This is a genomic window from Mycolicibacterium brisbanense, from assembly GCF_001570425.1.
GTDB lineage: Bacteria > Actinomycetota > Actinomycetes > Mycobacteriales > Mycobacteriaceae > Mycobacterium > Mycobacterium brisbanense.
The window spans coordinates 1-57,671 of sequence record NZ_BCSX01000041.1; the positions used below are offsets into that span (position 1 = coordinate 1).

The window sequence follows — 57,671 nt, forward strand, 5'->3', positions numbered from 1 at the left end:
AGCACGCCTTCATCTACGTGCGCGGCGAAGTCGTGCCGGTGTTGCGGCGCCTGCAGGCCGCCGTCGCCGATGCGTACGACGCCGGCTATCTGGGCTCCAACATCCTCGATTCGGGTTTCGACCTGGAGCTGACGGTTCACGCTGGCGCGGGTGCGTACATCTGTGGTGAGGAGACCGCGCTGCTGGATTCGCTGGAGGGCCGCCGCGGCCAGCCGCGGCTGCGACCACCATTCCCAGCTCAAGCCGGTCTCTACGGATGTCCGACCGTGGTGAACAATGTCGAGTCGCTGGCGTCTGTTCCGCCGATCCTGCTCAACGGAGTGGACTGGTTCCGCTCCATGGGATCGGAGAAATCACCCGGTTTCACGCTGTATTCGCTGTCGGGACATGTAAACCGGCCTGGACAGTATGAGGCGCCGCTGGGCATCACGCTGCGCGAGCTGCTCAACTACGCCGGTGGGATACGGACCGGCCACACGTTGAAGTTCTGGACCCCCGGCGGCTCCTCGACCCCACTGCTGACCACCGAACACCTCGATGTCCCACTGGATTACGAAGGCATGGCCTCCGTCGGGTCCATGCTCGGCACCAAGGCACTGCAGATCTTCGACGAGACCACCTGCGTGGTCCGCGCGGTACGCCGCTGGATCCAGTTCTATGCCCACGAGTCCTGCGGCAAGTGCACGCCGTGCCGCGAGGGCACCTACTGGCTGGCGCAGATCTACGCCCGCCTCGAAACCGGTGCCGGCGGGCAGGAGCGTAGCGACCGGGGAATCGGTGGAGCCACCGACGCCGACATCGACAAACTGCTCGACATCTCCGACACGATCTTTGGAAAGTCGTTCTGCGCCTTGGGCGACGGCGCTGTGAGCCCCATCCTTTCCTCGCTGACACACTTCCGCGGCGAATACCGAGCGCACCTCGGAGGCGGCTGCCCGTTCGATCCGCACCAATCAATGCTGCAGACAGCAGAATTGGCAGGCCGGCCGTGATATCGCTGACCATCGATGATATCAATATCGTGGTGCCGGAGGGCACCCTGGTGATACGCGCGGCGGAGCTGGCAGGCATTCCGATTCCCCGCTTCTGTGACCATCCGCTACTGGACCCAGTGGGCGCTTGCCGCCAATGCCTGGTCGAGGTCGAGGGACAGCGCAAACCGATGGCGTCGTGCACCACAACCGTCGCCGAAGGAATGGTGGTACGCACCCAACAGACCTCCTCGGAGGCGGGGTCCGCGCAGCGCGGAGTGATGGAGCTTCTCCTGATCAACCACCCGCTCGATTGCCCCGTGTGTGACAAGGGCGGCGAGTGCCCACTGCAGAACCAAGCAATGTCCGTGGGACGCAGCGAGTCGCGCTTCAAAGACACCAAACGCACCTATCCAAAACCGATCAAGATTTCGCCACAGGTGCTGCTCGACCGGGAACGCTGTGTGTTGTGCGCGCGCTGCACACGCTTCTCGGCCCAGATCGCCGGGGACCCGTCCATCGACCTGGTAGAGCGTGGAGCACTGCAACAAATCGGTACCGGCACCAACGAGCCGATGGACTCCTACTTCTCCGGCAATACCGTGCAGATCTGCCCGGTCGGAGCATTGACCAGCACCGCCTACCGGTTCCGTGCCCGGCCGTTCGACCTGGTGTCCAGCCCCAGCGTGTGTGAGCATTGCGCGTCGGGATGCGCCCAGCGCACCGACCACCGCCGCGGAAAAGTGCTGCGCCGCTTGGCCAGTGACGACCCTGAGGTCAACGAGGAATGGAACTGCGACAAGGGCCGGTGGGCCTTCGCCCATACCGGTCAGCAGGATCGCCTGACCAGTCCGCTGATACGCAACGCCAATGGCACTTTGCTCGAAGTGTCATGGTCTCAAGCGCTGGGCACTGCAGCCGTAGGTCTGCGCCAGGCGCATCATCGCACCGGGGTGCTGATCGGCGGACGCGTTACTTTGGAGGACGCCTACGCGTATGCAAAGTTCGCGCGAATGACCCTTGGCACCAACGACATCGACTTTCGCGTACGGCCTCATTCCGCAGAAGAGTCCGAGTTCTTGGCGACCCACATCGCCGGTAAGCCGATGACCGTCACCTATGCGGACCTTGAAGCGGCTCCCGTCGTTCTCCTGGTCGGATTCGAGCCAGAAGAGGAATCTCCGATTGTTTTCTTACGGATGCGTAAAGCCGTCCGCGCGCATGGCCTGCGCGTGTACTCAATTGCACCATTCACCACTCGCGGCCTGACGAAGTTGGCGGGAACCCTCCTGTGCGCAAAGCCGAACGACGAGCCTAAGGTGCTCGACGCGCTTCGTACCGGCGATCTCGCCGTCACGCTGAGACAGCCGGGCGCGGTCATCATGGTTGGTGAGCGGCTGGGAGCGGTTCCGGGGGGACTGTCGGCAGCGGCTCGGCTGGCCGATACGACCGGCGCACATCTGGCCTGGGTGCCCCGGAGAGCGGGTGAACGCGGCGCACTGGAGGCCGGTGCCCTGCCAAACCTACTACCCGGTGGACGCCCAAGCAGCCGTCCCGGCCGAGACACCACCAGCATCCTGGCCGCAGCCGCATCCGGCACGTTGACCGCTCTCCTCATCGGCGGCGTCGAAATCACGGACTTGCCCGACCCGCAGTTCGCTCGGCACGCATTGTCGGCAGCACCGTTCATCGTCAGTTTGGAGCTGCGTCACAGCGAGGCAACAGATTACGCCGACGTCGTGCTGCCAGTCGCCTCCGTGACGGAGAAGTCCGGCACTTTCCTCAACTGGGAAGGTCGGCAACGCTTCTTCCCTGCCGCTTTTCACGGTTCCACAACACTGCCCGATCTACGCGTGCTCGACGCGATAGCCACCGAGATGGGCACCCCTCTGGGACTCGCCGATTCCGACGCCGCCCGAGAGGAACTTCATCAGCTCGGAGTCTGGAGCGGCGAACGGCCCGAAGCAACCGCTGTGCCAGCTCAGCCCTTATCCATGCCCGTCGCCGGCCAAGCGGTACTCGCCGGATGGCGGATGCTGCTGGACGACGGCTGCTTGCAACACAATGAACCGGATCTCGGGATGACGGCGCGACAACCCGTGGCCCGCCTGTCGGCATCCACCGCAGCAGAGATCGGTGCCGATGACGGTGAACGGGTGACCGTGCGGACCCATCGCGGTGCCGTGACATTACCGCTCACCATCACCGACATGCCGGATCGGGTGGCCTGGTTGCCCATGAACTCTGCTGGGGCGTCGGTCCATGGCCAACTCGGAGTCAGTGTCGGCGCCCTCGTCGAGATCGGACCGGCGCAATGACGGACACCTGGTGGTTGATCGGGCTGAAAGCGGTGGCGGTCTTCACCTTCCTTCTTCTGACGGTGCTCGTGGCGATCCTTGTCGAAAGAAGAGTCTTGGCCAGGATGCAGTTGCGGCTCGGGCCCAACCGGGTCGGCCCGTGGGGGTTGTTGCAGTCTCTCGCCGACGGCATCAAGCTGGCCCTCAAAGAGGGTCTGACACCCGCCGGCGTGGACAAGCCCATCTACCTACTCGCGCCGGTGATCTCGGTGATCCCGGCGTTCATGGCGTTCGCGGTGATCCCGATGGGCGCCGCGGTGTCAGTGTTCGGCCACCGCACACCGCTGCAACTGACCGATCTGCCCGTCGCGGTGCTCTACGTGCTGGCCGTCACCTCCATCGGGGTGTACGGAATCGTGCTGGCCGGATGGGCATCGGGCTCGACCTACCCACTGCTGGGCGGCCTGCGGTCCAGCGCGCAGGTGATCTCGTACGAAATCGCGATGGCGCTCTCGTTCGCCGCGGTGTTCCTCTACGCCGGCACCATGTCGACCTCCGGGATCGTGGCGGCTCAGGATCGCACCTGGTACGTGTTCGTGCTGCTCCCCTCGTTCGTGGTGTATGTGACGTCGATGGTCGGTGAAACCAACCGTGCGCCTTTCGATTTGCCCGAGGCGGAAGGTGAGTTGGTCGGTGGTTTCCACACCGAGTACTCGTCGCTGAAATTCGCGATGTTCATGCTTGCCGAATACGTCAACATGACCACCGTCTCGGCGCTGGCCACCACAATGTTCCTCGGTGGGTGGCATGCGCCGTTCCCGTTCAACATGATCGACGGCGCCAACAGCGGATGGTGGCCGCTGCTGTGGTTCACCGCGAAGGTGTGGACGTTCATGTTCATCTACATCTGGCTGCGGGCCACCCTGCCGCGGCTGCGCTACGACCAGTTCATGGCGCTCGGCTGGAAAGTCCTGATCCCGGTGTCGCTGGTCTGGATCATGGTCGTCGCCGCCGCACGTGCCTCGCGACTGGGGCAGCAGGCCCCTCAGTGGCCGATCGCCATCGTCGGGCTGTTGTTGCTCACCGCGATCGTGTTCGGCGTATGGATCCGCCACTCGGCATCCAGGCGGTCGATTGCGCGACATTCTGCCGCCCACAGCGGATCGACGACGTACATCAACCCGCTGGCCGGTGGGTTTCCGGTTCCGTTGCTTCCGGGTCAACGTACGCCCGACCCGCTCATTATCATTCGACAGGAGAGGATCGATGTTTAGGTTCGTCGACGCGCTGGCCGGTTTCGCGGTCACGTTCGGCTCGATGTTCAAAAAGCCGATCACCGAAGAGTATCCGGAGAAACCTGGGCCGGTCGCACCCCGATATCACGGTCGCCATCAACTCAACCGGTATCCCGATGGCCTGGAGAAGTGCATCGGCTGCGAACTGTGCGCGTGGGCCTGCCCCGCCGACGCCATCTTCGTCGAGGGCGCCGACAACGTGCCCGGCGAACGGTTCTCCCCGGGTGAGCGCTATGGCCGCGTCTACCAGATCAACTATCTGCGCTGCATCGGCTGCGGGCTGTGCATCGAGGCGTGCCCGACGCGGGCGCTGACCATGACCAACGACTACGAGATGGCCGACGACAACCGCGCCGACCTCATCCTGGGCAAAGACAAGCTGCTGGCCCCCTTACAGCCGGGGATGGTGGCGCCGCCGCACGACATGGCCCCGGGCAGCACCGATGACGACTACTACCTGGGCAAGATCTCGCCCTGTAGCGAGCATGCTCGATGAGGCCCGAATTGCTCGCGGCAGCCACCGACGCAGTCACCAGAACCTCGACGGCGGAAGCCGTGGTGTTCTGGGTTCTCGGCGCCGTCGCGGTGCTCGGAGCGATCGGTGTGGTGGCGGCCCCGAAGGCCGTCTACTCGGCGGTGTTCCTGGCCTCGACCATGATCGCGCTCGCGGTGCTCTATGTCGCCCAGGATGCGCTGTTCCTCGGAGTGGTGCAGGTCGTCGTCTACACCGGCGCGGTGATGATGCTCTTCCTGTTCGTCGTCATGATCATCGGTGTCGATTCCTCAGAGTCGCTCACAGAAACGCTACGCGGGCAAAGAATTGCGGCCATTCTGGCGAGCGTGGCCTTTGGGATCCTCCTGATCGCGAGTACAGGAAACGTATCCAGTCATAGCTCGCAGGAGGTTGCGAAGATGTACGACGAGGACAATGTGCAGGGTCTGGCGGCACTTATCTTCACCCGCTACCTGTGGGCGTTCGAACTCACCAGTGCCCTGCTGATCACCGCCGCCACAGGCACCATGGTGCTCACCTATCGTCAACGGGCCCAACGCCGCAAGACGCAACGCGAGCTTGCCACGGACAGATTCCGCGAAGGTCGATACCCAACGACATTGCCCAATCCCGGTGTGTACGCCCGCCACAACGCCGTCGACGTGCCAGCCTTGCTGCCAGATGGATCTCCCTCGCGACTTTCCGTGCCTCCGGTGTTGCGGCCGCGTATCGGTGCAGCACGGCGAGCGTCGTCGTCTCCGCAGCCGCATCTGCGCTTGGTTGCCCCGGCTCCTTCTGCCAACTGGGTTGACGAGTGGGAGGAAGGATAGATGGATCTGCGGACGCGAGGAGCATAGATGGATCCCGCGAATTACCTGTATCTGTCGGCTCTGCTGTTCACCATCGGTGCGGCGGGAGTGTTGTTGCGGCGCAATGCCATCGTCATGTTCATGTGCGTGGAGCTGATGCTCAATGCGGCGAACCTGGCGTTCGTGACGTTCTCCCGTATGCACGGTCATCTCGATGGTCAGGTGGTGGCGTTCTTCACGATGGTCGTCGCCGCCTGCGAGGTGGTGATCGGCTTGGCCATCATCATGACCATCTTCCGCACCCGGCACTCGGCCTCGGTCGACGATGCCAGTCTGCTGAAACACTAAGGGCGCCATGACACTTCCGATATGGCTGTTGATCGCCCTGCCGGCCGCGGGGGCAGCGGTCCTGCTGCTGGCCGGGCGCCGCTCGGATGGCTGGGGTCACCTGTTGGGGTGTGCCGCGTCGATCGCCGCGTTCATCGTGGGCGCGGTGCTGTTCACCGGAATGCTTGGCCGCACGGGCGACGCGCGGGGTCTGCACGAAACCCTGTTCTCCTGGGTGCCGGTGGCCGGACTACAGGTCGACTTCGGTCTGCAGCTAGATCAGCTGTCGGTGTGCTTCGTGCTGCTGATCACCGGCGTCGGCTCGCTGATCCACATCTACTCGATCGGCTACATGGCCGAAGATCCCGATCGGCGCCGATTTTTCGCCTACCTCAACCTGTTCTTGGCGGCCATGCTGCTGCTGGTGTTGGCGGACAACTACCTCGGGCTCTACGCCGGGTGGGAAGGCGTCGGCCTGGCGTCCTATCTGCTCATCGGGTTCTGGTCGTACAAACCGTCGGCAGCCACCGCCGCCAAGAAGGCATTCATCGTCAACCGGGTCGGCGACATGGGGCTGGCGATCGCGTTGATGATCATGTTCGCCTCCATCGGCTCCATCTCGTTCGCGGGCGTGTTCTCCGCCGCGCCGTCGGTGAGCCAGCCGGTGCTCACGGCCATGGGGCTGCTGCTGTTGCTGGGAGCGTGCGGCAAGTCCGCACAGGTGCCCCTGCAGTCCTGGTTGGGCGACGCGATGGAGGGGCCGACGCCGGTGTCGGCGCTGATCCACGCAGCCACCATGGTCACCGCGGGCGTGTACCTGATCGTGCGGTCCGGCCCCATCTTCGATCTGACCCCGACCGCACAGACCGGCGTCGTCATCGTCGGTGCGGTCACGCTGCTGTTCGGCGCGATCATCGGGTGCGCCAAGGACGACATCAAGAAGGCCCTCGCCGCCTCGACCATGAGCCAGATCGGCTACATGGTGCTCGCAGCCGGGCTCGGCCCGGCCGGGTACGCCTTCGCGATCATGCACCTGCTCACCCACGGGTTTTTCAAAGCCGGGCTGTTCCTCGGTGCCGGCTCGGTCATGCACGCCATGAACGACGAGGTGAACATGCGCCGCTTCGGCGGGCTGCGTAAGGCTCTGCCGGTCACGTTCGCCACGTTCGGGCTCGGCTATCTCGCGATCATCGGTATACCTCCGCTGGCCGGCTTCTTCTCCAAGGACGGCATCATCGAAGCTGCGCTCGGCGCAGGCGGCGTCCGTGGCGTGATCCTCGGTGGCGCAACCATTCTCGGCGCCGGGATCACCGCGTTCTACATGACCCGGGTGATGTTGATGACGTTCTTCGGCGAACCGCGTTGGGGGCCTCACGCTGGGGCGAGCGAAGCGACGGGGAAGGCTGCAGCTCATCCCCACGAGGCACCGGCCGTCATGACCTGGCCGATGATCCTGCTCGCAGTCGGCTCGGTGGTCTCCGGCGGTGCCCTGGCCATCGGTGGGACGTTGTCGCACTGGCTGGAGCCTGTCGTCGGCAGCCATGAGGCCACCCACGGCGTGCCCGCGTGGGTCGTCACGGTCGTGGTCTTGGCGGTGGTGGCCACCGGCATCGCGATCGCCTACCGCATGTACGCGCAGCAACCCGTTCCGGAGCAGGTCCCCGCAGGATCGGCACTCACGGTGGCGGCCCGCCGCGACCTCTACGGTGACGCGTTCAACGAGGCGGTGTTCATGCGAGGCGGGCAGACGTTGACCGCGGCTCTGGTCGAGGTCGACGACAAAGGAGTCGACGGGGCAATCAGCCGAATCGCCTACGGCGTCAAAGCTGTCTCGGCGCGGATGCGCCTGTGGCAGGACGGTATCGCGCGGAGGTATGCACTGGCGACGCTCAGCGGCGCAATAGTTGTCGCGGTAACTCTGCTGCTGACGAGGTGGTGGTGATGGGACTTCCATGGTTGACAATCCTGTGGCTGTGCCCTCTCGCCGGTGCTGGCATCGTGCTGCTTGTCCCGCGCGCGCGCCACGCGTTGGCAAAGTGGGTGGGCCTCACCGCTGCACTGTTCGTCCTCGGTACCGCCGCCGTGGTCGCGGCCGGTTACAGATCCGACGCCGGCCAATACCAACTTGTCGAAACACATTCGTGGATAAAATCTTTGAGCGCAGACTATTGCATCGGCATCGATGGTATAGCCCTCGTTCTCGTCGCTTTGACCGCCGCGCTGACCCCACTGCTCATCATCGCCGGCTGGAACGACGCGCCGGAACGCCCACACATACACATGGCGCTGGTTCTGTCGGTCGAAGCGTTGGCGATGTTGTCTTTCCTGGCGCTAGATGTCCTGCTCTTCTATATCGCCTTTGAGGCCACCCTCATTCCTCTGTACTTCCTCATCGGTGGGTACGGCGCCGACAGAGCCCAGGCTGCCAAGGCAGCTGTGAAGTTTCTGCTGTACAACCTCTTCGGGGGTCTCATCATGTTGGCCGCCGTTATCGGGTTGTATCTGAAACCTGCAGCTGCCAGCCACGGAGCAATTGGTCTTCAACACCTTGCGGATGCCACGCACGCTGCGGATCCTGCCATTCAGCGGGTGCTATTCCTGGGCTTCATGTTCGCGTTCGCCGTCAAAGCCCCGCTGTGGCCGTTCCACACCTGGCTACCGGGTGTGGCAACCGCAGCGAAGCCCGCAACCGCGGTGTTGATGATGGCGATCGTCGACAAGGTCGGCACGTTCGGGATGCTGCGCTACTGCCTGCCGTTGTTCCCCGACGCGGCAACCTATTTCCGGCCCATCATCATCACCCTGGCGGTGATCGGCATCGTGTACGGCGCGGTGCTGGCGATCGGCCAGACGGACGTGATGCGACTCATCGCCTACACGTCGATCTCACACTTCGGCTTCATCATCCTGGGCATCTTCGTCATGACCAGCCAGGGGCAGTCCGGGTCGACGCTGTACATGATCAACCACGGAATCTCGACGGCTGCCCTGTTCCTCATCGCCGGTTTCCTGGTGTCGCGACGCGGTTCCCGGTTGATCGCGTCCTACGGCGGGGTGCAGAAGGTGGCGCCGGTCCTGGCGGGCACCTTCCTCGTCGCTGGGCTGTCGGCGCTCGCTCTGCCCGGCCTGGCCCCGTTCATCAGCGAATTCCTGGTCCTCATCGGCACATTCACCCGCTACCCGGTGCTGGCGGTGCTCGCCGCGACCGCCCTGGTGCTCTCCGCGGTCTACATCCTGTGGACCTACCAGCGGATGATGACCGGACCCGTCCGCGAACACACACAGCACTTCCGCGATCTGGAACCTCGTGAAGTCGTCGTTGTCGCTCCCCTCATAGCGCTCCTGCTGCTGCTCGGCGTCTATCCGAAGGTGGCGCTCGACGTGATCAACCCCGCGATCACCCATACCCAGACCGTTACGAATCAGACAGATCCTACGTCGAGGGTGCACGCGCAATGACGATTCTCAAGCCCAGCATCGAGTACACCCTGTTGTCTCCCATGCTGATCATGTTCGGGGCCGCAGTGGTCGGATTGCTAATCGAGGCGGTGCTCCCCGGAGAGAGCCGCCGCTACCGTGCCCAGGTCACTGTGAGTACCGCAGCGCTCGGATCAGCCTTCATTGCGGTGTTACTTCTCAGAAACCACCACGGCACCGCCGTCATGGGATCTGTCATGATCGACGGTCCAACCCTCTTCTTCCAAGGCGCAATTCTGCTGGCCGGGATGTTCACGATGGCTCCGATCGCCGAACGCCGGCTCGGTGCGTTTGCCCTGCAAGGATCACTCGTTCCTGACAGCCGAGACGAGCAACATGCCGCTGCGGCAGGAATCCTACAGACCGAGATATTCCCGTTGTTTCTCCTCACGATCGGCGGCATGCTCGCGTTCTGCGCCTCTGCTGATCTTCTGACAATGTTCGTTGCGCTGGAGGTCCTTTCACTCCCCCTGTACGTCCTGTGTGGGCTGGCAAAGCGGCGCAGGACGATGTCGCAAGAAGCTGCGCTGAAATATTTTTTGCTCGGCGCGTTCTCGTCTGCACTCTTCCTCTATGGCGTCGCGTTCTTGTACGGCTCCTCTGGAGCACTCACGCTGTCTGGCGTCGCCGAATCGCTGTGCCGCCAGGGCGTACCACTATCGCTGGCGATGACCGGGATCGGTCTACTGGCGGCCGGGTTGCTTTTCAAGGTGGGCGCGGTCCCATTCCATTGGTGGGTGCCCGACGTGTACCAAGGCGCACCGACTCCGGTTACCGGCTTTATGTCCGCCGCGACAAAGATCGCTGCCTTCGGCGCCATGTTGCGCCTCTTCTACGTCGCTTTGCCGAATCTACGCACCGAGTGGCGCCCCGTTCTTTGGGGGCTCGCCGTGCTCACGATGCTGGCCGCTGCCGTGCTGACGGTGACCCAGACTGACATCAAGCGTCTGCTTGCCTATTCGTCGGTGACGAACGTCGGATTTCTGTTGCTGGGAGTGTCAGGATCTCATGATGGGTTGTCCGCCACGATGTTTTATCTCGCCACGTACGGCGCAACCGCCCTGGGTGCATTCGCTGTCATCTCGACGATCAGACAATCCGACGGTCAGGAAGCAACAGACACCTGCCATTGGTCTGGGCTCGGAAAGTACTCGCCTAAAGCGGCCGGCGCACTGACACTGTTCCTGCTGTCAATGGCGGGTATTCCATTGACAGCAGGGTTCGTCGGCAAGTTTGCGGTCTTTGAGAGCGTGGCTAGTGCAGGCGGCGGCCCCCTGGTCGTGATAGGTGTAATCGCCAGTGCCATCGCGGCGTTTGCTTACGCTCGCGTGATCGTGATGATGTTCTTCAGTGAGCATGATTTCCAGACACCGCGGGCCGTGTTCCCCGAATGGCCGACCACAGCGGTCATCGCGCTGGCCGCGACGGTCACGGTAGGTTTGGGCGTCATGCCTGAGCCGCTGCTCGACCTTGCGGACCGGGTTGGATCGTTCTTGGCCTGACCGCTCCGCGCGAGATATGAAGGACTAGAGCGACTTACCGACCAGTGGAACGGATCTTCGAGAAGGCTGGAGTACCCACACTCGTCGAAGCCCCTCACTCCTACCCAGATGCTGACGTGATTCTCGCGCTCACTCTGTCGCTTCGCGAACGCGCCATAGGATCTGGAAGACTCCCACCATCTCCCCTGATTGGCGCGCCGCACAGAGGGTTTCGAAAAATGCAAGCCCCCGTCTCGTCCCCCCGACTGGGTGCGGCGGGAGACGTCGGAGGACCGCAAGCTAGTTGTCAGCCCATTCAGCAGAGGAGGTTTGCAATGTCAGCCCAGCTCGTTCTCACCGCGGGTGACCGGGTGCGGGTGGCCTCAGGAGTGTTCGGCCGCCTGGGTTGGGTTCGGTCGACCTCACCGGGTTACGCGTTAGTCCACTACGACCATGGTGACCGGGAGGTCATAGACCTCACCCGACGCTCAGTGCAAGCCGTCGGATAAGGGGGCTCGCACTGGGGGTGCTTGGCAGATTCGGCAGGACGCACGGGGACAGCGCATCGGAAGGGTGAGGGGTAACACGCTGTCCCCGTGCGCGGCTCAGGCGGACTGAAGTTCAGCTCGGCGACGCGCTGCAGCACCGTTGGCGGCTACACGCTCGAGGAGCGCGGCCTGCCCGGCCTCGACACGCTCGGGGTCACCATGCCATGCCGTCAATGCAGGTGACACCAAGGCCCGCCCGAATGAGAAGGTCAGTGGCCACGGCGTGTGATGCGATTGCATGGCTTCGAGATTCGCTGTGGCCCGCTCTGGCGACTGTCCGCCCGATAAAAAGGCAACGCCGGCAAGGTCGCCCGGCCATGCCCGTAGCACGTCCACAGTGGTCTCGGCGATCTGTTCCGGCGCCGATCGGTGCGCGCACCCATCACCTTCGATGACCATGTTCGGCTTGAGCACGATTCCCGCCAGATCGACGTGAAGCAACGCAAGTTCAGCCCGCACGGCAGTCTGAACTTCACTTGTCACGTCACGGCACTCGCCGAGAGTGTGAACTCCGTCCATGAGCACTTCGGGCTCGACGATGGGAACAACCCCGGCTTCTTGGCATGCGGCGGCGTACCGTGCGAGAGCGTTCGCATTCGCCCGAATCGCTCCATAACTCGGCGAATCGTCAGTTATCGAATACACGGCCCGCCATTTTGCGAATGCGGCGCCCATCTGTGCGTACTCGGCCAGCCGCTCTGGCAGTCCGTCGAGGCCCTCGGTAATCGTCTCGCCGGGCAGGCCCGGGCACGGCTTGGCACCGATGTCGACCTTGATCCCCGGCAAGATGCCCAGACTTCGCACCGCCTCTGCGAAAGGTCTTCCATCGCTGAAGGTCTGCCGCAGTGTCTCGTCGCAGAAGATGATGCCCGAGACGCTTTCGGACAGGGCGGGTGCGGTAGCAAGCAGTTCACGGTATCTTCGACGGCTCTCGGCCGTCGGCTCGACGTCTGCCTGCTGCAAGCGCTTTGACATGGTGGAGATGCTCTCATCGGCGGCAAGGATTCCCTTACCGAGCGCCATCATCTGCGCCGCAATCTGTCGACAAGTCGTCATGTGGTTCAGCCCTTCGGTACCTGGTTGTGGCCGGAAAGCTATCGGGCCACGCCACTTCCGTCCTCACCAAGGAGGTGGATGCCGAGGGTTAGACAATGAAGTGATTGCTTCAGAATCAACCGGAGAATGTCAATAGACGCCTTGATTATTCGCTGGCAGCATTCCACTCATGACAGATCGATGGAATGCGGGTGTGATCCCCTACGCCGAGATGGGCTACTGGCAACCCGACTACGTGCCCAACGCCTCCGACGTGCTGTGCGCGTTCCGGATTACGCCGCAGCCCGGCGTGCCACCGGAAGAGGCTGGGGCGGCAGTCGCCGGTGAATCAAGCACGGCCACATGGACAGTGGTATGGACCGACCGGTTGACGACCTTCGAGCACTACCAGGCCAAGTGTTACCGCGTAGACGCAGTGCCGAATGCACCCGGGCAGTGGATCGCCTGGATCGCCTACGATCTCGACCTGTTCGAGGAAGGGTCGATCGCCAACCTGACAAGTTCGATCATCGGCAATGTCTTCGGATTCAAGCCACTCAAAGCACTTCGCCTCGAAGACATGCGTATTCCAACGCAGTACGTCAAGACCTTCCAAGGCCCGGCTCACGGTGTGGTGATGGAGCGCGAACACCTGAACAAGTTTGGCAGGCCCCTCCTCGGCGCCACCACCAAACCCAAGCTGGGGCTATCAGCGCGAAACTACGGCCGCGTGGTCTACGAGGCGCTGCGTGGCGGCCTGGACTTCACCAAGGACGACGAGAACATCAACTCGCAGCCCTTCATGCGCTGGCGAGACAGATTCCTGTTCTGCATGGAAGCCGTAAACCGCGCACAAGCCGCCACCGGTGAGATAAAAGGCCACTACCTCAATGTCACCGCGGGGACCATGGAGCAGATGTACGAGCGTGCCGAATTCGCCAAGGAACTCGGCTCGGTGATCGTGATGATCGACCTGACCATCGGGTATACCGCGATCCAATCGATGGCGAACTGGGCCAGGGCGAACGGTGTCCTACTGCATCTGCACCGAGCCGGTCACGGCACCTACACCCGCCAGAAAACACATGGCATCAGCTTCCGGGTGATCTCCAAGTGGATGAGGTTGGCTGGTGTGGACCATATTCACGCGGGCACGGTCGTCGGAAAACTCGAGGGAGATCCCAACTCCATCGCCGGCTTCTACGACACGTTGCGGCTCGACTCCGTTGCGGCCGACCCGGTCAAGGGTCTCTACTTCGATCAGCATTGGGCGTCTATGCCCGGTGTCATGCCAGTTGCGTCGGGAGGCATCCATGCCGGGCAGATGCATCAATTGCTCCACTATCTGGGCGAGGACGTCGTTCTTCAGTTCGGCGGTGGCACCATCGGTCACCCTATGGGGATCGCTGCCGGTGCCGAAGCAAATCGCGTAGCGCTCGAGGCAATGATCAAGGCTCGCAATGAAGGCCGCGACTACTACGAGGAGGGACCGGAGATTCTCAAGAAGGCGGCAGCCAAGAACCGCGCGCTCGACACCGCTCTGGCCACGTGGGGCGACATCTCGTTCAACTACGAGTCCACGGATACTCCCGACGTCGTCGCCACACCTACCCTTACCTGACCAGGATTGGACCGTACATGCGAATCACCCAAGGCACCTTCTCCTACCTTCCGGATTTCACAGACGACGAGATAGCGGCTCAGATCAACTACGCGCTCGACAACAATTGGCCACTGTCAGTCGAATTCACCGATGACCCCCATCCACGCAACGTGTACTGGGAAATGTGGGGATTGCCGATGTTCGACCTGAAGGACGCCGCCGGGGTGATGCTGGAGGTCAACGCGTGCCGTACCGCATATCCGAGGTCCTATGTCCGCCTGAACGCATACGACGCACGTCTCGGCCGTCAAACCACGGCGTTCTCATTCCTCGTGCAACGGCCGGAGACTGAACCCGGTTTCAGGCTCGACCGCGCCGAGGGTTCTGACCGAAGGATCGGTTACACCACATTTTCCTACGCTGCAACCCAGCCGCCGGGGCACCGTTACGGATGACCGATGGTTGACGCGACCAGACCCCAATACCACCCTTCGACACACCTTCTGGAGTCGATCGATGGGTATCACGTGCCGGTGACCGTGTCCGGTCCGGACACCGGTCGCGTGGTCATCATGCTCGACGAAGCACCACGGTGCTTAGGTCCGTACGCGCTCGTGCGGGAAAGATTGCATGTCGCTGCGTTCCGCATCATCGGCGTGCACGCGCAAGCCGGACTGACTCCCAAATGCGTCGTGAACATTCTTGACCAACTCGAGGTGACCGGCGGGCTGCTCGTTGGTGACGGCTACGGCGGCGAACTGGCGTGGAAACTCGCCGCCACGCAACGGCATCGTTTCACTGGCATGGTCGTTGTCGATTCCGGTCACCCAAAGGTGCCTGGTATCGACGGAAAGGTGCGCGATACCCACTGCCCCACAGTGGAACTGGATACCACCATATTGGTCGGCACGGCGGCTTTTGATCGAGTAGCGCGCGCAAGCAGGCGCTATGTGCATGGCGAATTTCGATTGGTAGAAGTCGCTGGAGTGCGCGGGTCCCGCCACTTCACCGCTCAACTCACGACCGAGATTGTCATGCGCGCACTTTCGCGGTAACCGAACAGGTGTAGATGACGGATTGCTATGTTCCTGCTTCGATCTGCAGCTCGCCCATGGCGGACCAATCATCCCCGTTGATCTCGGTGTGGATGATTCGCGGTGTCCTGCTCAGCAGTGGACGCATCGACTCCAGGCCGTCGCGGAAGTGCTGGGAGTCCACGTGTTCGCGACCTGCCTGCTGGTCCCGGAACGCCTCTACCAGACAATATTCTGACGAGTTGTCGACACTGCGCGACCATTCGAACCAAAGGTTGCCCGACTCTGCACGGGTCGCTGCAGTGAATTCTGCAGTACGTGCGAGCCATTCATCTTGGCGGTCCGGCACAACATTGAACCGGACCACGATGAAGATCATCGGTACAGTCCTTCCAGTAAGACTTTGAGCGCGCCGGTCTCACCGGCTCGCCCGAACACGTCGTAGGCTGCCTCGAAGTCGCTCAGCGCGAAACGATGGGTGATCAGCCCCGAGGTATCGAGTTGCCCGCCGGCGATCAAATCGATCAGGGTCGGTGTCGAATACGTGTCGACAAGACCGGTGGTCACCTTGAGGTTCCGACTCCAGAGAGTCTCCAGATGCAGGGTCACCGGTGCCCCGTGGACACCGATGTTGGCTACATGTCCACCCGGCCTCACCAATGCCGTGGCCAGCTCGAAGGTGGACGGAGTACCCACCGCCTCCATTGCCACGTCCGCACCCGGACCGCCGGTCAACTCTGCGATCACGGCGACCGGGTCGTCGGTCCCGTTGTTCACCAGGACGTCGGCACCGAGCTTGTGTGCGGCGTCAAGCCTGCTCTCGGTCCGGTCAATCGCCACGATGTGGCTGGGGCTGAACAGTTTCGACGTCAGGATCGCCGCAAGACCGATCGGCCCGACACCGACTACTGCGACCACGTCAGCAGGTCCAACGCGACCGTTGAGGACGCCTACCTCGTAGGCGGTCGGCAGGATATCGGCAAGCAAGATCATCTGCTCGTCGCTGACTCCGTCGGGAACTTTGTACGTCGAATTGTCCGCGAACGGCACCCTGACGTATTCCGCCTGGGTGCCGTCGATGAGGTGGCCCAAGATCCAGCCACCGCCGCCCAGGCACTGTCCGAATGCGGCCGCACGACAGTATCTGCAGGATCCGCACGCGCTCACACAGGAGACCAGCACTCTGTCCCCGACAGCCACTCGCGTCACCGCCGATCCGGTTTCGACCACGGTGCCGACAGCCTCGTGCCCTAGTACCCGGCCCGCAGCCACGTCCGGCACGTCACCGTTGAGAATGTGTAGATCGGTGCCACATATCGTCACGGCGTCCACCCGAACTACCACATCGGTCGCATACTGGATCGCCGGATCGGGTACGGATTCCCACGATCGCCGGCCCTCGCCTTGGTAGACAAGCGCTTTCATGTCACCTCCCGCGTCAGTAGATGTTCGACGGACGGACCATGCCTTCAGCCAGGTCGCCGAAACCGGGCGCGATGATGGCGCCGGGATTTCCGAGAACCTGTTCGACGACCGCCGTTTCGGTCGTGATCAGCAGGGCCGCGATGGAGGCCGCGCTTTCCAGCGCCGCTCGGGTGACCTTGATCGGATCGATAACGCCCTCGTCGAACATGTCGCCGTATTCGCCTGTCAGCGCATTGAATCCGTGACCGAGAGGAAGGTCTTGCACGATCTGGACGACATCGTCGCCCTCAAACCCGGCATTGTTCGCTATCCAGCGCAGCGGCTCGGCCAATGCGCGGCTCACCACCTGGGTCCCGATCGTCTCATCCCCGGGCAACACGAGGTCGGCCAACGCGCGGTGGGCCTGTGCAAGTGCGGTGCCGCCGCCGGCTACGATGCCGGCTTGCAGCGCTGCCCTGGTGGCCGCCAACGCGTCCTCGACCCGCAGCATACGTTCCTTGAGCTCCACGCTGGTGGCGCCGCCAACGCGGATGACCGCCACTCGGCCGGTCAACCGGGCGATACGCAGATCGAGGTTGTCGCGGTCGGCATCGATCCTGGCGCGCTCCCGCTGGGCCTCCAGTTGGCTGACCCGGGCCTCCACCCGGTGATGCTCACCGCGGGCCCCCACGATGGTGGTCTGATCCTCGGTTACGGTGATGCGATCACACGATCCGAGGTGCTCTATGAGCACTTCGGACAGTTCGATTCCGGTGTCCTTGGCGACGACGTGGCCCCCCAGGGCGACTGCCAGGTCCTCGAGTTCCGCGACCCTGCGGTGGCCGAAACCAGGGGCCCGGACCACCACAGACTGCATGGTCCGGTGCATGTTTCCGCCGACAAGCAGCTGCAATGCGTGTCCGTCCACATCCTCGGCAAGCACCACCAGCGGGCGATCAGCCCGTTTCGCCGCCTCGATGGTCGGCATGATCTCCTGAACCGCGGTGATCTTCTTATTGGTCAAGAGGATCAGCGGGTTGTCGAGCACAGCCTCCATGCGCCCGGGATTGGTCACCATGTAGGCCGAGATATAGCCGTGGTCGAACTCGATCCCGTCGACGACGTCGACCGACAGCCCCAATGCGTCGCTTTCCTCGGTGGTGATCACCCCCGCTTCACCGACATGCTCGACCGCACGGAAGATGGCCTCTCCGATGACGTCGTCGTCGCTGGCAGCCAGCGTGGCGATACGGACGAGGTCTCCGCGCCCCACCGGCACGGACTGTTCGGTGAGCGCCTGTAGCACCACCGGCACCGTGCGTTCGATGCCGCGGCGCAACCGCATTGGGTTGGCACCGGCTTCCACCGCCCGCAGCCCTTCCCGGACCATGGCCTGGGCCAGCACGGTCGCGGTGGTGGTGCCGTCCCCAACGGCACCATTGGTCTTCATCGCCACTTCCTTGACCAGTTGCGCCCCCATGTTCGCAAACGGATCGGCCAGTTGGATCTCACGCGCAATGGTGACACCGTCGTTGGTGATTATTGGTGGACCGGTCAGCTTCTCCAGGACCGCATTTCGTCCTTTCGGGCCCAGTGTGACCTTGACGGCGTCGGCAAGCGCGTTGACGCCGAACTCCAACCGGGCACGGGCATCGGTGTTGTACCGCAATTCCTTGGCCATGGCTTGTTCCTCTCTATGGGGCTTGTCGAAGAGATGATTCAGGGAACGAGAATGGCGCGCCCGCGCACCCGTCCCGCGTCGAGATCGTCGAGTGCCGTTTGGAATTCGTCGAGCGCGTATTTGCTGGTGTGCAACGCGACCTTGCCCTGCGCGGCCAGAGTCATCAGTTCCTGCAGATCGTTGTACGAGCCGACAAGGTTGCCGATGAAGTTGATCTCGGTGGAGATGATGTCGATGGTGGGGACATCGATGTTCTCGCCGTAGCCGACGACGAAATAGTTCCCGGCCCGACGCAGCATGGCGACGCCCTCCTTGGTGGCACCTCCCTCCCCGACGAAGTCGAGAACAGCCTCGGCGCCGTGACCGCCGGTGAGATCCCGGATCTGCTCTACGTGGGTGCCGTCGGCAACGATGCCCCGGTCGGCGCCGATCTCGACAGCCAGTGCGACGGCCGCCGGGTTGCGATCGACCACCACGACGGTCGCGCCCGAAATCGCCTTCAGAACTTGAATTCCGATGTGTCCCAGGCCGCCGGCGCCGATCACCACACACACGTTCCCGGGGCGGGTGGCGCGTGCCACCTTCGCGACGGCGTGGTATGCGGTCAGCCCGGCGTCGGCGAGCGCGGCCACATCGGCGGGCTCGAGTGTGTCGTCGATCTTCACCACACTGCGGGCTGTGGTGCGTAAATACTCGGCGTAGCCACCGTTGGTGTCGATGCCCGGGAACTGGCTGTTCTCACAGTGGACGTCGTCACCGAACCGGCATGCCCGGCACAGTCCGCAGGTGATCAGGGGATGCAGGATCACTTTGTCGCCCGGGACGACATTTGTGACCGCGTCCCCCACATCGTGCACCCACCCGGCATTCTCGTGGCCGATGGTGTACGGCAGTGTCACACCGGATTTCTCGGCCCATTGGCCCTCTAGGATGTGCAGGTCTGTACGGCACACCCCTGCCCCACCGATGCGCACCACCACGTCCAGGGGACCGGCGACCTTGGGGTCCGGCACCTCGGCCAGTTGCAGTTTGGTGTGGTATCCGACTACCTGGACGGCCTTCATTGCGGACTCCTGGTTCTGGTATTGGTGAATTGTGTTGTCGAAGAGGACGGTTCGCCGTAACGGGTGGCAAGCAATCCTCGGCAGAAATGCGCGTTTCCCTCAATTGAGATACGGACCGAACGCGCGTACCTCAGCCGGATCGGTGCGGCTTCGGGCGCCAGCGGATGACCATCCTCGTCCACCAGCACCCGGCTGTTAGGGCAGGTGCTCAAGCCGATGGCGAACCGCCGGCGCATCAACGCCGACTTCTCCCGGCCATCTTGCAGATCCCGCAGCGTCAGCCGTTGGATCCCGTCGGGCGCACACAGACCGTCACGAATGGCGGTGGCCACACACCGTTCCATTGCTGCCGTATGCGCTTTGCGCTGGAACGTCTTCCGAAGATCGTCCAGGCTCTCCAGCGCCTCGGATCCGAACGTGCCGAGATAGCCGGAGTCGGCGGCCAGCCCGGCGTTGATCTTGTCACTATCGTGGTGATCGTCGAGCAGCACCCGCACCACACCGATGTCGTCGATCGATCGCAGAGCGTCCAAGGCGTCGGATGCCATCAGGTAGGCGAAGTTCGGTGAGCAGAACGCTGTAGGCAGGCGCAGGTGAACGGTGATGCCGGCGTCGTCGATGGCGACCGACCGGACGAACCCGAGTTCGGTGATCGGTTGGTCCAGTTCGGGATCCAACACAGTGTCCAACGCCGCCTGCACCTGGGCGTCGAGACCGGCCAGCATCGCGGTCACAGCGGTGCCGCCGCCGCGACCGCGGCCACGCTCTGTTCCTCGGCGCCCCGGAACTGCTCTGGCACATCGATGTCATAGAGCGCGGCGGCGTTCAGCCCGAGGATTTTCTGTTTCTGCGCCACGGTGATCGACGGGTACTCCGATCGCATGTCCTCTGGAATGTCGAAGTCGACGAACTTCTCCACCAGCCACTTGGGCGTCCACAGCGCATAGTCGCTGCCGAACAGGACGCGGTCCTCGCCCAGCCAGTAGAGCAGTTCGCCGATGATCTGGGCGAAGTAGCGGGGACGGGTGTGGATGAACGGGATCGCGACTGCCAAGCCACCGTAGACGTTGGATTCCTGCGTGGCGATCCAGCAGAAATCCTCCAGCCGGGGCAGGCCGACGTGTTCGACGATGAAATTGAGTTCCAGATAGTCGGTGGCTACCTTGTCGACGTCGGCGACGTCGAACGAGTCCCGGTCCAGGGGCCGGATGGTAGGACCCTTGTGCACGTGGATATTACGGATGCCCAACTCGATGCACTCTTCGAGGTAGCGCCGAGACCAGGGCTCGTCCAGCTTGTAACCGCGCGAATCGCCGTGCCATTCGGCGGTGTACAGCTTGACGCCCTGCAGGTTCATCCGCTCCGCGTCTCTGCGCAGCTGTTCCAGGCCGGCTTCACCGTATCGCGGATCGTAGGCATGGTTGTATGTCAGCTTGTCGGGATGACGCTGCGCCAGCCCGAACGCCTCCTCGGTCTGGCCGAAGCCGTTGACGTAGAAATCGCTCAGCAGTGTGGCCTGGAATATGGCGTGGTCGACGTAGCCGTCGACGAACAGATCACGCATGAGCCGGTCACCACCGTAGTAGGTGTAGGTGTCGTAGTCCCACAGCGCTTCCTCAGGTGAGAGATTGCGGTGGTAGTCGTAGAAGCAATCGATGAATTGCTTGCCGTGCACGTTCTTGTGGTTCGATGCGCGACCGTCCCAGATGTGGACGTGGCCGTCGACGATGAAATAAGAGTTGCCGTCCTTGGTGTACATCGAGACTCCTTGCTGGTCGGGTTATTTCGCGGTTAGATCGAAGCCGATGTACTCGGCGGCATCCTCGGGGCTGGCGAAGAGCAGTGTCTTGTCGTCCAGGTGCACCATCCGCCCGTAGTGGGTCGAACTAATCTCTTCGAATATGGAACCGTCGAACTCCTCACCCAGCGCATCGGTGAGTTCGGCGTAGTCGAAGTTCAGCAGACGCTCGCCGTCGACCCGGATCATCGAGGGATACTCGGTGAGTTCGACCCCGTCCTTGGCGCCCATGACGTCGGCAACGACCCGGCCGATCGGTGTGTTCATCAATGTCACACCGCATTTGTTGGAGAATTCCGTCGCGGATCCGAACTGCATGCTCACTTCTGCAACTCCTCGGGAACGTCGAGCTCGATGGATTCGAGCAAGGATGTGAACTTCTCCTCGGCGGCACCGAGGCTGGAAGCGAACGTGACTGCCTTCTCGGCCGGCTGCGACCACAACGGCTGCAACGCCCGGGCGGCATCCAGGCAGCGCGGCACCCAGGTTGCCAGCCATGACGAGAACAGCGCCTTGTTGGACTCGCCGTGCACCTTGTCGCGCACCAGCAACCGGAACAGGTTGCGGGCATATGCGAGATCCCGGTCGTAGTCGTGCTCACCGGTGCCGACGATGGTGGGCGTGATGTAATCGCCGTTACGCGCTGCGATCTGCATCACGAGTTCGCTGCGGAACAGCGAGCCAACGAGTTGTTCGAAGACGATGTTCGTGGCGAACAGCAGTTCGCACCAGTCCGGTACCGAGGTCAGCCGCTCGACCACCTCACGCGTGGGCTGCCATTCCGGTGCCGATTGCCATACTTGCTTGTGCGCGGCTCCGTCGAATCCGTGAGCCTCCTCGGACAGATCCAGGTTGAACAGCGCCAGATCCTGTGCGAAGCGCATCTTGTGGGCCGCGTTGACGGCGACGGCAGTGTTGATCATGTTCGTCGGCGCCGACCGCTGGATGGAGGTGAAGACGTGCAGCGCGAGGCCGTTTTCGGCGTGCATCCACGCACCGACGTTGCGCTCCAGAAACTTCAGCCAGGCGCTGTTCCAGCCGTCGTACGCCCTGGCTCGCTTGGCGTTCTTCAGACACAACTCAACTTGCTTGACCACCGCGGTGTTGTTGCGGTAAATCGTCTGGTCCCACTCTTCGTTGGGGTCCAAAAAGGCATGCCAGTTAACCGACTTGGCCACCGTCCAGTCCTGCGGATAGCCGCCAGGGCCGTTGCCGAATCCGTAGATCCAGCCTTGGGTGAGGTGTCGCTCGGGATCGGGTTGGACGTCCACCGTGACGTCCTCGTACATCGTCGAGCGCAGTTTCGCGGGCTGGTAGTAGGTGAACTTCCGGCTCTTCGAACTGGGAAATTCCAGCGCACCCGCCTCCGAGTCGGTGAACTCGATCTTGGGGAAGCTGCGCTGCTTTGCAGGTGCGGACATCGTGCTCTCTTTCTGTTGGGCTGCAACGGTTCAGTCGAAGATCGGGCTGGTGAACTTGTCGTAGAACACCTGGTCTTTGGGCACCGAGTGGTCTTGCAGCAGCTCGAGGGCGGCGTCGACCATTGGCGGCGGGCCGCACAGGTAGATTTCGTGTTTGGCGATATCGGGTTCGTGGCGGGCGACGACATCGGTGACGTTGCCGTTCTCGACGCTTACCGCGGCGGGCAGTTCCCCGTCCATCGACTCCGACAGGCAGGCAGTAAATGCGAAATCCACCAAGCCCTTTCCTATCTCGGCGATCTCATCGAGATAGAAGAGGTCTGAGGCAGTGCGCGCGCCGTAGTAGAACCGCACCGCTCGCGGGCTCGCCGTCTCGCGCATGTGGCGGAGCAACGCCAGTACAGGTGCCATTCCCGCGCCACCCGCAATACACACCACCGGCAGGATGTGCCCGTCCTTCAGAGTCGACGTGCCGTACGGCCCGGTGAGCGCGAGCTCATCGCCTGCGGCAAGCCCCTCGTCGAGCAGTCCGGAGAACTTTCCGCCCGGGTACTTCTTGATCAAGAACTCGACATGTCGGGGTGTGGATGAGGTCGAGGCCATCGAGAAGGATCGGTGCTCCTCGGTCCCCGGGATGTGAATGTCGGCGTACTGCCCCGCCTTGAACTCGAATGTCGCCGGAGCGACGGCCTCCAGTCGCAACGACACGATGTCGCGCGTGACGGGCTCGATCGCCGTGATTCTGGTACGTACATCCTGAATCGGCACGCCGCCGAGCAGTTCGTCCTCGTCGAAGTTCAGTAGCTCGATCGTGCAGTCGCTGAAGGCGTGTGAACGGCACAACAGCACGTAGCCCTCTTCCACCTCCGCGTCGTTGCAGGCGAACGTCGAGTAGTCGTCCATCTGGACGTCGCCGTCCAGCAGGTAGGACTTGCAGGCCGAGCACCGGCCTTCCCGGCAGCCGTGCATCAAGTGAATGCCCTGCCGGAACGCGGCGTCCAGGATGTTCTCGTCCTCTGCCACGTCCATCTCGATGTCGACGGGCTCGAAGCTGATGCGGTGGATATCGGCCACCATGCCTCCTATGGGAGTTGTGCATTCTCTGGTGGACTCCGGTGGGTGGCGCGCGGCAAGCCGACGCCCCCACCGGAGAACGGGGTAATCAGGCGGTGACTGCACCGGCGCGGTAGGCGGCGATATGCGCCTGCCGCTCTTCGTCGCTCATCTCGTTGAGCAGCACGTTGGGGCTGTTGAACGTATTGCCGCGGACATCGTCGAGGGTCCACATCTTGCCCGGATCAAGATCCAGGTGGGGTTGCCCCACCAGCGTCTTGCCGTCATCTCGGACGTACCCGAGATCGGCCACGATGTCGGCAAGGTCCTTACCGTGGTGCAGGGTCTCCCATTCCCGGAATCCGGTGAGCCGGCCCATGTTCGGCGTCGGACGACCCTCGTATTCGCTCCGGAAAGCGACCGCGTCGGTCCAGTGGCAGGTCTCCGAGCAATAGGTCCGCCATTGACCGTCCACCTTGTCGACGATCATGTCCTCACGGATCAGTGCGGGAACCATGCATGTCCAGCAGCGGTGCGGGTACTGGTAGCCCACTTCTTCAAAGGCGATGGGCTTGTTGCGGCCAGGGTAGGCCAGCCGGTTGTAGTCCTCCCACCAGCGCCCGAACTTGTTGTACCAGCCCGGGTACTTCTCCTCGAACCATTCGAAGTCCTTGTCGGTCATGGCGTCGATGCGCCAGTAGTTGACCGGCCACCCGGTGGCGAAGAAGCGGGCCACCTCGTGCACGTAGTGCTTGTCGACGATCCGCTTCCATGCCTCCTCGACGAGATCGTGCGGGATCGTCAGACCGTACTTCTCCAGTGGCAAGAGGTAGCTGCGGTAGTAGTCGTCATAAATCCAGCGCCGCCACATCTCTGCGTAGCTCTCGCGGTCCTTGCGGCGGTCCTTGGTGCCGTATTCGATGAAGGTCCCGATTGCGGCATCCACGACGCAGTGGTTGTTCCACCATGCGTACCGTAGGTCACGTTCGAGCAGCGGCCGGTTGCGCTCGTCGGCCAGCGCCATCAACAGGATCGAGTAACCGTTGGAGATGTGCCGTGACTCGTCGGATTGCACCGAGTGGAAGACCGTTGGCAAAAGGTAGTCACCGTTGGCTGCCGCCTCGTCGGGCATCGCGACGAAAAGTGTGTTGGTGAAAGCAGTCTCGGCGACGACCGTGAGATAGATGTTGGCCGACGTGATGGCGTCCCCGGTGATGAATCCCTCACCGAACTGGCGACCGATGGTGCCGGCGTAGTTGTTGGCGAACGCCTTCTCGGTGATGTCGAAGCCGGCCGGGTCGATGTAGTTGTTCATGTACAGCTTTTTGAGGTTCATCTGGATAGTCGAATGCCGCACCTCGTCGATCATCTGCACGGCCAGCCCGTTGTGGATCTCCGGATTGGGCACGGCGTCGATGGCCATCGGCATGGCGCGGGCCGCCGAGATCTCCGGGAACGGGATGATCGACAGAAACAGCTTCTGCCATTCCAGCCACCGCTGCTGAACCTGCCGGAACATATTGCCGCGGATCGCGCCGTCCATGGCTCCGTAGACGCGGTTGTCCTTCTCCTCCTCCATGGGGAAGTAGGACCGCATGATCTGCTTGAGCGGATCCTTCTTCGGTGCCTTCTCGAACGTGTAATCCGTGCCGAAGCGCGTCGCTGGTGTGGCGAACGTCGGTTCCCACGAGAGTTCGGTGATCTTTGCATGGGCCTTGGTCAGGCTTTGCCTACTCAAAGTGCGCCTCCTGTGTGCGGGGCCGCCGCTGCCGGCGGTCGTTCAATGCACACAGATGCAACCCCGAGGTGCAGATCACAGACGTCTCACTATGAGACGTGGATCACATCAGGGCGCGCCCGGGCCATTTGTCTCAAAGTGAGACGCAGCCCACAGAGTGGGCGACTACGCTCCTAACGCATCCGCTTCAATGTCGAGGTACCGCATATGGCCAACAGCGTGCGCACCGGCGAGGATCTCCGTCGAGCTCGAGAAGAATTTCTCGCGAACGGCGCGGCCCACAGCAACCTCGTGGCGCCCGACGTGCTCAGTTCTTGGCGCCGCTCCCAAGCCCTGGATGTTCACCCCGACCGCGTGGACTTGAGTTTCGTGCGCGAGCCCGACCCGGATACGCCATTGCTTGCCGCGGCCACGCCCGTCCTGCGGCGTATTGCCAGCGATCTGGCAGACCAGGCCGTGGGCGTGATACTCACTTCGGCCGATGGCGTGGTGCTCGACCGGACCTTATCGGACCCGGCAATCATGCGGGCACTCGACGACGTGCGGCTGGCACGGGGATACAGCTACGCCGAAGAGTTCGCAGGCACCAACGGTATCGGCACCACACTGGAAACCGGCGTCCCCACCTTCATCCGCGGCAGCGAGCACTACGTCGGGACGCTGGAGCGGCTCGCCTGCGCAGGCTCACCGATCCGGGATCCGGTCACCCGCCGGGTGCTCGGCGTCGTCGACCTCACTTGTTGGGCCCGGCAGTCCGACCCACTCTTGTTTGTCCTGGCGAAGAGCGCGGGCAGTCAGATCGAGGACCGGCTGACGGCGTTGCGGAACGAGCGGGAGACCGCGCTCCTCGACTCATACCTCAAACACACGCGCAGGTATCCCGGTGGTGTGCTCGCCATCGGGGGCGAAGTCGTTCTGATGAACCCGCATCTGCGGCAGACACTCGATGCCGGCGACCAGAGCACACTGCTTGATCACGCCGCAGAAATGGTGAATTCGCATGGGCGCTCGACCACGATCGCCTCACTGCCAAGTGGGATCACGGTGAGAATCACGTTGGCAGAGATGATCTCGGAAAGAAATGCCAACGGCACCGCGGTTTTGCATGTGCACCTGAACAATCAATCGAGCTTTGCGCAGTCTGCCTCGGTGGAAACCATCCCGCGGCTCGCGGGGCGGAGCAGTTCGTGGCTCCGCAGCTGCCAGCAGGTCAGCCGATGCTGCCGAGACCGCGATTGGGTGGTCATCGAGGGCGAGTGTGGATCAGGCCGGGCCAGGCTAGGGCAGGCGGTCGCCCAGCACGTCAATCCCTCCCGCACCGTGCGGATACTTCGGTTCGAGGGCTTCCACACGACAGAGGGCTTCATCGCGGAGCTGGATGCGGAGACGGAAGGCGACGATTTCGCGGTGGTGCTGGCCAATGTCGACGCCCTGCCCGACGACGCTTTGGATCCTCTGTCGACGGTCCTCCAGAGCTGTGCCGGGCGGGGCTGGGTGGCGGCCACCATGGGCACAGATTCTCGCTCACCACGGGTGGACGCGCTGCTTCTGCCGTTCTTCACACACACCGTGACCGTACCGGCACTACGCCACCGCATAGAAGACCTCTACGAGCTCGTCCCCGCGCTGCTGCGCGAGTTGACCCGTGGAGCGGATGTGCGACTCGCGCCGGAGGCCATGTGCCAACTGACCAAGCTGCCCTGGTCGGGCAACGTCGCTCAACTACGGAAAGTATTGGCAGAAACCGTCTCCCTGCAACGTACCGGCACGATAGGCGCCGACAAACTGCCGGCGGAGTGCCGCTCACTGTCCCGTCGACGGCTGACCCAGCTCGAAGCCCTCGAACGCGATGCCATCGTGCGCAGCCTTCAGGAAAACTTCGGCAGCAAAAGCGATGCCGCTGAAGCGCTTGGCATGTCACGCGCCACCATCTACCGCAAGATCAAGGAATTCGGCATCGCATGAGCGAACGAACTGGGAGTTGCGACAAGTTCCTCATCGACTGACACGCTGTGCGTCACGTAGCTCGGCCCTTCGCCGGTCCACCAGGCGCAGGATCATCGGCGTGAAGATCAGTTGCATGGCGAGATCCATCTTCCCACCCGGGCAGACAATGGTATTGGGCCGTGACATGAACGAATCATGCAGCATCGCGAGAAGATACGGGAAATCAATGCCGTGCGGATCGCGAAACCTGATGATCAGCATTGATTCATCAGCCGTCGGGATGGCCCTGGCGACGAAGGGATTCGAGGTGTCGACCACCGGAACGCGTTGGAAGTTGACGTCAGTGTTCGAGAACTGTGGGCAGATGTAATTCACGTAGTCCGGCATCCTTCGCAGGATGGTGTCGGCCACAGCCTCAGAGGTGTAGCCGCGAACAAATCTGTCCCTGTGCAGCTTCTGTATCCACTCGAGGTTGATGACCGGCACCACGCCGATGCGAAGGTCGGCATGTCTGGCGACATCCGCTGTCTCGCTTGTGATCGCACCATGCAAACCCTCGTAGAACAGCATGTCGGTGCCCTCTGGGAGGTCCTCCCAGGTGGTGAACGTCCCGGGACTCTGGCCGTACGGTTTGGCTTCTTCCTCGTCGTGCAGATACTTCCGGAATTTGCCGGTCCCGTTCTCGCCGTAGCTTCGGAACAGTCCTTCGAGTTCTTCGAAAAGGTTGGCCTCCGGACCGAAGTGACTGAAGGTGTGGTCACCTCGCGCATGTGCGTCCGCGATCGCCGTTTTCATCTCAAGACGATCGAAGCGGTGGAAGCTGTCGCCCTCGACATAGACTACGTTGACGTCCTCACGGCGAAATATCTGCTGGAAGGTGCGCATCACCGACGTGGTGCCCGCACCCGAGGACCCGGTGACCGAGATGATCGGATGTGCTCGTGACACGGCGGTCAGCCCGCCTGAGCCGCACGGAACAGGCCGCGGTTGCCGTACAACGGCAGCGTCGACGTCGAATCGTAACTCTCGCCGTGGTATTCGGCGATTCGCGTAACCTCGTCACGAGCACCAAAAATCAACGAAATCCGCTGGTGCACCTCACTGGGGAGAACATCGAGCACCCGATTCCGGCCTGTGCTGGCAGCGCCGCCCGCTTGTTCGATGAGGAACGACACTGGGTTCGCCTCATACAGCAGGCGCAGGCGGCCCGGTTTGACCGGCTCGCGAGAATCGCGAGGGTACAGGAAAACCCCTCCCCGGGTGAGGATACGGTGGGTCTCGGCCACCAGTGACGCGACCCACCGCATATTGAAATCCTTCTGCCGCGGACCCGACCGGCCGGCGAGGCACTCCTGCACATACCGCTGCACCGCCGGCTCCCAGAACCTCTGGTTGGAAGCATTGATAGCGAATTCCCTGGTGTTGGGCGGGATTTGGATGGACTCTCGGGTGAGTATGAATTCGCCGAGACTCGGGTCAAGGGTAAACGCGTGCACACCGGTGCCGACTGATAGAACCAGCATCGTCGACGGGCCGTAAATCGCATATCCAGCACACACTTGCTGCGCGCCCGGTTGCAGATAATCCTGCGGTTCTGCGTCGCGCCCCGGTTCCGGCGCTCGCAGTATCGAGAATATGCTTCCCACTGAAACATTCACATCGATGTTCGATGAACCATCCAGCGGATCGAACAGCAGCAGGTACTTTCCCCGCGGATATTCCGCCGGCGGGCAGTAGGGCTCCTCCAGTTCCTCGGACACCATTCCAGCGACATGTCCGCTCCATTCAGTAGCCCGGATGAAGTAGTCGTTGGCTAGTACGTCGAGCTTCTGTTGCACTTCGCCCTGGACATTGATGTGTTCAGCTGCGCCCAACAGCCCACCCAACGCCCCGACCGCGACGCGGTTTGATATCGCCTTACAGGCGAGCGCTACATCGAGGATCAGGCCATTGAGATCGCCGGACGCGTGCGGGTGTCGTCGGCGTTCTTCTATCAGGAACTGGACCAATGTGGTGCGGTCTGCAAACATGCCCAAAGGATCTCCGCACCACTCCAGGAGGCCATCCCCCTGTTGGGTGGGCGGCTGGGTGGGTGCCTGTCAGGCGACGTCAGCCGACGCTTTGCCCTGTGCTTCTCCTTGCGTGCAGTCCAGCCAGCCATTCGCACCACGTGGCAATTCCACTGCCAGTGCGCGCACTTGTCTCGATCACTGTGGCGGCTGGATTGACCATCCGCAGGTTGGTGTAGAACGCCGACAAGTCATAGTCGAGGTGTGGAATCAGATCCGTCTTGTTGACGACCACCAAGTCGACCGACCGGAACATCACCGGGTATTTCAGCGGCTTCTCTTCACCCTCGGTGACCGAGTACACCATGGCGCTCGCATGGGCGCCGACATCGAACTCTGCGGGGCACACCAGATTTCCCACATTTTCAATGATGAGTAGCTCGAGGTCGGCCAGCGGCAGCCGAGGCAGTGCCGATCGCACCATGGGTGCATCGAGATGACACTCGCCTCCGAAGCCATCTGCGGTGTTGATCAGGGCTATCGCGGCACCGAGTCCGCTGAGCCGGTCTGCGTCGATGCTGGTTTCGATATCACCCTCGATCACTCCGATCCGGAGCCGATTCTGCAGTGCGCGCAGCGTTTCCCGAAGCAGCGTTGTCTTTCCGGCACCGGGAGACGACATCAGGTTCACCGCAGTCAAGCCCGCGCTCTCGAAGTCTTGGCGGTTCGCCGCTGCGGTCTTGTCGTTCTCGTCGAAGATGCGCTCGAGAACCATCACGCGGTCAGTCGCTGTGGTGTAGCCAGAGTGATCACCGTGCTCGTGCGAGTGCTCGTGCTCGACGCCGTCGTCGTGTCTGTGAAACCTGCCCATGTGTCATACCTCCGCCAAATCCAGTGAAGTGATGAGGAATTCGTCTCCCTCAACAAGATTCACAGCGCGGCCGGCGCATGATGCGCAGGCCATCACGAATTCGTCGAGCACCTGCTCATAGCCGCAATCTGCGCAACGGATCTTTGCGCGTACCCGCTCGACCTGAAGCTCGGCACCTTCCAATTCCGAACTCTCGGTGACCAAGGACCAGCAATAGACAAGGGTATCCGGGACGATCTGACGCATCGCCCCGATCTGCACGTGGACAGTCCGGACGTCTCGTCCCTGCGCGTGCTTTCTTACGATGGCAGCCATCGAACTGCAGATCGAGAGTTCATGCACCGTCGACCTCCTCGGGTCTGACGCGACCATACACGCTTCCCCGACTCACTGACGCAGCGTTTCTGACGGCGCCACGCCCCACCGCTTCCGATACTCGGCGGCAAAGCTGCCGAGATGGTTGAAACCCCAACGGGTTGCCACGTCAGTCACCGTGACGCCATCGGCCGGGAGAGCGTCGGCGAGCTCCGCGTGCGCTCGTTCCATGCGACGATCGCGAATATAGGTCATCGGGGATACCCCTAATTCGTCGCGGAACCCTTGTTGGATCGAGCGGACGCTCATGTGCACGCTGCGAGCGAGCGAATCCATGGTGATCGGTTCGGCCAGATGCGCGTCGATGTACTTGATGGCTTCGTGAACCACCCTGCGGCCCGGATCTGCCGAGGGCCGGATGAACTCATCGTGGTAGTTCGACGGCTGAATGTGCAGCAAGCTGTTCATGAGCAGGTCCTCGATGCCGTCGATTCCATGACCACGATGAACGAGCGAACCCGTTTGGTAGACCTCCGTGTGGAGCAGCTGCACGGCTGCGTGCCACCGCGTGGCCACATCGGTGGTCAAGTCGAACTGCGGATCGAAAACCAGAGGCGCGGTAAGCCTTCGCCCGCGTAGCCGGGTGAGGTAGTCGACCAGAGCCTGCTCCTCGATGCGGATCAGCAGCTGCGGTGAGTCGTCGTCGAAGCGCATCGTGAGCGCACTGCCTGGGTTGGTCACCAAGGCCCGGATCGTGTTCGCCTCGAACTCGTGTCCATTGTGCTGACAGAGCGCGGTGCCGTTCATGGGCATATGCACACCGAAGTACCGGCCGAGTACAGGAATCTCCAGCGTCGCCCGGACGTGCAAGTCCAGATACAACATGCTGACGTTGCGCAACCGCACCCCATGCATGGTGGACGCGAAGCCGGAAGGCTCCTCACCGAGGGTGATCCACCCGGGAGCCAATGCCCGGCTCAGTAGCTTCCCCGCTTCGCGAACACTCTCGGTATAGAAGATCTCCTTGTTTGCCAGCGCCGGTGGCACTCCACGCGACCGCACCTTCCGGCGCACCGGTTCGCCGGTCCGCCGAGTGTCGATGAAACCCAACCTGGACAGACGAGACATGGCAATCAGCCATCCTGAAAGCGGGCAGCGAACACACAGTTTGGTGAAGCGTTCGCTGCAATCATTCAAGACTCCTCATGCCATTGATCGCATCTGCGACCACAACTCTGCGCAATTCTGACAGCTGCTGCGCGATATCGATAGGCCCGATGGACACTCAGGGCTAGCGTCTGTGATCACCAACACACCGGCGTAGGAGGCAATGGGTGGCTGCACACGCTTCGCTCATCGAGAGTCGTGAGTCCGAAGACCTCATCGCGGACTCGCCCGGAGATGCCATCATCGCCCGACTGGATGATCCACAGATCGCCGCATCGCTTTCGCTGATCCTCGACCACGCAGATCTCATCGCGACGATGATCGTCGGCCTTGACGGGTTGGTGCGCCGAGCCGAAGTGATCGGAGACAACGTGGCATCAGGTCTCGCCGAGGTACGAGACCTTGCCGCCTCGAGCGCGGGTACGGCTCGATGGCCGGCGGTGGACCTCGCAGCCCTGAGCGAGACAGTTGCCCGGTTGTCAGCTGCCGTCGTTGATGCCGCGCCCGCATTGGACAAGCTGCTGCGCTCGCCCCTCACCGACCCACAGACCGCTGATGTCCTCGCCAACGCCGGAGAGGCACTGCTCGAGGGCAAACAGGCCGCCGCCGCCGATCCACGCGGCCCTAGAGGAGTTTTCGCCCTCATGCGCGTTACCAAAGATCCCGATGTGTCCCGCGGCCTCGGCTTCATGATTCACATCGCTCGTGCGTTCGGACGGCGGCTGGCTCCCGAGGGCTCGTCCAACATCTGACGTCCCTGCAGTCATAAGGCGACTCACCAACCCAGCCCGGTCCAATAGCCCAAACAACAAGCCCGAGAGGAGTTTCCATGGCGTCCGTGCTCTGGTTTCAAGGAGGAGCGTGCAGCGGCAACACGATGTCGTTCCTGAATGCCGAGGAGCCCAACGTCGTCGACTTGATCGTCGACTTCGGGCTCGACTTGCTCTGGCATCCCTCGCTCGGCCTTGAGCTGGGCAACAACGCCCAGAAGGTGTTCTGGGATTGCGCGCGGGGTGAGCGGCCGCTGGATATCTTCGTGTTCGAAGGCAGCGTCATCGAGGCGCCCAACGGCACCGGCCGGATGGACATGTTCGCCGACCGGCCGATGAAGGACTGGGTCACCGATCTGTGCAACGCCGCCCAGATTGTCGTCGCAATCGGTGACTGCGCATGCTGGGGTGGCATTCCCGCGACCGAGCCGAATCCGTCCGCGTCGACCGGGCTGCAGTTCCACAAGAGGCGGAAAGGCGGGTTCCTCGGGCCCGATTTCCGCTCCAAGATGGGGCTTCCGGTCATCAACGTTCCCGGCTGTCCCGCACATCCGGACTGGATCACCCAGATCATCGTGGCGCTCGCCACCGGCCGGGCCGGTGAGATCACGCTGGACGAATTGCACCGCCCCGAAACGTTCTTCAAAACCTTCACCCAGACCGGCTGCACACGTGTCCAGTTCTTCGAATACAAGCAATCAACAATGTCATTCGGCGAAGGCACTCGTACCGGCTGCCTGTTCTACGAATTCGGCTGCCGTGGCCCGATGACGCATTCGCCGTGCAACCGGATTCTCTGGAACCGCCAGTCGTCGAAGACTCGGGCGGGTATGCCATGCCTTGGTTGCACCGAGCCCGAATTCCCTCATTTCGACTTGGCGCCCGGCACGGTGTTCAAGACGCAGAAGGTCAGCGGGATGATCCCCAAGGAAGTCCCGGAGGGCAGCGACCACCTCACCTACATGGCCCATGCGGCCGCGGCTCGTATCGCAGCCCCGCAATGGGCCAAGGAAGACATGTTCGTCGTCTAGTCACCGCCCTTCCAACAGCGCAACTCCAGTCTTGAAAGGATCCACCGAATGACCACGTTGGACTTGTTCGTCAGCCCACTCGGGCGTGTCGAGGGCGACCTCGACGTCCGCGTCACGATCGAGGACGGAGTCGTCACCTCGGCCTGGACCGAGGCCGCGATGTTCCGTGGTTTCGAAATCATCTTGCGCGGCAAGGATCCCCAAGCCGGTTTGGTGGTGACGCCACGGATCTGCGGTATCTGTGGCGGCAGCCATCTGTACAAGTCGGCCTACGCGCTGGACACAGCATGGCGTACCCACGTGCCGCCGAACGCGACGTTGGTGCGCAACATCTGCCAGGCTTGCGAGACTCTCCAGTCGATCCCCCGCTACTTCTACGCACTGTTCGCAATCGACCTGACCAACAAGAACTACGCGAAGTCCAAGCTCTATGCGGAATCTGTGCGCCGCTTTGCGCCGTACGTCGGCACCAGCTACCAGCCTGGCGTGGTGTTGTCGGCCAAGCCTGTTGAGGTGTACGCGATCTTCGGTGGTCAGTGGCCCCACTCCAGCTTCATGGTTCCGGGCGGAGTGATGTGCGCGCCAACACTTTCCGATGTCACGCGATCCATTGCGATCCTCGAGCACTGGAAAGACAACTGGCTGGAGAAGCAGTGGTTGGGCTGCTCCGTGGACCGCTGGCTGGCCAACAAGACGTGGGAGGATGTTCTCGAGTGGGTCGACGAGAACGAGGAGCAGTACAACAGCGATTGCGGATTCTTCATCCGCTTCTGCCTCGATGTCGGGTTGGACAAGTACGGTCAGGGCGTCGGAAATTACATCGCGACGGGTACATACTTCGAACCGTCACTCTATGAACATCCCACTATTGAAGGGCGCAACGCGGCGCTCATCGGACGGTCCGGGATCTTCGCCGACGGAACCTGGTCTGAGTTCGACCAGGCCCGGGTGCGCGAGGACGTGACGCACTCGTTCTATCAGGGCACCGGAGCTCTGCATCCCTTCGAAGGGGAGACGATTCCGATCGATCCAGAGGAGGGACGAAAGCACGGCAAGTACAGCTGGGCCAAGTCTCCTCGTTACGACGTACCGTCGCTGGGCCACGTACCGCTTGAGGCCGGACCGCTGGCACGGCGGATAGCCGCGGGCGGCCCCGACGCCGCAGACCATCAAGACAATGACCCGCTGTTCGTCGATCTCTACAACAAAATCGGTCCGAGTGTGTTCGTGCGCCAACTGGCCCGTATGCATGAGGCACCGAAGTACTACAAGTGGACGCGGGAATGGCTCAACCGGCTCGACCTGAAAGAGAGCTTCTACACGAAACCGACCGAGCACGCCGAAGGTAAAGGCTTCGGCTCTACCGAGGCTGCCCGGGGATCGCTGTCGGATTGGATCGTCATCGAAGACAACAAGATCAAGAACTATCAGGTTGTGACGCCCACCGCATGGAACATCGGCCCCCGTGACGGCGCACAGGTACTGGGGCCGATCGAGAAAGCACTTGTCGGGTCGCCGATCGTCGATCCCGAGGATCCTGTCGAGCTGGGGCACGTGGCCCGCAGCTTCGACTCCTGCCTGGTGTGCACCGTGCATGCCTACGACGGCAAGACGGGCCGCGAGCTCTCCAAATTCGTCATCAACGGAATGGTGTGATTCCGACGTCAGCCAACCCCGGCAGCGCGGCGCAACCCGAGGGGGCCTACCCAGCCCTGGATCCCCCGGGTTGCGCCGTGCTCGTCGTCGGGTGCGGCAATCTGCTGCGCGGCGATGACGGGGTGGGGCCAATCCTCGTGCGCCACTTATGGGAGCGCGGTATGCCCGAGGGCCTCCGTCTCGTCGACGGTGGAACCGCAGGCATGGACGTGGCATTTCAAATGCGCGGGGCCGACCGAGTCGTGATCGTCGATGCGTCGGCAACCGGAGTCCCACCGGGAACGGTGTACAGAGTTCCCGGGTCCGAGCTGGCGGAGCTGCCTCCGTTGGAAGGGCTCCATACCCACTCTTTCCGTTGGGACCATGCGATCGCCTTCGCGCAGTGGGCATTAGGCGACGCCTGCCCGTCCGATATCACGGTTTTCCTCATCGAGGCCGCGAACGTCGCCATGGGTGCCGACTTGTCACCTGAGGTAGCCAGTGCGATGGAGCAGGTGATCGATCTCGTTGAAGCCGAGTACATTGCGCCGCTCCGCCCGCCGGAACCGACCGAAGCCCGTGACCTCACCGTTCAGTTCACGGAGGACGGCTACCTGCGATTGACCGCGGCCGCAGCGGCAGCACACTTCCCGGCACACGTTGCTGTAGGAGCGATCCGTGACGGCCAGCTGTGGCTACTGCCGCTGCGGGGCCCACGTAACGGTGGGCTGTTGCTCAAGCAGCGCACCGCGGCTGGCGATCGCGCCGTTCTCGTGCGCGAGTTGCTCGATGACATCATCCTGGTCGGAGAGCGCCGCGCGTTCTGGGATGCCGAGCATGGCGCGCTTCGGATTCCGTTGGAGCAACAGAAGTGACGATTGTGACTGAGCAACCCGACGCCCGCCGGAGAACGCGGCGACCAGAGCGGAGCTCGGCCGACGAGGCACTGAGCGTGGACACCGTGGTGTTCGAAGAACGCGGACGGTGGGCAGTCGACATCGTGGTCGTGTTCGCGGATGGCATCGTGCGCAAGCGCATCGACACTCATTCGACCCAGGCCCGCGCAGAGCTGTCCGCGCGGATGATCAAACGGGCCGCCGAACGTGACATCAGAGGACCGCTCAATGGCTGAAGCACTGACGACGACACCCACCTTGGCAACCCAAAGCCCTGCCGGCGGTTGGCAGTTGCCGTCGCGGCCGCAACCGCTGGGTCTGTTCCCGCTGCCTCTCGGCTACATGCTCATTCCCGCCGGCCAAGATACCGATGCGGCGCGCGCAGAGTTGGTGGCCGGACGACTGCCTGCAAACTGGCCGCCGAGATTGCGTGCCCATGAGCTGGCCGCAGCGGGGCAGCGCGACGCCGCCATCGCAGCGCTCGATGCCGACGATCCCGTTTCCTGCTACAACCGCTTTGTCCTCGACCCGGACGGGGTCGACAGAGAGATTCTTCGAACGCAACTGGGCGAGTTTGCCGCGCTGGTTGACCTCGTGCTGTTTACCCTGGGCCGCAACGACACTCCCCCACGGAGCGACTCGGCCGACGCGGAGATCGCGGCGGTGCTGCTCTCCGCGCAGGCTGGCCATGCCCTCGCCGACGGTAGATCCGAGGCCGCGATCGAGTTGCTCGTACAGGCCGCCGAGGCCGCCCGTCCAGTCTCGCCGCCGACAGCCGGAACGCTTTTGGGTGCAGCGGGTTCGATCGGCCGAGATGCCGGCCGTACCGACTGCGAGGAGTTGCTACGGAAGGCGCTGACCGAGCTGGACGGCGCAGACGGATTACATATCGCCCGCGCCGAGATTCATTTGTGCCTTGCGGGTCTTCTCCACGAGCTGGCAGAGAATCAACCGGAGCTGCTGGTCAGCGCCATCCCGCACTATCACTCGACACTGCAGCTGATCACCCGCACCGACGCTCCCGTGTCGTGGGCTGCGGCGCATGCCGGTCTGGCCGCGGCATACCTGACCATGCCGATGGTCGAGGCATCCAGTCAATTGCGCCTCGGCGTCGCCGCTCAGTCGCTACGCTCGGCCCTGCGCGTGTACACGCGTGAGGATTATCCGCACGAATGGGCCAGCATGCAGCTCAATCTCGCCAACTCACTCGTCTACACGCCATCGCGGCACCACAAAGACAACCTGATCGAGGCTGTCGAGATCTACGAAGCTGTCCTGCAAACGCGTGATCGCAATACCGATCCCCTCGGCCGGGCGCGGGTACTGGCCAATCAAGGCAACGTGCTCGCACACCTCGGAGTCTTCGATACCGCCAAAGCCAAACTTTACGAGGCACGATTCCTGTTCGAAGAGCTCGGCGACGTCGACTCGGTGCGGGCTGTCCGAGGGGTACTCGACGAAATCGCCCGCCAGCGCGTGGTTTCCACCACCGACGAGCCCGGGAGGCCGTGATGTCCACAGCCGTGTCCGACGTGTCGCCGCGCCCTGCGGCGGAGCCACCGTCGGCTCCCAGCTTCGAGGAGCTGGCCAGACGGGTCGATGAAGCCACTGTCGCGCTGCTCACGCTCGAGCCCTCCGCTCGGGCTGTGGCCGAGGAACTGAAGACGGCGATCGAAGACATCCACCGGGCCGCCCTCGTCACGATCGTGCGCCGCCTGCGCACCGACGAGTCCACGCGCGCAGCGCTGTTCGAACTCGTCGACGATCCCGTCGTGCACCTGCTGCTCGCCTTGCACGGGATCATTCGTCCCGACCCGGTTACCCAGGCCACCCGGGCACTAGATGCGGTGCGGCCGCAGCTGCACAGTCACGGCGGCGACGTCAGCCTGGTGCGCGTCGAGGATGGCGTTGCATTCGTGCGGTTACAGGGGGCGTGCAACGGCTGTTCCATGTCGTCGGTCACCTTGCGGAATCTTGTCGAAAAGGCTCTAGTCGGCTCCGTCGCTACCATCACCAGGGTCGAGGTATTGCCGAATGATCCTGAACAGAAGCTTATTTCGACGGACTCGCTGCTCGCAGGACGCCATCCGGCAGAAGAGGGGTGGGCACAGGCCGGCTCGGCTGTCGCTGTGCCCGAAGGCGAGCTGACGACTCTTCAACTCACAACGCCGACGTCAGGCCGAGAGGTCTCAGTACTGATCGTCAAAATCGGCCAGCAACTGATTGCCTACGTCAACGAATGCGCCCACGAAGCCTTGCCATTGGACAATGCGGTTCTCGACACCGTCAATGGCACCCTCACTTGTCCGTGGCACGGCTTCTGCTACGACGCTGCATCCGGGGAGTGCTTGACGGCTCCAGCCGCGCAGCTCGAGCAGCTTCCGGTGCGCGTCGACCACGGTCAGATCTGGGTCCGGGTCGGGGCATGACACGACTGACCGTGCGGACCAGCCTTGTGCCGCGCGAAGCACGTGCCGACATCGCCAGCGGCGTGCGATGCTCCGGTGGTTGGATCCCCGACGTCTGGCTAGGTGCACCTGCGCCCGGCGGGTTGGCATTACCTTCTGCCAGTCCGACGTTGGCGTGGATGTACTCGCCACGAGGAGTTTTCTTCGACGATCGGTACCTCGTGGTGGCTGACTCCGGCAATCACCGCGTGCTGATCTGGCACGGTATTCCGACTTCCGATGAACAACCGGCCGACGTGGTGCTCGGGCAGGTCGACGGCATCACCGAAGGACGCGCCTCGTCAGGACGCGGCCCCGAGAACGGTATGAACCTACCTACCGGAGTCCTCGTCCACGACGGTCATTTGATCGTCGCCGACGCCTGGCATCACCGCATTCTGATCTGGTACACGGTGCCTGCAGTCAGCTCCACACCACCCGATATCGTTCTGGGGCAACCCGATAGTTCTTCTGTCGAGCCCAACGCCGGCCGGGAATGCTCACCGTCGACGTTGTACTGGCCATTCGGTGTCGCGGTTGTCGGGTCGGTGTTCTGGGTGGCCGACACCGGCAATCGGCGCGTGCTCGGCTGGCAAGGTGGCTTGCCCGGACCAGGCCGGCCCGCTGATGTGATACTCGGCCAGCCTTCTGGTTCTCATCGCGAAGAGAATCGTGGCCAAGCCGTGGGGCCCAGTACTTTTCGTTGGCCCCACAGCATCACAGGCTGCGAGGACCTGCTGCTGGTCGCCGACGCGGGCGATCACCGGGTGGTGGGCTGGTCGCCGCTGCCGACCGGCGATGTGCCCGCCAACCGACTGCTCGGCCAGACTGATTTCTTCAGCGCACGCGAATGGCCGTACGGGCCGCAGTGCGGCGACAGGTTCCGATTCCCGTATGCGGTCGCCACGTACGGCGAGCAACTCGCGGTCGCAGATACCGCCAACAACCGCGTACTGTTCTGGAACGACATGCCTTCCGACGGTCGTCCGGCTGACCATGTACTGGGTCAGCCGACGTTCGAAGCCAACGGCGAAAACCGTTGGAGCGCCGTCACTCACGATTCGCTGTGCTGGCCGTACGGGATATGGCTGCACGGCGATGGCCTCGCAATCGCCGACTCAGGCAACAACCGCGTCATCATTTGGCGGCGAGCATGATCCCCGCGCCGACGCCGGCCGCACACGATACGCTGCGACGCCGTCGTTTCACGGTGACCGGCGTCGTGCAGGGGGTAGGATTCAGACCATACGTCCACCGGCTCGCCACCGGCATGGGCCTGGCGGGATTTGTAGGCAACGACTCGGCAGCCGTCTTCATCGAGGTGCAAGGCACGTCGGCGGCCGTGATCGAATTCGGGCGCCGACTCAGCGCCGAGGCGCCCCCTTTGGCATCTGTCAGCAACGTGTCGTGGACCGAACTCGCATTGCATTTACAGAGCGACAACGAGTTTCACATCGTCGCCAGCAGCACCTCCGGCTCCGCTCCCACATCCATTCCTCCTGACATCGCAGTCTGTGACGCGTGTGTCGGCGAGCTTTTCGACCCCTCCGACAGGCGATACCGCCATCCCTTCATCACCTGTACCGAGTGCGGCCCCCGATTCACCATCATCCGGGCGCTCCCCTACGACCGTCCGTCAACCACGATGTCTCACTTCCCGATGTGTGACCGATGTGCAGTCGAGTACCACGATCCGGTCGATCGGCGGTTTCATGCACAGCCCATCGCATGTCCCGACTGCGGACCGTCGATCCGCCTTGTCGGCAAAGGAACCCTGATCTACGACAGCGACCTCGCGCTGACCGCGACCCAGGACGCGCTAGCCGCGGGAAGAATCGTCGGCATCAAGGGGATCGGCGGATACCATCTGGCCTGCGCCCCGGACAACGGCGCTACCGTTACTCGGCTGCGTCAACGGAAGGCCCGTCACGGCAAGGCCTTCGCCGTCATGGTTCGAGACCTTGACGTCGCCCGCCGCTACGCCGAGTTTGATGCCGCCGAGGCTGCGGTGCTGTCCTGCCGGGCGCGACCCGTCGTGTTGCTGCGACGCCGAAGTGACGCGCCGGTCGCGGTAGAAGTGGCTCCCGGCAATCCGCTGATCGGCCTGATGCTGCCCTACTCGCCTCTCCACCACCTGCTCCTCGCGGCCGTACCGGATTCGACGACGCCACCACCTGATGCGATCGTGTTGACCAGTGCTAACCGCTCGGACGAACCGATCTGCTACACCGAGGAGGATGCAGCCAAGCGGGTTCCCGCACTCGCCGACGTTGTGCTGGATCACAACAGACCGATACACGTTCCGTGTGACGACTCCGTGGTTCGAGTTGTCGGAGACGGGAAACTCGCCCGCGAGCTGCCGATCCGCAGGTCCCGCGGTTACGTGCCGTTACCCGTCGATCTCGGTATCGAGAGCCCGCGCGTCCTTGCGGTGGGTGGTGAACTCAAGAACACGTTCTGCCTGACCGATGGCCGACGTGCGTACTGTTCGGCGCACATCGGCGATATGGGCAGCGTCGCAACGTTGAAGGCATTCACCCACTCAGTGCGCGAAATATGCGATATGCGTGGGAAGCCAGCACGAATTGCCGCCGATCTACACCCGCGATACGTGACGCGTAACTGGGCCGAGCACAACGCCGGTGACCGACCCGTTGACCTCGTCCAGCATCATCACGCCCACGTCGTCTCGTTGCTCGCGGAACACGGCATGCTCGGTGAGCCCATTATCGGAGTCGCCTTCGACGGAACCGGCTACGGCTGTGACGACACCGTCTGGGGTGGCGAGATCCTTCGCCTCGGCCGAGACAGTCATCGTTTCGCCAGGGTTGGCCATCTCGCCGCGGTGCCGTTGGCCGGCGGCGACGCCGCAGTACGTAACCCGTGGCGGATGGCACTGGCGCATCTCTGGCACGCCCGTGCCGCGTGGACCCCGGGTCTGGCACCGGTCGACGCCGCGAGCGCAGCCGAATTGCGCCTCCTGCGTACACAATTCGCCACCGGTCGAGGGTGTGTGCCCACCACCAGTGTGGGTCGCTTGTTCGACGCCGTGGCCTCCCTGCTCGGCGTCCGCCAAAGCATCACCTACGAAGGACAGGCTGCGATCGAACTGGAAGTGCTGGCGGCATCGGTGGATTCCGGTCAACGCCAAGTGCCGCTACACATCACGGTGAACGCCGGCGGAATCATGGATCCGGCATCGATGTTCACCGATTTGGTCGACGCGCTACACGACGGCCACGACCCAGGGCACCTGGCTGCCGCGTTTCATCGCGCGGTGGCGGTTGCCGTGGCGGATACCGTCAGCGCCGTCGCAGGCGACACCACCACGGTAGGACTGACCGGCGGGGTTTTTCAGAACGTGTTGCTGGCAAGGCAATGTCGCCATGTTCTCGAAGACGCGGGCTTCACAGTACTCACACATCGCATCGTTCCGCCAAACGACGGCGGATTGGCGCTCGGGCAGGCTGCAGTTTCGGCACTGACGGCGTTGGCGGAATCAGGTCAGGCCGGAGATATGAGGGGAAGGACCACACAATGTGTTTAGGGATCCCTGGCAAAATCACCGAAGTCTGGGACGAACCGGACGGCGGACGTTTCGCAAAGGTACTGTTCGGCGACCAGATCAAGACGGCCTCTCTTGCCTACCTCCCGGATTTGGCCATCGGTGACTACACCATTCTTCACGCCGGCTTCGCACTCACCCGCATCGACGAACAATCTGCGCAAGTAACACTCGAGACAATGCGTGAGTACGGTGTTTTCGGCGAGCAAGGCGTCGCATCGTGACCGCACCGGAACAAACCAGAGTCACTCGGGAACTCTCAGCTGATCTCGCCGGTGCAGCATTGGCTCTTGCACGGCGCTTTTCGGCCGGGGCCACGATGTGGTGCATCGCGCCCACCTTCGCGCCTCATGCCCAGCACATCGCGGTGGAGTTTGTTCATCCTGTGATCGTCGGCAAGCGCGCGCTCCCCGCGGTCGCTCTGACCGGGCCAGACCTCACCGGCCAGGTACGGGTGTCGGCCCGCCCCGGCGACGTGGTCATCGCGGTCGCGGGCAGCGCCGAACCCCAGGTCCTCGACGTCATGCGCCGTGGCCCCGCCTGGGGCGTCACCACGGTGTGGATCGGCAACGGGCACCCGCCGCAAATCGGAGCTGCCGATCACGTGCTCTGGCTTGACGATCCGGATCCTCGCCTTCCCGCGACCGGTGACTTCGTCTTGATGTACCACCTGCTGTGGGAACTCACCCATGTGTGCTTCGAGCATCCGGGTCTTCTCACTGCACCCGCGCAGGACTGCACCGAAGAGGTGTGTATAACGTGCAGCGACGAGGGTCGGCTCGCCGAGGTCATTGCGGCCAGACCGGATGGAACAGCCATGGTCCGCAGCGCATCCGGTGCCGAGTCCGTCGTCACGGCTCTGACCGGCGCCCTGGTCCCGGGTGACTTGATTCTCGTCCATGCCGGGATGGCGATCAGCAAAGTGAGCGAGCAGTGAGTATGCACGATCAACACCGCCTCGACGAAGCCACCAATTTTCTATATCCGTTCATCGACGGAAACGAGCACGACGCCGGTGCGCTCATAGCCGGTCTGACCGACTCCGCGCTCGCGAAAGCCGTTGAGAGCGCAGTGCTACGCCGAACAACGCTGGAGTCCTGTGCACCTCTCATCAGGGCGGCAGGCCGCGAACTCGCGCGCCGATTCACCGCAGGCGGTCGACTCTTCACTTTCGGGAACGGTGGAAGTTCCACCGATGCAGCCACTCTGGCAGCACTGTTCGCGAATCCACCGACAGCAGAGGCGTTACCGGCGTGGTCACTGACGGCCGATCAGGCGGTCCTGACGGCGTTGGGCAACGACGTCGGATTCGACCTAATTTTCGCCAGGCAGCTCATTGCCCGGGCCCGCGCCGGTGATATCGCTGTCGCGATGTCCACCAGCGGCAACTCGACTGACCTGCTCATCGCTCTGCGGGAAGCACACGCTCACGGCGTGTACACGATCGGGTTTACGGGCTACGACGGAGGAGCGTTCGCTGGCAACCCGGATGTCGATGTATGTCTGGTCGTCCGGTCGCAAAGTGTGCACCGGATACAGGAATCCCAAGCTCTCTTGGGTTACGAGCTGTGGGCAGCGGTGCAAGCAGAGAAGGCAGCACAATGACAGACCACGTGACCGAATATCTCGCCTCCGGACCATCGTTTCGCGAGGGTGAGGTCATCGAACGCATCGAATCGTTCCGCCAGCGCAGGCCACGGCTACGTGACACCGTCGTGACGCTAGCCCACGGCGCAGGCGGCAAAGCGTCCGCGGCACTCGTCGACGCTGTCTTCATCAACGCGTTTCGCAACCCGCATCTTGATGCGCTTGGCGACGGTGCTGTCATCGCCTTGCCGGGTGGCCAGAAGATTGCCATGTCTACCGATTCGTTTGTCGTGCAGCCACTGCACTTCCCGGGTGGCTCGATCGGCCACCTCGCCGTCCATGGCACCTTGAACGACCTCGCAATGGCAGGTGCGGTGCCATCATGGCTCACTGCGGCTTTCGTGATCGAAGAGGGATTTCCGATTGAGCAGTTGCGCGCCATCGTCGCCGATATGGCCGCCGCCGCAGAGGATGCCGCCGTTCAGATCGTCACCGGGGACACAAAAGTCGTTCCCAAGGGCGCGGCCGACGGCATGTTCATCACTACCGCCGGCGCCGGACTGATACCGGCAGATCGAGTGCTGTCGCCGCAGAACGTAAGGCCCGGAGACAAAGTTCTGGTCTCCGGGACGATCGGCGACCACGGTATGGCGGTGATGCTGGCCCGCGGCGACCTCGCCATCGAGGCTGATATCCGTTCTGACACCGCCGCAGTCACCGGATTGGTGGAGCGGCTGTTACAGGCTGCTCCCTCGACCAGGTGGCTGCGGGATCCCACCCGAGGCGGTGTGGGCACCGTATGCAACGAGCTTGCGCAGGCCTGCGGGCTCGCTGTAGTTCTGGAAGAGAGCCGTCTACCCGTCCGGCCCGACGTGGCGGGCGCATGCGAAATGCTGGGAATCGACCCGCTTTACGTCGCAAACGAGGGCAAATTCATCGCCGTCGTCGATCCAGCGGAAACAGATGACGCACTCACCGCCCTTCGCTCGCATCCTGGCGGTAAGAACGCCGAGGACATCGGACACATCACCGAGGAGCCGGCTGCCACCGTCGTGGTGCGCACAGGGTTCGGCGGCACCCGCATCGTGGACATGCTCGTCGGCGACCCCCTCCCCCGTATCTGCTGAAGAAGGACACCCGCATGTGCCTCGGAATACCCGGCCGGATCATCGAGATCACCGACGCCGCCAACTGCCTTGCCAAGGTCGATGTCAGCGGCGTCCGCCGAATCATCAGTGTCCGGCTCCTGCAGAAGGACATGCCTCAGCCCGATGATTGGGTTCTGGTGCACGTGGGCTTTGCCATGGCCAAGATTGACGAAACCGAAGCACTTCTGACCCTGGCGGCAGTCAAGCGGCTGGGAGAAGCCTACTCCGACGAACTACAGGCGTTCGACAACTCGTCGATCGTCTGAAGGGAGAAGCAGCGATGCGATTTGTGGATGAGTTCCGTGATCCTGCGGCGGCCCGAAAGTTGTTGTCTGCCATCACCGGTCTCGTGCAAGCGGGCACACCAGGCGAGCGGTTCAAATTCATGGAGGTATGCGGCGGGCACACCCATACGATCTATCGACACGGAATCGAACATCTCCTACCCGAAAACGTCGAGCTCGTACATGGTCCTGGCTGTCCGGTCTGCGTGATCCCGATGGGCCGCGTCGACGACGCAATCTGGTTGGCCCGCCAGGACGGTGTCATCTTCACCTGCTTCGGTGACATGATGCGGGTACCGGGATCCGACGGCAGCCTGCTGGACGCAAAAGCCCATGGTGCCGACGTCCGATTCGTCTACTCTCCACTGGACGCACTTAAGATCGCGGTCGACAATCCGGACAAGCAGATCGTGTTCTTTGCCATCGGTTTCGAGACCACCGCGCCCTCGACAGCTGTCACACTCGTGCGCGCCCGTGAGCTCGGCGTCAAGAACTTCACCGTCTTCTGCAACCACGTCACGATCGTGCCGCCGATCAAGGCGATTCTGGAGTCGCCCGATCTTCGGTTGTCCGGGTTCCTCGGACCCGGTCATGTCTCCACGGTCGTCGGCAACCGTCCTTATCGGTTCGTACCCGCTACTTATGGAAAGCCCTTGGTCGTAGCCGGCTTTGAGCCATTGGACATCCTCGCCTCGATCGCCATGCTGCTCCGGCAGATTCGCGAAGGCCGATGCGAGGTGGAGAACCAGTATTCGCGGGTCGTTCATGAAGAAGGCAACCCGGCGGCCCTGGCGCTGATGGCCGAGGTGTTCGCACTGCGCCCACACTTTGAGTGGCGGGGCCTGGGGTTCATCTCGCAGAGCGCGTTGCGGCTTCGCGACGAGTTTGCCGACTATGACGCCGAGCAGCGTTTCGCGATGCCGGGTATCCGGGTGGCCGATCCGAAGGCATGTCAGTGCGGCGAGGTTCTCAAGGGTGTGCTCAAGCCGTGGGAATGCAAGGTTTTCGGCACTGCTTGCACCCCGGAGACACCGATCGGCACGTGCATGGTCTCGCCGGAGGGTGCTTGTGCGGCGTACTACAACTTTGGCCGGTTACACCGCGATGCGGCGACGATGATCGGGCAGGGCGCACCGGCATGACAGCGGCCGACGTCACCGGCACCTGCGGAGCCCAGATGTTCGCGCGGTACGCTCACGCACCCAACCAGCTCGGATACTGTGGGCCTCCAACATTCGACCTCGCAGGAGCATGCCGCGGCCAGATCGAGAAGGCTGCCAAGCAGTTCACCGGCGCCTGGCCGTATCTGGAGGTGATGTCGAGGATGACTGCAACTCCAGATCCACTCGACCTTCGTCTCGTCGAATCCTATTGGCTCGGCGGAGGGCTCGGCGCTGAGTTGGACCCACGCGCATTCACCTCCCAACTCCTCGATACCATCTCGCCTCAGGCCGGCCACTATTGGGCGCATCTCGATGCTGAATTGGCTGCCGAGGCCGCACCGAATCACTGCTTCCACGTCTTCGGCGTGTACCCGTGGTCGCGGCTCCTCGGCAGAGGCGCCGACGAATACCCCCTTGCTGTTCTCGACAATTGCCGGATCTCGTGGGGAACGGTGCTCTCTACCGACAGGGTGACCGCGGCCGTCTCTATGCAATCGTTGTCGTGGCACGGCTCGACCCTGTCACTGTGTCCCCCGGTGACGCGACGAGTCGACACGAGCACCGACGCAACCCGGGACCTCACCGTTGCCGCCGGTGATCTGGTCGCGGTGCACTGGGGCCGGGTGTGCGATCGCCTTACCCCCAGGCAGGTCGCCAGGCTGAAAGACAGCACGGATCAACAGTTGCGGGCCACCAATCGCCGACTTCGTGCGCAGACGCCATGAGACCTCGAATCATCCAGGCCGAAGGTCAAATCGGCTTCTACTGGACCACCCCGGAAGGAGTCGCCACGACCCTGCCCGACCTGGTGAGCGGCGATGATGAACCTGACCGGCTGGTGCGAACGCATTTGGAGGCATTAGATGATGCGTTGGTCATCGCCGGCGCGCAATTCGGCGATCTCCTCGGCGGCGGCACCCGCCCTAACTCCGCCGAACGTGACGACTTGATTGTTCTACATCGCTGTCTCGATATGTTGGTGCGGGACTACGCTCTTGCCGCCCAGACAATCGGAATGGTGTCCGACGTGCGCGCAGGCCAGATCATCGGCACTGCAGCACTGTTCGCGATCCGGGCGCGATTTGCTGTCGACCTCCTCGGCCCTGCGCCACTCGACGGCGAACTCGACGAACCTCCCGTCGGCGTCCTGAGCGGATACGGGCAGATGGTTCTGGTCGATCCTGATAAACCATGGAAGGGCGGCCGGTGGATACTCAAAGCTGAATCTGGACGAAAGTACCCGCTGACGTTGTCGACCATGTTGTTCGACAGTTCGGGGGTAAACAAGGACGCTGCCCGGCGCGAACACCGCGAAGCGCTCCAAGCCTGTGTCGATGCGGAGTACAGCGAGGACACCGACGCTTTCACGCTCGCCTGTGCCCTGGACTGGCTGCTCTACGACTGGTTGATGGCCCACCGCGACGCCCCTGACAGCGCCGCGATTCAAATTCCCAAAGGGCACGACTCCGACGCTGAGATGATCGTGCGCGCCGCCCACGCATCAGTGCGTGCCCGCGCGAAGTTCGATCCGCACCTGAATGGCCCGGCAACCACACCACAGGACCGACTATCCGAGCACCAATCGTCGTGAAAACCCTGGAGAACTTTACGCCCTAATCTGTTCGATGACCGACTTGGTCAGTTCGGCGGTCGAAGCGGTACCGCCGAGATCGCGGGTCAGGGTCTGCTTGCTCTTCAGGCATTGCCGGATTGCGGTGAGTACTTCGGCAGTGGCTTCTGGGTGGCCGCCGAGGTGTTCCAGCATCATCGCCGCCGACCAGATCGCGCCGATCGGATTCGCGATCCCATCGCAGGCGATGTCGGGCGCCGATCCATGGACCGGTTCGAACATGGACGGCAACTCACCGGTGGGGTTGAGGTTCGCCGAAGGAGCCATGCCGATCGACCCAGCGACGGCGGCTGCCAGGTCGGAAAGGATGTCACCGAACAGATTCGAAGCAACGATCACGTCGAACGACGCGGGGTCGAGTACGACCTTCGCGGCTAACGCATCGATGTGCTCAGCGCGCCACTGTACCGACGGGTATCCGCGGGCGCGCTCCGCCACGATCTCATCCCAGAACGGCATCGTGTGGACCGAAGAGCCCTCTAACGACAACAGCTGCCGGGAGTCCTCACTCGCCGGTGACGCAGCAATGAGCAGCCTCGCTAGACGAGAACTTCCGGCGTTTTCCGCAAGTCCAACATTGGATCCTGAAAGCGTCTGGGGCACCACGTCACTACACTGAGGATGCGTCGACGCTTAGGCGGCGTAGACGCGCATCCGGTTGTCCCCAAACATATTTCGGGGGCAACCGGATGTCTCGTTATGAGGAGTCTCTCCAAGAACCCGAAGAGTGCGCGCCTCCGATTCGATTCGACAAGCAGTCGAGCGTTCTACCAGTCGACGGCGACGTACTTGGCTCATGTGAACTCCAACACGCCGTGGTGCCTGCCTTCACGACCCAAACCGGATTGATTGACACCACCGAACGGCGCCGCGGGATCTGACACCAGACCCCGGATGGCGCAACCACCGCTCTCAAGATTCTCGGCCACGCGTGGTCCGGCACCTCGGCCGCCGGTGTACGCATAGCCGCTCAAGTACCGACAGTATTCGCAGACGCGGCGAAACATCAGCGCGCTCGAGGTCGAAGAAGGACTTGAGCGGCACCCGGACATCGTGGAATGCGCGGTCGTCGGCGTGCCGAGCGAACTCACCGAAGGCGTATGGATACATGCAGGGGCGGCACCAAGTCCCCGATACATCTGCTTCGTCGACGATCTTCCCAAGACACCGACGGGCAAAGTCGACAAGCCCCACCTACGGGCCAATCCACCTGCCGCGACCACTTGGGACCAAACACGAGTCACAAGATGATCGCTCACCGGCCCACATGGACCGACCCACCCTGACACCCGCAGACGGCAACCCGCTTTAATGACCCAATGGCCACCTCGCGTGTCCGGGACACCGCACTGGGCTACGCACTCGTCGCGCCCAGCCTCTTCGGCGTCGTCACCTTCCTCCTGTTACCCATGCTGGTGGTGGCGTGGCTGAGCCTGCACCGGTGGGATCTGCTGGGGCCGATTACGTACGTCGGGTTCGACAATTGGACTGCGGTACTCACCGATTCGTCGTTCGCCACTTCATTGCTGGTCACCCTGTTGTTCGTGCTGTTGGTGGTGCCGGCCCAAACCGCGCTGGGTCTGTTCGCGGCGACACTGCTGGCCCGCGGCCTGCCCGGCAGTGGCTTCTTCCGCACCGTGTATGTGCTGCCGTGGATCTGCGCGCCGCTGGCCATCGCGGTGTTGTGGCGCTGGATCCTGGCTCCGACCGACGGGGCCGTGAGCACCGTGCTCGGCCACCAGATCGACTGGCTCACCGATCCCGGCCTGGCGCTGCCGCTGGTGTCGGCGGTGGTGATCTGGACCAACGTCGGCTACGTCACGCTGTTCTTCCTCGCCGGGATCCTCAACATTCCCGAGGACGTGCACAACGCCGCCCGCACCGACGGCGCGAACGCCTGGCAACGGTTCCGCCACATCACGCTGCCGATGCTGCGGCCCACCATGTTCTTCGTCCTCGTCACCGGAATCGTCAGCGCCGCCCAGGTATTCGACACCGTCTATGCGCTGACCGCAGGCGGACCACAGGGACGCACCGACCTGGTCGCGCACCGCATCTACGCCGAGGCTTTCGGCGCGGCCGCCGTGGGCCGCGCGTCGGTGATGGCGCTCGTCTTGTTCATCCTGCTGGTCGGCATCACGGTCGTTCAGCATCTCTACTTCCGTCGCCGGATCAGCTATGACCTCACGTAACGTCGCGATCTACGCCGGCCTCGTGCTCGGTGCGGTCATCACGCTGCTGCCGTTCAGTTTGGGGCTGCTGACGTCGTTCACCTCAGCACAGCAGTTCAACACCGATTCGCCGTTGTCACTGCCGAACCCGCCGACATGGGAGAACTACCTCGGGCTCGCCGACGCGGGCTTCGGCCGGGCCGTCGTGGTGACCGCGCTGATGACCGCCGTGATCCTGATCGGGCAGCTGGTGTTCTCCGTGCTGGCCGCGTACGCCTTTGCGCGGCTGGAGTTTCCGGGCCGCGACGCGCTGTTCTGGGTGTACATCGCCACGCTGATGGTGCCGGCGACGGTGACGGTGGTGCCGCTGTATCTGATGATGGCCGAAGCCGGGCTGCGCAACACGTTCTGGGCCTTGGTGCTGCCCTTCATGTTCGGCTCTCCGTACGCAATCTTCCTGCTGCGGGAGTACTTTCGCTCGATCCCGGGTGACTTGATCAGCGCGGCGCGCATCGACGGAGCCAACACGCTGGACGTGATCACCCATGTGGTGGTGCCGGCCAGCCGACCGATTCTGGTGACGCTCGGGCTGATCACCGTGGTGACCCAGTGGAACAACTTCCTATGGCCGTTGGTGATCACCAGCGGCCACAAATGGCAGGTGCTGACGGTGGCGACCGCGGGCCTGCAGACGCAGTACAACGCGCAGTGGACGCTGGTGATGGCGGCGACGACGGTCGCGATCGTGCCACTGCTGGTGCTGTTCGTCGCGCTGTCGCGCAACATCGTCCGCTCGATCGTGGTCACGGGTATCAAATGAGGCCCCGCTTTTCGACACTGGCGGCCGCGGGCCTAGCGCTGACCATGGCTGTGCTCCTTGGTGTGGCCGTCCTTTTGGGCCGCGACACCGAACCGCCGGGACACGTCGTGGTGACCGTGCGCCTGTGGGACCAACAGGCCGCGGCGGCCTACCGGGAATCGTTCGCCGAGTTCAGCCGGGAACATCCCGACATCGAGGTGCGCGTCAACACCGTAGCGTACTCGTCGTACTTCGACACGCTGCGCACCGACGTGGCCGGCGGCAGCGCCGACGATGTCTTCTGGTTGTCCAATGCCTATTTCGCCGGGTACGCCGACAGTGGTCGCCTGATGGACATCGGGAAGACCTTGGGGACCAATGCTTCCCGCGCGTGGGAGCCGTCAGTGGTCAGCCAGTTCACCCGCCACGACGCGCTATGGGGTGTGCCGCAGCTGACCGACGCCGGCATAGCCGTGTTCTTCAACGCCGACCTGCTCGACGCCGCCGGCGTCGACCTCACCGAACTGCTCGGCCTCCGGTGGTCCGACGGACCCGACGACACGCTACGCCCGCTGCTGGCCCGGCTCACCATCGATGAGAACGGCCGCACCGCCGCCACCGAGGGCTTCGATCCGACCCGTGTCCGGCAGTGGGGGTACAACGCGGCCAACGACATGCAGGGCATCTACCTGAACTACATCGGCTCAGCCGGCGGCCAATTCACTGTCGGCGATCGGTTCGCCTTCGACAACCCGCAAGCCGTCGACGCGTTCACGTATCTGGTGCGGCTGATCAACGCCGACCACGTCGCGCCGCCCGCGTCGGTCACCAACGGCAACGGCGATTTCTCCCGCAACACGTTCCTGCAAGGCCGGATGGCGTTGTTCCAGTCCGGCACCTTCAACCTGGCGGCCATCGCCAACCAGGCCCCGTTCCGCTGGGGTGTGGTGATGCTGCCCGAGGGACCGAAAGGTCGGGTCAGCGTCACCAACGGCATTGTGGCGGCCGCTAATTCGGCCACCAAGCATCCCGACGCGGTACGCCAGGTGCTGCAATGGATGGGCAGCAAGCAAGGCAATGAGTTCCTCGGGGCGCACGGTGCCGCGGTGCCCGCCGTGCTGGCGGCGCAGCCGGTCTACCACGATTACTGGAAGTCGCGCGGAGTGGATGTGACCCCGTTCTTCCGGGTGTTGCGCGGACCGCATGTTCCGGCGCCGGGCGGACCGGGGTTCCCCGCCGGGTACCAGGCGCTGCGGCCGTATTTCGACGAGATGTTCCTCGGCCGTGCGGATGTCGCGACCAGCCTGGCCGACGCACAGTGGGCCGCGAACGGCGCTGCGGCACGCTAACGGGCAGAGGACATCTCCTCGGCCCAAGCCAGGTGTCCTTCGAATCCAAGCGATTTCGCCCGATCGCGATACTTCTCGAGCAGTTCGGGATACGCCGCGTCACCCCGCGCTCCGGCCAACAAAGTCCGCAGGCGCAGCGCCATGATGTCGAACAGCACGAAGCCGGTTTCCACCGGTTCGGCGTCAAGGTGGTCGATCGCGGCCTCGACCTCACTCAGGTCGTCGACCGAGCCGCGGGCGATGAGTTCTTCGGCCAATGCCGTCACCGCGACCCCACGCCCCAACCACTCCCCTGCGTCGATCTGGCGCGCCGCGATGTCGCGCAACGCGGCGATGGCGCCATCCCGATCTCCTTGATGGACCAGCCGCCGAGCGAAGGCAACGTCGATGGGCGCCAGAACAGGCATGGCGAACCGCTCTTGCTCGACCGCCTCCCGGGTCTGCTCCAGCAGTTCGAAACCCTCGGCACTCTCCGGGTCCGCCGCGACCAGAGCAAGCCCGCGTGCGCATCGGGCCGCGTCGAGCGCGTAGCCCTCACCGAGTTGTTCAGCGAATCGCAGGGTTTCAGCAGTCTCCTGCAGGATTTCCTCATCCATGCGCAACGTGCCGTAGGCCCAGCCGACGTTGGCGCTGTACACGAGCAGCACACCGCGAGCCGCCGGGTTGATATCCCGCAGTAGCGCCAGGCCCCGGTCGAGTTCGTCGCGCCAGCCGGGCTGCCCCCAACTGGATCGTGCGACAGCCCCCAGCATCGTCGCGATCAGCAACGGCGACTCCGTGACGATGCTGCCCCTGCGCGGATCCCCGCCCGACAGATCGATCACCCGTTGCGCCAGCCGCACCAGGTCACCCATCGCTCCCATCGCGAATTTGGCGATGAGCGTGGTGTGCATGAGCCCGACGATGAGATCCGGGTCAGCGATCGCATCGAGAACGCCGACGAGTTCGGATGCCAACTCGTCGGCTGCCCGGAAATGCGCGTGCCCGAGCAGTGCGCCCACCTGCCCGGCCATCCCGATGGCCAGCGACCGCTTGTCGTCGGCCTCCTCGGCCAATGCCCTCAGTTCATCGAAACCGGTATCCGAAATGGCGCCACCGGAGCGAAAACTGGTGCCGGAGATCAACGCTCGCGGTGCGATCCGCAGGGCCGGGCGCTGCGGATCATCGAGCGGCAGCCGATCGGCGACCTGACCGGCCCGCTCCCAACTCATCCGGGCCGCGCGGACGTCGCGGAACCTGGACCAGTCTCCGGCGCGCATGTGCCAGTCGTAGGCCTGGCGTAGCTCGCCGCCGGCTTCGAGGTGGTCGGCGATCAACGCGGCATTCTCGTCCCGCGGCTCGATCGCCGCAGCCACACAACGATGAAGCTGTGCCCGTTCGGATTTCAATTGGGCGCGGTACATCACCGACCAGATCATCGGATGCCGAAACGCGTACTGCACCTTGGGTGTTGATGCCACCTGTTCGATGAGTTCGGCCGTGACCAGCCTGCTGAGCTGAGTCGTGTCGGCGAACTGGGCCAGCAGGGTTTCCTCGAACCGTGCGCCCACGACCGCAGCGGCACTCAGCGTGCGTTTGGCGGCGGCGTCAAGCCGATCGACCCGCGCGGCGATCGCAGCTTGTAACGTCGCGGGCACCGCAACATCGTCGGCACCGGCCGGACACAGATAACAGCCGCGCCCGCCGGCAAGAACACCGCGGTCCGCCAGATCACGCACGATCTCTTGGACGAAAAACGGGTTGCCCGCGGCACGTTGGGCGATCTGGCCGGCCAGACCGCCGACCGAGGCGTCGCGCCCGAGCAACCCGCTGACCAGTTCGGCCGTCTGTTCATCGTCGAGCGGCGACAGAGCGATGGTCTGCGCGCCGGGATATCGGCCGAGCACGCCGTCGTACTCCGGGCGGTAGGTCACCAGCACCAGCGACCGGGCCCGGGTCAACGTCGCGAGCAGGTCGACGAGCACCGCTTCGCTGACCGGGTCGATCCAATGTGCATCCTCGATCACGTACACACTCGGAGCCGGGCAAGCGGTCACCACGGCGTCGACCAGTGCCGCGACGCGTCTGCGCCGAGCGTCGGCCCCGATATCGGGCAGGCGAACTTCCGGGGCGCCGATGCTCAACGCGTCTTCCAGCAGCACCCGGTCGTCTTCGTCGATGTCAGGGAGCCTGGCCCGCAACAGCTTCCGCGCCGTTGCGTCGTCACCGACCCCGTCGACGCCGAACATCGCCCGCATCAACTCCGAGACCACCGAGAGCGGAACGTCGGCGGTGTGCGACTCACAGAACGCCGAAAACACCTGAATGCCACGGCCGACCGCGATGGCCAGGGTCTCGGCGATCAAGCGGCTCTTCCCGATTCCCGGAGGCCCGACCACGCCGGCGACGCATCCCGCGCCGCCGACGGTTCGGTCGAGCATGCCGACCAGGGCGGCCAGTTCCCAGCTGCGGCCGACGAGACGCGTGCCGCCGCGCCCGATGCGCGCCTGCTGGTGTGGAGCGATCCCGACCAGCCTGCGAGCACACACCGGTTCGCTGGCCCCCTTGATCCGGACATGTTGCGGGGCGTCGAGCACGACAGTGTGCTCGACAAGACGTGCGGTCGACTCGCTGAGCATGACCCCACCGGCCGGTGCCACCGACTCCATCCGCTGTGCCAATCCGACCTGGGCACCTACCGCGGTATAGCCGAGCGGGCCAGAGCCGATGTCGCCGGCGATGACCTCACCGGAATTCAGGCCGATGCGCAGCTGCAGCGGCAACCCGTCGCGGCGGCCGACGTCGACGGCCAGCCGCTGTACCTCCTGCTGAATCTCCAACGCCGTGAGACACGCACGAAACGCGTGATCTTCCAAGGCAATCGGTGCCCCGAACAACGCCATGACGCCGTCGCCGGTGAACTTGTCGACCGTGCCACCGTAGCGCTGGACCACCTCGGCACAGCGCTGCACCAGTTCGGTCATGATCTCGCGCAGGCGTTCGGCACCGACCGCGGCCGCGATGTCCATCGAGTGCACGACATCGGCGAACAGAACCGTCACCTGCTTGTATTCGGCCGGCCCGGCCGCCTCGGCGAGCGGTGCACCGCACGCGTCGCAGAACCGAGCGCCATCGCGCGCCACCCGGCCGCATCGTCGACACGTCACTACCGTCATCTGGCTCTCTACCGACCCCGAAACTCCCCGCTCAGGATAGGTCTGTGGGCCACCCCGGATCGGTAGATTGTGCTGATGCCCGTCTACAACAGCCGTACCCGGCGTCGCCTCGCCGCGGCGGCCCTGCTGGCCGTGACGATTTCGGTGACGACGCAGGCGTGCGCAGCCGGGCATTCCCCGAGCTCGACGGCACCGGAATCGCCGCCCGCCGCGGCGACCGCGGCCCCCGCGCCCGCGGCGCCGTTCACCGCGTCTCCCCCGCTCAACGGTCCGAACGACAACGCGCCCAAACCCCCTGACGCCGACCGCGACATCGTCAAGACGGCGTCACTGACGTTGACCGCGGCCGACACCACCGCGGCCGCCGACAAGGCCACGACCATCGTCACCGATGCCGGCGGACGCGTGGACAGCCGCTCGGAGGATGCCGGCTCCAGTTCGGGGCGCGCGCACGTCGCGCTGGTGCTGCGGGTCCCGGCCGCCAAACTCGACAAGACGATCACCGACGTCAAAGGGCTCGGCACCGTCAACACCCTGGAGATCCATGCCGACGACGTGACCAACCAGCGCGTCGACCTCGATGCGCGGATCTCCGCATTGCAGACCTCGGTCGACCGGCTGCTCGGGATCATGCGCGACGCGAAGGATCCCGACGCGTTGATCAAAGCCGAGAACGCGCTGTCCCAGCGGCAGGCCGATCTGGACAGCCTGCGCGCACAGCGCACTCAGCTCGGTGAGCAGATCGCCTTCAGCACGCTCAACCTCGACGTCTACGCCGAGAACTTCGGCGGCCCGACCAAGCAGTACCACGGGTTCTTCGGTCAGGTCGAACGCGGCTGGGACGGCATGGTCAGCTTCGCCTCCGGGGCGGTCATGCTGTTCGGCCTGCTGCTGCCCTGGCTGGCGGCGCTGGCGCTGGCCGGCGGTGTGGGTTACGCCGCCATCCGGCTATTGACGACGCGGCGCCACTGACATCACCTGCGCGGCAAGCTCGTGCCGAGCACCGTCAGCTCCAGCGCCAACGCGCTGCCGCACACCACGATCAGCACCGCGAACGCCACCCAGTCCCGCGCCTTGGGCCGCGACGGCAGCGCCGAGATCTGTCCGGTACCACCGCGCGCGGTGATCGCGTCACCCATCTCGTCCGCGCGGCGCAATGCCACGGTGACGGATGCCGCCAGCAGATCGACGACGTCGCCCACCCGTTGCTTACGCCGGGCCCGGAACGACTCCGCACGTTCCTTGGGTCGCAGCCTTCGTGCGGCATACAGCGTGCGGAATTCGTCGATCAGCATCGGGAAAGCGCGCAGCGCCAACGCGATTGTCACCGCCCAGTCGTGCACCGGGACGCCCACGAACCGCAACGGGCGGCCGAGCGTCGCGACCGCCGGGGCGATGTCGGCGACGTTGGTGGTCCAGGAAACGAGAGCCCCGAGGCCGAGCAAGACGATCGACAGCGCGGTGATGCGCAGGAAATTGAACAACCCGCCCAGGCCGATGTGCATCGACCCGACATCGATGATCGGGGCGCCACCGGCCAGCGTCGCGGTCGCCGCGCCCAGCGCCATCAGCACCCACAACCAGAACGGCACCGAGGGGACCGCGCCGCGCGGGATGTGCGCCAGCCGGGCCACCACGAGCACCAGCACCCCGACGAAGGCGATGGGCACCCAGCCCGGATAGAAGGTCAGCAGCACGCCGATGCCGGCCACCGCCACAAGCTTGGTGCCGGCCCACAGTTGGTGGATGACGCTGTCGCCGGGCACCGGCCGCAGCAGCACCATGGGCCTGCGTTGCCCTCGGGTCGGCGCGGTCATCGGGCACCTCCTGCCGCGGTGGGCGCCATGGCCAGTTCCCCGTCCCGCAGATGCAGCGTGCGCGGGCACAGGCCTTCCAACCCCGAGAAGTCGTGCGAGATGACCACGACGGTCAGCCCGGTGTCGCGGCGCAGATCCTCCAGCAGCCGCAGCAGCCCACGCTGACTGGCCGCATCCAGACCGGCCAGGGGCTCATCGAGGATGAGTGCACGCGGGGCGCGGCCGAGCAAACCGGCGAGCACCACCCGCCGCATCTGGCCGCCCGAGAGTTGATCGATGCGGCGCTTGGCGAGCCCCGGGTCCAGGCCGACCGTGGCCAGCGTCGCCGTGACGCGCGCCTGATCGTCGACCGCGAAACCCGCGGACGAGGCGATCTCGCGCTCGAC

57 protein-coding genes (1 of these 57 running past the window's edge) are annotated in these 57,671 nt (G+C 63.6%); 36 read left to right on the forward strand and 21 right to left on the reverse strand.

What is annotated here, in order from left to right; translation table 11 throughout:
• The 10 genes from RMCB_RS23815 to RMCB_RS36095 all read left to right on the forward strand — a co-directional run.
• Positions 1-992, forward strand: a 992-nt coding sequence (locus tag RMCB_RS23815; RefSeq protein ID WP_062830744.1) for a complex I 51 kDa subunit family protein, incomplete at its 5' end; no start/stop codon positions are given.
• The gene (locus RMCB_RS23820) at positions 953-3,289 is read left to right on the forward strand and encodes an NADH-quinone oxidoreductase subunit G (protein ID WP_072278533.1); all 2,337 of its coding nucleotides are present in this window, start codon (positions 953-955) and stop codon (positions 3,287-3,289) included. The genes RMCB_RS23815 and RMCB_RS23820, both read left to right, overlap by 40 nt.
• Positions 3,286-4,542 (forward strand): NADH-quinone oxidoreductase subunit NuoH, encoded by a 1,257-nt coding sequence (gene nuoH / locus RMCB_RS23825; protein WP_062830745.1) that lies wholly within the window; start codon positions 3,286-3,288, stop codon positions 4,540-4,542. Before RMCB_RS23820 ends, nuoH begins: the two co-directional genes overlap by 4 nt.
• A complete protein-coding gene (gene nuoI / locus RMCB_RS23830) occupies positions 4,535-5,059 on the forward strand; it encodes an NADH-quinone oxidoreductase subunit NuoI (RefSeq protein WP_062830746.1) in 525 nt (174 codons plus the stop codon). The genes nuoH and nuoI overlap by 8 nt, the downstream gene beginning before the upstream one ends.
• Positions 5,056-5,886 carry an NADH-quinone oxidoreductase subunit J gene (locus RMCB_RS23835; RefSeq protein WP_084388593.1) on the forward strand — a complete coding sequence of 277 codons (831 nt, stop codon included), beginning with the start codon at positions 5,056-5,058 and terminating at the stop codon, positions 5,884-5,886. Before nuoI ends, RMCB_RS23835 begins: the two co-directional genes overlap by 4 nt.
• Before the next feature lie 27 nt (positions 5,887-5,913).
• Positions 5,914-6,213, forward strand: coding sequence for an NADH-quinone oxidoreductase subunit NuoK (gene nuoK / locus RMCB_RS23840; protein WP_029372627.1), 300 nt, complete (start codon positions 5,914-5,916; stop codon positions 6,211-6,213).
• A 7-nt stretch (positions 6,214-6,220) separates the two neighbouring features.
• Positions 6,221-8,134: an NADH-quinone oxidoreductase subunit L gene (gene nuoL, locus RMCB_RS23845; protein WP_062830747.1), complete on the forward strand. Its 1,914-nt coding sequence runs from the start codon at positions 6,221-6,223 to the stop codon at positions 8,132-8,134.
• Positions 8,134-9,651, forward strand: a complete 1,518-nt coding sequence (locus tag RMCB_RS23850; protein ID WP_109784408.1) for an NADH-quinone oxidoreductase subunit M — start codon at positions 8,134-8,136, stop codon at positions 9,649-9,651. The genes nuoL and RMCB_RS23850 overlap by 1 nt, the downstream gene beginning before the upstream one ends.
• A complete protein-coding gene (nuoN, locus tag RMCB_RS23855) occupies positions 9,648-11,171 on the forward strand; it encodes an NADH-quinone oxidoreductase subunit NuoN (RefSeq protein WP_062830748.1) in 1,524 nt (507 codons plus the stop codon). Before RMCB_RS23850 ends, nuoN begins: the two co-directional genes overlap by 4 nt.
• Positions 11,172-11,485: 314 nt before the next feature.
• Positions 11,486-11,659: a hypothetical protein gene (locus RMCB_RS36095; RefSeq protein WP_165606315.1), complete on the forward strand. Its 174-nt coding sequence runs from the start codon at positions 11,486-11,488 to the stop codon at positions 11,657-11,659.
• 96 nt (positions 11,660-11,755) lie between these two features.
• On the opposite strand, the gene RMCB_RS23860 is transcribed toward RMCB_RS36095, so the two are convergent.
• Positions 11,756-12,754 (reverse strand): class I fructose-bisphosphate aldolase, encoded by a 999-nt coding sequence (locus tag RMCB_RS23860; RefSeq protein ID WP_062830749.1) that lies wholly within the window; start codon positions 12,752-12,754, stop codon positions 11,756-11,758.
• A 169-nt stretch (positions 12,755-12,923) separates the two neighbouring features.
• On the opposite strand from RMCB_RS23860, the gene RMCB_RS23865 reads away from it, so the two are divergent.
• From RMCB_RS23865 to RMCB_RS23875, 3 genes are read left to right on the forward strand one after another with little or no spacing between them, the layout of a single operon-like run.
• Positions 12,924-14,354, forward strand: a complete 1,431-nt coding sequence (locus RMCB_RS23865; protein ID WP_062830750.1) for a form I ribulose bisphosphate carboxylase large subunit — start codon at positions 12,924-12,926, stop codon at positions 14,352-14,354.
• 17 nt (positions 14,355-14,371) lie between these two features.
• A complete protein-coding gene (locus RMCB_RS23870; RefSeq protein WP_062830751.1) occupies positions 14,372-14,791 on the forward strand; it encodes a ribulose bisphosphate carboxylase small subunit in 420 nt (139 codons plus the stop codon).
• 3 nt (positions 14,792-14,794) lie between these two features.
• Positions 14,795-15,391, forward strand: coding sequence for an alpha/beta hydrolase (locus RMCB_RS23875; protein ID WP_062830752.1), 597 nt, complete (start codon positions 14,795-14,797; stop codon positions 15,389-15,391).
• 25 nt (positions 15,392-15,416) lie between these two features.
• Here the strand turns inward: RMCB_RS23875 and RMCB_RS23880 are convergent, their stop codons facing one another.
• The 10 genes from RMCB_RS23880 to RMCB_RS23925 all read right to left on the reverse strand — a co-directional run bounded on the left by RMCB_RS23880 (position 15,417) and on the right by RMCB_RS23925 (position 25,529).
• A complete protein-coding gene (locus RMCB_RS23880) occupies positions 15,417-15,749 on the reverse strand; it encodes a putative quinol monooxygenase (RefSeq protein ID WP_062830753.1) in 333 nt (110 codons plus the stop codon).
• Positions 15,746-16,795, reverse strand: coding sequence for an alcohol dehydrogenase catalytic domain-containing protein (locus RMCB_RS23885; protein ID WP_062830754.1), 1,050 nt, complete (start codon positions 16,793-16,795; stop codon positions 15,746-15,748). Before RMCB_RS23885 ends, RMCB_RS23880 begins: the two co-directional genes overlap by 4 nt.
• Before the next feature lie 13 nt (positions 16,796-16,808).
• Entirely contained in the window at positions 16,809-18,455 is a 1,647-nt protein-coding gene (groL, locus tag RMCB_RS23890) for a chaperonin GroEL (protein WP_062830755.1), read from the reverse strand.
• Between the two features lie 38 nt (positions 18,456-18,493).
• Positions 18,494-19,519, reverse strand: coding sequence for an NAD(P)-dependent alcohol dehydrogenase (locus RMCB_RS23895; RefSeq protein ID WP_062830756.1), 1,026 nt, complete (start codon positions 19,517-19,519; stop codon positions 18,494-18,496).
• Positions 19,516-20,244, reverse strand: coding sequence for an iron-sulfur cluster assembly protein (locus tag RMCB_RS23900; protein WP_062830799.1), 729 nt, complete (start codon positions 20,242-20,244; stop codon positions 19,516-19,518). The genes RMCB_RS23895 and RMCB_RS23900 overlap by 4 nt, the downstream gene beginning before the upstream one ends.
• Before the next feature lie 5 nt (positions 20,245-20,249).
• Entirely contained in the window at positions 20,250-21,278 is a 1,029-nt protein-coding gene (locus tag RMCB_RS23905) for an amidohydrolase family protein (RefSeq protein WP_062830757.1), read from the reverse strand.
• Positions 21,279-21,299: 21 nt separating this feature from the next.
• A complete protein-coding gene (gene mimD, locus RMCB_RS23910; protein WP_062830758.1) occupies positions 21,300-21,641 on the reverse strand; it encodes a propane 2-monooxygenase effector subunit MimD in 342 nt (113 codons plus the stop codon).
• A complete protein-coding gene (locus tag RMCB_RS23915) occupies positions 21,638-22,738 on the reverse strand; it encodes an aromatic/alkene monooxygenase hydroxylase subunit beta (protein WP_062830759.1) in 1,101 nt (366 codons plus the stop codon). Before RMCB_RS23915 ends, mimD begins: the two co-directional genes overlap by 4 nt.
• 30 nt (positions 22,739-22,768) lie before the next feature.
• Positions 22,769-23,812: a 2Fe-2S iron-sulfur cluster-binding protein gene (locus tag RMCB_RS23920; protein ID WP_062830800.1), complete on the reverse strand. Its 1,044-nt coding sequence runs from the start codon at positions 23,810-23,812 to the stop codon at positions 22,769-22,771.
• Positions 23,813-23,900: 88 nt separating this feature from the next.
• Complete coding sequence (locus RMCB_RS23925) at positions 23,901-25,529, reverse strand: aromatic/alkene/methane monooxygenase hydroxylase/oxygenase subunit alpha (protein ID WP_062830760.1); 1,629 nt, start codon at positions 25,527-25,529, stop codon at positions 23,901-23,903.
• Positions 25,530-25,736: 207 nt separating this feature from the next.
• Between RMCB_RS23925 and RMCB_RS23930 the strand changes: the two genes are divergently transcribed.
• Positions 25,737-27,494 carry a sigma-54-dependent Fis family transcriptional regulator gene (locus RMCB_RS23930; protein ID WP_062830761.1) on the forward strand — a complete coding sequence of 586 codons (1,758 nt, stop codon included), beginning with the start codon at positions 25,737-25,739 and terminating at the stop codon, positions 27,492-27,494.
• 30 nt (positions 27,495-27,524) lie between these two features.
• Here RMCB_RS23930 and RMCB_RS23935 read toward each other — a convergent pair whose 3' ends face one another.
• The 5 genes from RMCB_RS23935 to RMCB_RS23955 form a co-directional block, all read right to left on the reverse strand.
• A complete protein-coding gene (locus RMCB_RS23935) occupies positions 27,525-28,424 on the reverse strand; it encodes a phosphoribulokinase (protein ID WP_062830762.1) in 900 nt (299 codons plus the stop codon).
• Between the two features lie 5 nt (positions 28,425-28,429).
• Positions 28,430-29,506, reverse strand: coding sequence for a class 1 fructose-bisphosphatase (locus RMCB_RS23940; protein ID WP_062830763.1), 1,077 nt, complete (start codon positions 29,504-29,506; stop codon positions 28,430-28,432).
• A gap of 79 nt (positions 29,507-29,585) precedes the next feature.
• On the reverse strand, positions 29,586-30,356 hold the full coding sequence (hypB, locus tag RMCB_RS23945) for a hydrogenase nickel incorporation protein HypB (protein ID WP_062830764.1): 771 nt from the start codon (positions 30,354-30,356) through the stop codon (positions 29,586-29,588).
• A gap of 3 nt (positions 30,357-30,359) precedes the next feature.
• Positions 30,360-30,698, reverse strand: a complete 339-nt coding sequence (locus RMCB_RS23950) for a hydrogenase maturation nickel metallochaperone HypA/HybF (protein WP_062830765.1) — start codon at positions 30,696-30,698, stop codon at positions 30,360-30,362.
• A gap of 45 nt (positions 30,699-30,743) precedes the next feature.
• Positions 30,744-31,799: an AraC family transcriptional regulator gene (locus RMCB_RS23955; RefSeq protein WP_062830766.1), complete on the reverse strand. Its 1,056-nt coding sequence runs from the start codon at positions 31,797-31,799 to the stop codon at positions 30,744-30,746.
• 206 nt (positions 31,800-32,005) lie between these two features.
• Between RMCB_RS23955 and RMCB_RS23960 the strand changes: the two genes are divergently transcribed.
• The 17 genes from RMCB_RS23960 to RMCB_RS24040 all read left to right on the forward strand — a co-directional run bounded on the left by RMCB_RS23960 (position 32,006) and on the right by RMCB_RS24040 (position 47,955).
• The gene (locus tag RMCB_RS23960) at positions 32,006-32,590 is read left to right on the forward strand and encodes a DUF1641 domain-containing protein (protein WP_062830767.1); all 585 of its coding nucleotides are present in this window, start codon (positions 32,006-32,008) and stop codon (positions 32,588-32,590) included.
• 77 nt (positions 32,591-32,667) lie between these two features.
• On the forward strand, positions 32,668-33,639 hold the full coding sequence (locus RMCB_RS23965; RefSeq protein WP_062830768.1) for an NADH-quinone oxidoreductase subunit B family protein: 972 nt from the start codon (positions 32,668-32,670) through the stop codon (positions 33,637-33,639).
• A 48-nt stretch (positions 33,640-33,687) separates the two neighbouring features.
• Positions 33,688-35,295, forward strand: a complete 1,608-nt coding sequence (locus tag RMCB_RS23970) for a nickel-dependent hydrogenase large subunit (protein WP_062830769.1) — start codon at positions 33,688-33,690, stop codon at positions 35,293-35,295.
• Positions 35,292-36,149, forward strand: a complete 858-nt coding sequence (locus tag RMCB_RS23975; protein WP_084388594.1) for a hydrogenase maturation protease — start codon at positions 35,292-35,294, stop codon at positions 36,147-36,149. The genes RMCB_RS23970 and RMCB_RS23975 overlap by 4 nt, the downstream gene beginning before the upstream one ends.
• Entirely contained in the window at positions 36,146-36,406 is a 261-nt protein-coding gene (locus tag RMCB_RS23980; protein ID WP_062830770.1) for a hypothetical protein, read from the forward strand. The genes RMCB_RS23975 and RMCB_RS23980 overlap by 4 nt, the downstream gene beginning before the upstream one ends.
• Positions 36,399-37,682, forward strand: coding sequence for a hypothetical protein (locus tag RMCB_RS23985; protein WP_084388595.1), 1,284 nt, complete (start codon positions 36,399-36,401; stop codon positions 37,680-37,682). Before RMCB_RS23980 ends, RMCB_RS23985 begins: the two co-directional genes overlap by 8 nt.
• Positions 37,682-38,599, forward strand: coding sequence for a NifU family protein (locus tag RMCB_RS23990; RefSeq protein ID WP_062830771.1), 918 nt, complete (start codon positions 37,682-37,684; stop codon positions 38,597-38,599). Before RMCB_RS23985 ends, RMCB_RS23990 begins: the two co-directional genes overlap by 1 nt.
• Positions 38,596-39,774 carry an NHL repeat-containing protein gene (locus RMCB_RS23995; protein ID WP_062830772.1) on the forward strand — a complete coding sequence of 393 codons (1,179 nt, stop codon included), beginning with the start codon at positions 38,596-38,598 and terminating at the stop codon, positions 39,772-39,774. Before RMCB_RS23990 ends, RMCB_RS23995 begins: the two co-directional genes overlap by 4 nt.
• Positions 39,771-42,164: a carbamoyltransferase HypF gene (gene hypF / locus RMCB_RS24000; protein WP_062830773.1), complete on the forward strand. Its 2,394-nt coding sequence runs from the start codon at positions 39,771-39,773 to the stop codon at positions 42,162-42,164. Before RMCB_RS23995 ends, hypF begins: the two co-directional genes overlap by 4 nt.
• A complete protein-coding gene (locus RMCB_RS24005; protein ID WP_062830774.1) occupies positions 42,155-42,406 on the forward strand; it encodes a HypC/HybG/HupF family hydrogenase formation chaperone in 252 nt (83 codons plus the stop codon). Before hypF ends, RMCB_RS24005 begins: the two co-directional genes overlap by 10 nt.
• The gene (locus RMCB_RS24010) at positions 42,400-43,119 is read left to right on the forward strand and encodes a HypC/HybG/HupF family hydrogenase formation chaperone (RefSeq protein WP_165606318.1); all 720 of its coding nucleotides are present in this window, start codon (positions 42,400-42,402) and stop codon (positions 43,117-43,119) included. The genes RMCB_RS24005 and RMCB_RS24010 overlap by 7 nt, the downstream gene beginning before the upstream one ends.
• 2 nt (positions 43,120-43,121) lie before the next feature.
• Complete coding sequence (locus RMCB_RS24015; protein WP_062830776.1) at positions 43,122-43,787, forward strand: D-sedoheptulose-7-phosphate isomerase; 666 nt, start codon at positions 43,122-43,124, stop codon at positions 43,785-43,787.
• Positions 43,784-44,896, forward strand: a complete 1,113-nt coding sequence (hypE, locus tag RMCB_RS24020) for a hydrogenase expression/formation protein HypE (protein ID WP_062830777.1) — start codon at positions 43,784-43,786, stop codon at positions 44,894-44,896. The genes RMCB_RS24015 and hypE overlap by 4 nt, the downstream gene beginning before the upstream one ends.
• A gap of 14 nt (positions 44,897-44,910) precedes the next feature.
• The gene (locus RMCB_RS24025; protein WP_062830778.1) at positions 44,911-45,183 is read left to right on the forward strand and encodes a HypC/HybG/HupF family hydrogenase formation chaperone; all 273 of its coding nucleotides are present in this window, start codon (positions 44,911-44,913) and stop codon (positions 45,181-45,183) included.
• Positions 45,184-45,197: 14 nt separating this feature from the next.
• Entirely contained in the window at positions 45,198-46,343 is a 1,146-nt protein-coding gene (gene hypD / locus RMCB_RS24030; RefSeq protein WP_062830779.1) for a hydrogenase formation protein HypD, read from the forward strand.
• Positions 46,340-47,089 carry a DUF6390 family protein gene (locus RMCB_RS24035; protein ID WP_062830780.1) on the forward strand — a complete coding sequence of 250 codons (750 nt, stop codon included), beginning with the start codon at positions 46,340-46,342 and terminating at the stop codon, positions 47,087-47,089. The genes hypD and RMCB_RS24035 overlap by 4 nt, the downstream gene beginning before the upstream one ends.
• Positions 47,086-47,955, forward strand: coding sequence for a hypothetical protein (locus RMCB_RS24040; RefSeq protein WP_062830781.1), 870 nt, complete (start codon positions 47,086-47,088; stop codon positions 47,953-47,955). Before RMCB_RS24035 ends, RMCB_RS24040 begins: the two co-directional genes overlap by 4 nt.
• Before the next feature lie 15 nt (positions 47,956-47,970).
• On the opposite strand, the gene RMCB_RS24045 is transcribed toward RMCB_RS24040, so the two are convergent.
• Together RMCB_RS24045 and RMCB_RS36920 are read right to left on the reverse strand one after the other, a co-directional pair.
• A complete protein-coding gene (locus tag RMCB_RS24045; RefSeq protein ID WP_084388596.1) occupies positions 47,971-48,600 on the reverse strand; it encodes an isocitrate/isopropylmalate family dehydrogenase in 630 nt (209 codons plus the stop codon).
• A 188-nt stretch (positions 48,601-48,788) separates the two neighbouring features.
• Positions 48,789-49,133 (reverse strand): aldehyde dehydrogenase family protein, encoded by a 345-nt coding sequence (locus RMCB_RS36920; protein ID WP_322788709.1) that lies wholly within the window; start codon positions 49,131-49,133, stop codon positions 48,789-48,791.
• On the opposite strand from RMCB_RS36920, the gene RMCB_RS36650 reads away from it, so the two are divergent.
• The 4 genes from RMCB_RS36650 to RMCB_RS24070 all read left to right on the forward strand — a co-directional run bounded on the left by RMCB_RS36650 (position 49,048) and on the right by RMCB_RS24070 (position 52,313).
• A complete protein-coding gene (locus RMCB_RS36650) occupies positions 49,048-49,245 on the forward strand; it encodes a hypothetical protein (RefSeq protein WP_072278534.1) in 198 nt (65 codons plus the stop codon). The genes RMCB_RS36920 and RMCB_RS36650 overlap by 86 nt on opposite strands.
• 68 nt (positions 49,246-49,313) lie before the next feature.
• Entirely contained in the window at positions 49,314-50,186 is an 873-nt protein-coding gene (locus tag RMCB_RS24060; RefSeq protein WP_062830783.1) for a carbohydrate ABC transporter permease, read from the forward strand.
• Positions 50,173-50,985: a carbohydrate ABC transporter permease gene (locus RMCB_RS24065; protein ID WP_062830784.1), complete on the forward strand. Its 813-nt coding sequence runs from the start codon at positions 50,173-50,175 to the stop codon at positions 50,983-50,985. The genes RMCB_RS24060 and RMCB_RS24065 overlap by 14 nt, the downstream gene beginning before the upstream one ends.
• A complete protein-coding gene (locus RMCB_RS24070) occupies positions 50,982-52,313 on the forward strand; it encodes an ABC transporter substrate-binding protein (protein WP_062830785.1) in 1,332 nt (443 codons plus the stop codon). Before RMCB_RS24065 ends, RMCB_RS24070 begins: the two co-directional genes overlap by 4 nt.
• Here the strand turns inward: RMCB_RS24070 and RMCB_RS24075 are convergent.
• The gene (locus tag RMCB_RS24075; RefSeq protein ID WP_308213614.1) at positions 52,310-55,435 is read right to left on the reverse strand and encodes an ATP-binding protein; all 3,126 of its coding nucleotides are present in this window, start codon (positions 55,433-55,435) and stop codon (positions 52,310-52,312) included. The genes RMCB_RS24070 and RMCB_RS24075 overlap by 4 nt on opposite strands.
• Before the next feature lie 177 nt (positions 55,436-55,612).
• On the opposite strand from RMCB_RS24075, the gene RMCB_RS24080 reads away from it, so the two are divergent.
• Positions 55,613-56,440 (forward strand): DUF4349 domain-containing protein, encoded by an 828-nt coding sequence (locus tag RMCB_RS24080; RefSeq protein ID WP_062830803.1) that lies wholly within the window; start codon positions 55,613-55,615, stop codon positions 56,438-56,440.
• 2 nt (positions 56,441-56,442) lie between these two features.
• Here the strand turns inward: RMCB_RS24080 and RMCB_RS24085 are convergent, their stop codons facing one another.
• On the reverse strand, positions 56,443-57,285 hold the full coding sequence (locus RMCB_RS24085; RefSeq protein ID WP_062830787.1) for an energy-coupling factor transporter transmembrane component T family protein: 843 nt from the start codon (positions 57,283-57,285) through the stop codon (positions 56,443-56,445).
• On the reverse strand, positions 57,282-57,671 hold the 3' end of the coding sequence (locus tag RMCB_RS24090; protein WP_062830788.1) for an ABC transporter ATP-binding protein. The gene runs 1,647 nt beyond the window's last position; the window shows 390 of its 2,037 coding nt (coding positions 1,648-2,037); its start codon lies off the right edge, out of view; the stop codon is at positions 57,282-57,284. Before RMCB_RS24090 ends, RMCB_RS24085 begins: the two co-directional genes overlap by 4 nt.

Coding starts and splice junctions, on each gene's coding strand:
- hypE (WP_062830777.1), top strand. CDS start 43,784: ATGACAGACCACGTGACCGAATATCTCGCCTCCGGACCATCGTTTCGC.
- RMCB_RS24070 (WP_062830785.1), top strand. CDS start 50,982: ATGAGGCCCCGCTTTTCGACACTGGCGGCCGCGGGCCTAGCGCTGACC.
- RMCB_RS23835 (WP_084388593.1), top strand. CDS start 5,056: ATGAGGCCCGAATTGCTCGCGGCAGCCACCGACGCAGTCACCAGAACC.
- RMCB_RS23970 (WP_062830769.1), top strand. CDS start 33,688: ATGACCACGTTGGACTTGTTCGTCAGCCCACTCGGGCGTGTCGAGGGC.
- nuoL (WP_062830747.1), top strand. CDS start 6,221: ATGACACTTCCGATATGGCTGTTGATCGCCCTGCCGGCCGCGGGGGCA.
- RMCB_RS24035 (WP_062830780.1), top strand. CDS start 46,340: ATGACAGCGGCCGACGTCACCGGCACCTGCGGAGCCCAGATGTTCGCG.
- RMCB_RS24040 (WP_062830781.1), top strand. CDS start 47,086: ATGAGACCTCGAATCATCCAGGCCGAAGGTCAAATCGGCTTCTACTGG.
- RMCB_RS23955 (WP_062830766.1), bottom strand. CDS start 31,799: ATGTCTCGTCTGTCCAGGTTGGGTTTCATCGACACTCGGCGGACCGGC.
- RMCB_RS36920 (WP_322788709.1), bottom strand. CDS start 49,133: ATGTATCGGGGACTTGGTGCCGCCCCTGCATGTATCCATACGCCTTCG.
- RMCB_RS24060 (WP_062830783.1), top strand. CDS start 49,314: ATGGCCACCTCGCGTGTCCGGGACACCGCACTGGGCTACGCACTCGTC.
- groL (WP_062830755.1), bottom strand. CDS start 18,455: ATGGCCAAGGAATTGCGGTACAACACCGATGCCCGTGCCCGGTTGGAG.
- RMCB_RS24085 (WP_062830787.1), bottom strand. CDS start 57,285: ATGACCGCGCCGACCCGAGGGCAACGCAGGCCCATGGTGCTGCTGCGG.
- RMCB_RS23905 (WP_062830757.1), bottom strand. CDS start 21,278: ATGTACACCAAGGACGGCAACTCTTATTTCATCGTCGACGGCCACGTC.
- RMCB_RS23940 (WP_062830763.1), bottom strand. CDS start 29,506: ATGTTTGCAGACCGCACCACATTGGTCCAGTTCCTGATAGAAGAACGC.
- RMCB_RS23990 (WP_062830771.1), top strand. CDS start 37,682: ATGTCCACAGCCGTGTCCGACGTGTCGCCGCGCCCTGCGGCGGAGCCA.
- nuoN (WP_062830748.1), top strand. CDS start 9,648: ATGACGATTCTCAAGCCCAGCATCGAGTACACCCTGTTGTCTCCCATG.
- RMCB_RS23885 (WP_062830754.1), bottom strand. CDS start 16,795: ATGAAAGCGCTTGTCTACCAAGGCGAGGGCCGGCGATCGTGGGAATCC.
- nuoI (WP_062830746.1), top strand. CDS start 4,535: ATGTTTAGGTTCGTCGACGCGCTGGCCGGTTTCGCGGTCACGTTCGGC.
- nuoH (WP_062830745.1), top strand. CDS start 3,286: ATGACGGACACCTGGTGGTTGATCGGGCTGAAAGCGGTGGCGGTCTTC.
- RMCB_RS24025 (WP_062830778.1), top strand. CDS start 44,911: ATGTGCCTCGGAATACCCGGCCGGATCATCGAGATCACCGACGCCGCC.
- hypF (WP_062830773.1), top strand. CDS start 39,771: ATGATCCCCGCGCCGACGCCGGCCGCACACGATACGCTGCGACGCCGT.
- hypB (WP_062830764.1), bottom strand. CDS start 30,356: ATGGGCAGGTTTCACAGACACGACGACGGCGTCGAGCACGAGCACTCG.
- RMCB_RS23865 (WP_062830750.1), top strand. CDS start 12,924: ATGACAGATCGATGGAATGCGGGTGTGATCCCCTACGCCGAGATGGGC.
- nuoK (WP_029372627.1), top strand. CDS start 5,914: ATGGATCCCGCGAATTACCTGTATCTGTCGGCTCTGCTGTTCACCATC.
- RMCB_RS23880 (WP_062830753.1), bottom strand. CDS start 15,749: ATGATCTTCATCGTGGTCCGGTTCAATGTTGTGCCGGACCGCCAAGAT.
- RMCB_RS23985 (WP_084388595.1), top strand. CDS start 36,399: ATGGCTGAAGCACTGACGACGACACCCACCTTGGCAACCCAAAGCCCT.
- RMCB_RS23900 (WP_062830799.1), bottom strand. CDS start 20,244: ATGCTGGCCGGTCTCGACGCCCAGGTGCAGGCGGCGTTGGACACTGTG.
- RMCB_RS23895 (WP_062830756.1), bottom strand. CDS start 19,519: ATGAAGGCCGTCCAGGTAGTCGGATACCACACCAAACTGCAACTGGCC.
- RMCB_RS24005 (WP_062830774.1), top strand. CDS start 42,155: ATGTGTTTAGGGATCCCTGGCAAAATCACCGAAGTCTGGGACGAACCG.
- RMCB_RS23965 (WP_062830768.1), top strand. CDS start 32,668: ATGGCGTCCGTGCTCTGGTTTCAAGGAGGAGCGTGCAGCGGCAACACG.
- RMCB_RS23870 (WP_062830751.1), top strand. CDS start 14,372: ATGCGAATCACCCAAGGCACCTTCTCCTACCTTCCGGATTTCACAGAC.
- RMCB_RS23915 (WP_062830759.1), bottom strand. CDS start 22,738: ATGTCCGCACCTGCAAAGCAGCGCAGCTTCCCCAAGATCGAGTTCACC.
- RMCB_RS23930 (WP_062830761.1), top strand. CDS start 25,737: ATGGCCAACAGCGTGCGCACCGGCGAGGATCTCCGTCGAGCTCGAGAA.
- RMCB_RS23995 (WP_062830772.1), top strand. CDS start 38,596: ATGACACGACTGACCGTGCGGACCAGCCTTGTGCCGCGCGAAGCACGT.
- hypD (WP_062830779.1), top strand. CDS start 45,198: ATGCGATTTGTGGATGAGTTCCGTGATCCTGCGGCGGCCCGAAAGTTG.
- RMCB_RS23875 (WP_062830752.1), top strand. CDS start 14,795: ATGGTTGACGCGACCAGACCCCAATACCACCCTTCGACACACCTTCTG.
- RMCB_RS24065 (WP_062830784.1), top strand. CDS start 50,173: ATGACCTCACGTAACGTCGCGATCTACGCCGGCCTCGTGCTCGGTGCG.
- RMCB_RS23860 (WP_062830749.1), bottom strand. CDS start 12,754: ATGACGACTTGTCGACAGATTGCGGCGCAGATGATGGCGCTCGGTAAG.
- RMCB_RS24015 (WP_062830776.1), top strand. CDS start 43,122: ATGCACGATCAACACCGCCTCGACGAAGCCACCAATTTTCTATATCCG.
- RMCB_RS23850 (WP_109784408.1), top strand. CDS start 8,134: ATGGGACTTCCATGGTTGACAATCCTGTGGCTGTGCCCTCTCGCCGGT.
- RMCB_RS36095 (WP_165606315.1), top strand. CDS start 11,486: ATGTCAGCCCAGCTCGTTCTCACCGCGGGTGACCGGGTGCGGGTGGCC.